This is a genomic window from Streptomyces sp. AK02-01A, assembly GCF_033795305.1.
GTDB lineage: Bacteria > Actinomycetota > Actinomycetes > Streptomycetales > Streptomycetaceae > Streptomyces.
Genome location: NZ_JARBAE010000012.1, coordinates 1 through 57,671 on the forward strand (window position 1 = coordinate 1; position 57,671 = coordinate 57,671).

Genomic DNA, 57,671 nt, shown 5'->3' on the forward strand with positions numbered 1-57,671 from the left:
GGGGTCTAATGTTTTTAAGAGACACGCTTTGCCCGTTCAGCGCGTCAATCCGCCCACCCTCGCGCCACCGATCCAGGATCTCTACGCCCATGTGGCGATCGGGACAGGCACCCGCTTCGTGGCGATCGCCGGCCAGGTCGCGACAGCCGCCGACGGCACCCTCGTCGGCCCCGGCGATCACGCGCTCCAGGCCGAACAGGCCTTCCGCAACCTCGCGTTGGCCCTGGAAGCCGCAGGCGCGGGCCCGGACGACCTGATCAAGAACACCATTTATGTCGTCCGCCATCGTCCGGAGCTCGTCGGCCCGGTCTTCGCCGCCGCCCAGCGCGTCTTCGAGGGCCGCTGGCCCCGGTCCGCCAGCACGTTCATCGGCGTGCAGTCGCTGGGCTCGGCCGACTGGCTGATCGAGGTCGACGGCTACGCCGTCCTGGCCTGAACCGACGCGTGTGAGCGGCCACAGCACCGAGCCACGGCGGCTCGCGGCCACAACACAGCGGACCCATAACACACCAAACGCACAACACACCAAACCCACAACGCACCAAACCAACCGACGCATCGCTCCAGGAGAAAGACAAAGCAGGAGAAAGACAATGACGACGAAGACATGGTTCATCACCGGCACATCCCGGGGCTTCGGACATGAGTGGGCGCTCGCCGCACTGGAACGTGGCGACCGCGTCGCCGCCACGGCGAGGGACATCACCCGCCTGCGGCCACTGGCCGAGAAGTGGGACGACGCGATCCTGCCGCTCGCCCTCGACGTCACCGACCGAGAGGCCGTCTTCTCCGCCGTGCACCGGGCTCACGAACACTTCGGCGCTCTGGACGTCGTGATCAACAACGCCGGCTACGGCCTGTTCGGCATGGTCGAGGAAGTCAGCGAGGAGCAGGCACGTACCCAGATCGACACCAACCTTCTGGGCCCGCTGTGGGTGACTCAGGCCGTGCTCCCGGTCCTGCGCGAACAAGGCAGCGGCCACATCGTCCAGGTCTCGTCGATCGCAGGCGTTTTCTCGCTGCCGAACACGGGCCTGTACAACGCGACAAAGTGGGGCCTGGAGGGCTTCACCGACAGCCTCGCCATGGAGGTGAGCCAGTTCGGTGTCAAGGTCACGCTGGTCGAGCCCGCCGGATACGACACCGACTGGGCAGGGCCGTCCGCCATCCACGCCGAGCACCTCGCCGCCTACGACGAGTTCCGCGCCAACCCGCCGCTGCGGCCCTCGTCCAAGCGTGCCGTCCCTTCAGCCACACGGGAGGCGATCCTCGCGGTGGTGGACGCGGAGGAGCCACCGCTCCGGATCTTCTTCGGAAAGGGCCCGCTGGACCTGATGCGCAAGGTGTATCCCCAGCGGATCGCGGAGTGGGAGAAATGGGACGATGTCTCCCGGGCCGCACACGGGTTCTGAACGGACCGGGATCCGGTGCCGGGTCCTCGCTCCTCCCCCTGCCCCGCCCCGAGGCGAGTGGCCGGGCGGCGCGCTCTCCCTCGGCGGCGGCCGGTGCTCCGTACGGCCGAGGCCGCGTGTCGCAGTAGCATCGACACGTGATGACCACGCACCGGGCGCCGGAGGAGAAGGAACGCCGGGCAGAGATCGTCAGGACAGCACTGGCCATCATGAACGAGTCGGGCTGGGACGCCGTGACGACGCGATCCGTGGCACAGCGCCTGGGCGTCCGGCAGAACACGGTGAACTGGCACATCAAATCCAAGGCCAGACTGCGTGAGTTGATGGCCGACGCCATCGTCGCCACCGTGGACACGGACGACCTGCCGGACGACTGGGAGGGACGCGTCCGCACCCTGGCGGCCCGCTACCGCGAGGCACTTCTCTCGTACCGGGACGGCGCGCTGGTCGTGGCAGGCACGTTCGCTCCGGAACCGGCGACGCTCGCCGTCGCCGAGTCACTGATGAAAGCCCTCCTCGACGGCGGCCTGTCCCCTCGGGTCGCGAGCTGGACCTGCTGGACGATCGTCTACTTCACCCTCGGGCTCGTCCAGGAGGAACAAGGCGCGCCAGGACCGGTGGCGCGGACGCTGTCGTCGGCTTTGTCGAGCAGCGCCCATCCGTCCCTCCTCAGCGCTCTTCCGTACCTCGTGGACGGAGAGTTCACCGACAGGTTCGAGTTCGGCGTCGGACTCATCATGGACGCCGCAACGCGGCTGGCCGAGGACGGAAAAGCGCCCTGACGCGATACGCGACGGCACTCCGGCCCCTGCGGCAAGCGTGCGCCACGCACGTACCATAGGGCCGTGAAAGGGATCGGACACGAGCTGGAACAAGCGCTGGGCGCCGTACTGCTGCGCCGCAACCGGACGCGCCTGTACAAGGACTTGCTCGACCGGGCACCTGAGGGAGTGGACGAGCACACCTATCCCGTGCTGTCGGGCCTGACCCGGCTGGGTGTCCCGAGCACGGCGGCGGCGCTGGGAGCCGAGATCGGGACGGACCGTTCGCGCGTCAGCCGCCATGCCGACCGGCTCCAGAGGGCCGGTCTGCTGGACCGCGCCGCCGATCCCCGTGACGCACGGGCCACCCTGCTGTCGCTCACTCCGAAAGGCGCCGAGGTGATGGCCGCCCTCCGCCGCGATCTGGCGGAGCACCTGGAGACGATGGTGGCGGACTGGCCAGAAGGGCTCGCGGAAGCCCTGGCGGAGGGCCTGCGACGGCTCGTCGACGCTTCCGGCGAGCGGACCCGACAGCGAGACTCAGCAAATGGCCTACGGGACAGCCCTTAAGCTGTGGGTCACTTGACTGCGGATCGGGGGCTCGCGTGACTGTGCGAATCAGCATGGAAGGTCAAGGCGCCGAGGAGGAATTGCGTTCCTTGCGAACGTGGTTTCTGGAGACGCCCGACATACGCCGGCATGCCAAGATCTCATGGGAGACGCCGGCACCGGAACCAGGCGGGATGAGCGGCGGCGCGGTCGAGATTCTGCAGCTCATCACCGACAACGTATGGCAGGCGACCACCTTCGCCCTGGCCTACACCTCGTGGCGTGCCACCCGCCGGAACACTCCCAGGGTGACCATCGAACACAATGGGAACACCCTGGTCATAGAGGGGCATGACGAGGAGTCGGCGCAGCGCATCGCCCGCGCACTGACACGGGAATAGTGAAGCCGTGATTCTTCCCGATCCGCATCGGTCCCGAGCCGTACTCATCGGCGTGAGCGACTACGCGGCCATGCCCGGCCTTCCCTCGGTGCGAAACAATGTGGACGCCGTGAGGCATGTGCTGACCGGCGCGGCGTCCTGGAACCTGCCCGCGGAGCACTGCGCTGTCGTCCATAACCCACGGACCACCGAAGAACTCGTGGATCCCGTTCTTGAAGCCGCCGAAGAAGCTACCGATACGCTGCTCGTCTACTATGCCGGGCATGGCGTCAAGGGGCCGAACAGAGGCGAATTGCGTCTCACGCGCTCCGCATCCCGGCCCGGTGCGCCGCACACCGCCACCCATTACGACGACATCCGCGACATCCTTCTTGGTTCGTCGGCATCCCGCCGCATCATCATCCTTGATTGCTGTTATGCGGGCAGCGCCCTCGGCACCATGGCGGATCCAGGCGCGGAAATCGCCGAGGACGCACTCATCGAAGGCACTTATCTCATCGCGGCGGCCGGTGAGACTCAGAAAGCGATGTCGGAGGACGGTGCGGGATTCACGGCTTTCACCGGCGAACTGGTGCGCCTGCTCCGCCACGGCATCCCGGATACCGGAAAGATGGTTCTGGACCTGGATACGGTCTTCACGCACCTGGATCGCGCACTGCGCGCGAAATCTCTTCCTCGCCCCCACCGGCGCGTGCGCAACTCGCCGGGCGGGCTGACGCTGGCATGGAACAGACGCTGGCTCGAAGAACAGCACGCGACGGTTTTTGACGGTGCGCCGGACACGGCGGCCGAGGACAGCGAGCGAGCGATCGTCGCGGCAGCCGCCCAGCGGTCGCGAGTATCGACCCGGGGCTCGGTCAACTCCGCCGTCGCCACGTGGCCCACCAGCGGAAACGGGTCCGGCAACAGGTCCGCTGGAGAGGCCGAACCGGCCCGGCCGGCCATCTGGCCGGCTGTCGCGCAGCCGTCGGCGCCGGTATCTCCAACGCCCGCGCCGGTGCTTCCCAAGCCCGCGCCGGCCGCCGCTCCGCCACGACGTCCCGGTGCCTGGCCGGCCGGAATCAAACGGCCGGGCGGCGATTCATCTCCGGACAGCACAGCACGCGTGCGGCGTATGTGGCCCGAGATTCTTGAGGCCGTGAAGAACCGTCGGCGCTTCGCGTGGATTCTGCTCAGCCAGAACGCGCGGATGGTCGACCGCGACGACACCACGCTGCGCATCGCTTTCTCAAGCCTCGCTTCCCACAACACCTTTGTCTCCTCCGGATGCGAAGACGTGCTGCGACAGGCGCTCGTCGATCTGTTCCACACCGAGTACAAGATCGAGGCATCCTTCGACGCGGCCGGCACCGACCGCGCCGAATCCGGCGGCTCGGCCGAAAGGCCTTCTCCACCTCCACCTCCACCTCCACCTCTGGCCGTCGCCGAAGCGAAAACAGCTCTCGACTCCGGGAAGAAAGCACAGCGATCAACCGACACCGCCCTCGCGGTCGGCGATCGAATCTCGCACGAGTCTTTCGGGCAAGGCATCGTGGTCTCGGTCACCGGCAGTGGCCAGGACACTCAGGCCACCATCAGCTTCGGTGAAAACAAGCCGAAGCGTTTTCTGTTGCGATACGCGCCCATAGTGAAGATCTGAGGGCTGTCCGCGCCCAACAGTCCACGGTCGGGCCGAGAAAAGCGGCTGACGTCACACCGGTCGGTCCGCGCCGTCGGCTTGACCTTGCCCCTGGGACAGAGCGCACCGTCCGGTCATCGGGCCGGAAGTGGTCCGACGACGGAGGACGGGACCTCGTGGAACTGCTCACGATCGGCCAGTTCGCCGCGCGCTCGCGGCTCTCGCCCAAGGCGTTGCGGCTGTACGACCGGCTCGGTCTGCTGGCTCCCGCGCGGGTCGACGCGGTCACCGGCTACCGCTGGTATCACCAGAGACAGGTGGAACGGGCCAGGCTGGTCGCGCTGCTGCGGCAGCTCGACATGCCGCTGGCCCGGATCGCCGAGGTGGTCGCACTGCCCGGGCCGGAGGCCGCCGACGAGGTGGCGGCGTACTGGGCCGGGGTCGAGGAGCGCCACGCGGTGCGCGGCGCGGTGGCCGCCCATCTCCGTGACCGGCTGTCGGGCAGGAGAACCCATATGTACGAGATCAGGACCGTCGACGTACCCGAGCAGGCCGTTCTGGCCGAGCGCAGACATCTGCTCTCCGACGAGCTGCCGCGCTGGATCCCGGCCGCCATGGGCCGCCTGATGGCGGTCGCCGAGGAGTGCGGCGGTGTCGCGGGGATTCCGTTCGTCGCGTACTACGCCGAGGTGACGCCGGACAGCGACGGCCCTGCGGAGGTCTGTGTCCCGGTCGCGGACGCGCGGGCGGCGGAGGCGTATCCGGCGGCGGCCGGCCGTACCGCCACGCTGCGCGTCGAGCCCGCGCAGCGCCTGGCGTACACCCGCATCACCAAGGCCCAGGTGGCGTATCCGCAGATCATCTCGGCCTTCGACGCGGTGGAGGAATGGATCGGCCGGCAGGGCCTGACGGTCAGCGGCCCGTGCCGCGAGATCTACTTCGCCGACTGGGACGCGGCATCGGCGTCGGACGAGGTGTGCGATGTCGCGTTCCCGGTGAGCTGAGCTTCCGGTGCCGACCCCGGGCCCGTCCGTACGGGCGGGCCCGGGCCGCGTCGTCAGCGCAGTTCCTCCGGGCAGCCTGTGCCGCGCGGAATCCGGTACGGAGCGGCCAGCCGGTACACACCTGCCTGAGGCGCGAGCAGTTCGGTCCACTCGTCGCCTTCCGCGTCCTTCTCGGCCTTGATCAGACAGCCGTTGGGATTGGTGTAGACCTTGGGGCCCTCGCCGTCCGCCTTGGACTCCTCCGTCTGCTGCGGCGGTACGACGCTCTTGCCCTCCTCGTCGACCAGCCCGAGCCACGGTGAGTACGGTATGCGGATCAGCACCCGGCCCGCCGACTTGACATGGATCGTCAGCTCGCCCGCGCCCGCCAGATCCACCGTCGCCGGAGGATCGGCCAGCGGCTTCGGGTCCTCGACGGCGAAGAGCTGCCAGTTGTCGTCGCCCCAGAGGTGCTCCAGATAAGGCAGGCCCTTCTGGACGAGTTCCGCTTCCTGCCCGGCGCCGGAGTCGGGCCTGCCTCTCGGCAGGACGACATAGTGCACGGCCCAGCGGTCCAGCCAGGCGCGATAGCTGTCGGAGGTCAGGGTGTCGTCGTAGAAGAGGGGATTGCGCTCCATGTCCGCCTGCCGGTTCCAGCCTCGGGCGAGGTTGACGTACGGAGCGAGCGCGGAGGCCTCGCGGTGGCTGCTGGCCGGTACCACCTCGACCCGGCCCTTCGCCGCGCCGGCCCGCTGCAACTGGTTGACCAGCGGTGCCAGCTCACGGGTCCAGGAGGCCGTCGGCGCCGTCCGCACGATGTCGTCGACGCCTTTGAAGCCGATCCAGAAGTTCAGCCCGGCGAACACGATCACCAAGGCGTACCAGCGACGCGAACGCGGCGCGGTGTACGGCAGCGCCGCGAGCAGCACCACACCCGCGATGATCATCGCGAACCTGGACACGTTCGACCCGATCTGCGAATCGACCACCCAGGTCAGCAGCACACCGACGCCATAGACGGCCGCCGCCGTACGGACCGTACGCCACCGTACGGGCACGAGGACGAACACGAACACCGCGTAGAGGAAGGGCAGTGAGGCCGTCCCCACCGATATCGGCTGAGTGCCGGAGAACGGGAACAGCCAGGCGGAGAGCGCCACGACGACGGCCGGCGCGAGCCCGAGCGCGTACGCCCCTGGGCGCCGCTTGTTGAGGAACAGCGCCGCCGCGACCACTCCGAGGAACAGCCCGGCCACCGGGCTCGCCGCGGTCGCGAGACCGGCGAGCGGCGCCGCCGCGGCCGCCTTGGCCCAGCGCTTCGTACGCCAGCGGTGCGGCCAGCAGAACACCGCGGCCACCGCGCCCAGCGCGAACATGACACCGAGACCGAACGTCACACGCCCCGACAGAGCGTTGCAGAGGAACGCGAAGACTCCGGCGAGCGCACAGGCGACGGGATTGCGGACCGCCGGGACCCGGACCAGGATCAGCGCGGTCAGAGCGGCGGACACGGTCCCGACGATCATCATCGTCGTACGGACACCGAGGACGGACATCAGATACGGCGAGACCACGCTGTACGAGACGGGATGCATGCCGCCGTACCAGGCGAGGTTGTACGCGGAGTCGGGATGCCGGCCGACGAACTCCGCCCAGGCGTCCTGGGCGGCGATGTCACCGCCGCTGTTGGCGAAGAAGAAGAACCAGAGCAGATGCGCCGCCGCCGCGACCGCGGTGGTGAACAGGACCGGATGGCGCGCCACCCGGTCCCGGAGACGGCGGCCGGGCCGAGGCGCGGGCGGAGCGCCGGGGCCGGGATCAGGCGTGGACCGGTGCTCGGGCTCGGGCTCCGCGCGGCGTGGCGAGGGAGGCCGGGCTATTCGCGGCCCGGTGAGGGACGCGCCTGCCGGGTTTCCCGCGTCGGTCATTGCCGTACGGGGCGGGCCTGGAGGTGTGGTGTCGCCGTCGGCGCGCCTCGGCTCAGCGGTAGTCACAGCGGCTCCCCACGTCTTCCCGTCCCGACCACCGTCCGTCCGGCGTGCCGACCCCTCCGACATGTCCAGGGACGCCGTCCGCGCGTCCGGTGGTTGTGCGTCGGGACAGCCGGCCGGGCGGGTGCCCGCCGGATGCCCGTCTCGGGACGCTAACACGTGGCCGCCGCCGGAGAGGGCGCCGATCGGCGCCCTCTCCAGGGCCCGGAGGTCAGCCGACGCGGGTCAGCTTCGCGCCGAAGCCGGGCTCGGCCAGGTCCTTCTGGAGCGCGACCGGAGCGGAGACCTCGCCGGTGCCGGTGCCGATGGTCAGCTCGCCGACCACGGTCCCCGCCTGCGCGGAGTGCGGGACCCCCTGGTCAGCGTCCTCGCCCAGGCGGAGCTTCACCTGGAGACCGGCCCAGCCGACCGCCTTGAGGTCCTTGGTCGTGACCACCGGGGTCCGGCCGCCCAGTCCGTCGTCGACATAGCCGACGACCTCGCCCTTCTTGACGATCGTGGCGGAGGTGACGCCCTTCTGGGCGGACTGGATCAGCTTGAGGCTGTTGTCGATCGCCAGGTTGAGCTTGTCGTCCAGGATGGCGGCCTTCTGAGCGCCCATCACCATGCCGATGATCCGGCGCGACTTGCCGTCGACGATCGTGTCGGCGGTCCAGAGGAGATTGCCGCCGGCCGGAGTCGAGGAGCCGGTCTTGATCCCGCTCACGCCGGGCTCCAGCAGGATCCGGTTGTTGTTGTAGATCATCAGATCGAGGCCCGGGACCTTGATCTGCGGTGTGTTCACGATCTCGCGGAAGATGTCGTTCTGCATGACGGCCTTGCCCAGCTTGAGCTGGTCGGTGGCAGTGGACACGGTGGAGGCCTCAAGGCCGCTCGGGTCCGTGTACGTCGTGTTCGTCATGCCGAGATCCTTCGCGGCGGCGTTCATCTTCTCGACGAACTCCTCCTGCGACGGAGCGTCCCAGCGAGCCAGCAGACGCGCCACGTTGTTGCCCGACGGGATCATGAGCAACTGGAGCATCTGACGCTCGGTGAACTGCTGTCCCTCCTCGATCGGCACACGCGACTCGTCGACGAGCTTGGCCTCCTCGCCCGCCTTCTTGTCGACCGTGATCTTCGGGCCCGCCTGCTCGCCGGTGATCGGATGGTTCTTGAGGATCACATACGCGGTCATGGTCTTCGCGACGCTCGCGATCGGCGCGGGCTTCTGCTCTCCGTACGTGCCGATGGTGCCGACGCCTTCCACCTCGACGGCGCCCTGGCCCTCGGTGGGCCACGGCAGTTCGAGCCGGCCGCCCTCGAAGGTGTACGCGGGCGTCGCGGAGAGCGCCAGCGTCGGCGACGGGAGCGGACGCACGGCCTGTACGACGGCGATGACGACCAGCAGAAGCAGGACGAGCGGCGTCCAGATCTTGACCCGTCGGACGGTCGTACGGACCGGAGTCTCCGGCGGAGGCGGCGTGTTCGTCAGTTCGGCGAGCAGATCGAGCGGCGGCTTCGGCGGCATCGGCTGCTGCCGGGTCCGCTCGGCCTCGGTGAGGGACGAGGACGCGGGTGCGGCGGCGGGAGCCGCCACGGACGAGGACGCCTCGGGCTGTGTGCCGGTGACCCGGTCGTCCCGGCGCAGCGGCACGAACGTGCTGTCCCGCCCGGCCGACGGCTCGGCTTTCTTCTCCGGAGGCAGCCGGGGCACCTTGAGCGCGGTGGTGGGCTGGTCGACGGGCGGCTGCTTGAGCGCCTTCAGGACGGTGGTGGGCTGATCGACCTGCGGCTCACCGCGACCGTCGTTCTCCGCGCCTTCAGGCGCCGCCGAGGCGCCCTTGGACGCGCCCTTCGACGCGCCCTTCGACGCCGCCGCAGCGCCGTCCGGGCCGGTGGGCTCGGCGGTGGAGCCGTCGGCGGGCTTGGCGGTGGAGGCACCGGCGCGCTTGGCCCAGGACGGCGCCTTGCCGCCGGTACGGTCCTCCGGGCCGTCCGGTCGCGCTCCGGAAGCCCGGCCCGACGCGGTCGGCTCGGACGACTCCGACTCTGGCTCGGACTTCGAGTCCGGGTCCGACTCCAACTCCGACTCAGCCGAGTCCGATGCCGAGTCAGCCGACTCGGTCTCGGCCGGCTTGGACGACGACGGTGACGGTGACTCCGTCTTGGGCTTCGTCTCCGGCTTCGCCTTCGCCTTCGCCTTCGGTGACGAGGTCCGGACGGTGCCGTCGTCGGACGTACCGGCCGCGGAAACGTCCTCGCCGTCCTTCTCGGCCGCCGGAGCGTCCTGCCGCGCCGCGCCGGTTCGGCCGGAGTCTCCCGACCCGGAAGTCGAGTCCGGCCCTGACGTCGGGTCCGGCCCTGACGTCGGGTCCGGCTTCGAGTCCGGCTCGGTTGTGGACTTCGGCTTCGGCTCCGGCTTCGGCTCCGGCTTCCGCTTCGATGACGCGCCCTCACCGGTCGGCGTCCCGGTCCGGTCGGTGCTCGTTGTGCCGAGGCTCGTTGTGCCGAGGCTCGTTGTGTCCGTGTCCTTCGTCTCCGCGCGCTTCGTGTCGGCGCCTTTCGTGTCCGCGCCCTTCGTGTCGCCGCTCCTGGTGCCCGTCTTCGAAAGCTCCGTCTTCGAAGGCTCTGTCTTCGAAAGCTCCGTCTTCGAGGGCTCCGGACGGGCCGTTATACGCCCGGCCTCTTGACCGCCGGACCCCTCGGTCTCTCCGGAGTCGTCCGCGCCATTTGCAGTCGCGACCCTCGCCGGCCCCTGCGCCACGGCCGCCGGTTCGCGGAATACCGCGAGCCGCGGGTCCCGTTCGCCCGGTGTCGCCTCCCCCGACGACTTCCGCTGCTCCGACCTGCCGGGGGACTCGCCCGCCACCGCGTCTCCTTCGTGTCTCATGCGACGTACCGCACTGTCCGAACCATCTATCAGTGTCCTGCTCTGGGACCGTGACCTTCGTGTTAGACGAGAACGACATACATAACGGTTCCCGCACAAAGCACCCAGGCGCTCTCGACAGACCAATGTGAGAGGGGTCACCCTGTCATTCATCCACGCGGGGAGGCATGGATGGGCAGGAGCCGCAGAACAATTCCCGAGGAGCTTCTGTTGCTCGCTCTGGACCCGGCCACGGGTACCACAGCGCAGCCGCAGTCGCTCGACCTCGGCCTGGCCGGAGCACAGCTAGTGGAGCTGGCTCTGGCAGGACGGATAGCCCCTGACGGGGATCGTATCGCCGTGGTGATGCCACGGCCGACCGGAGATCCGACTCTGGACTCCGCACTGGAACTGCTGCGCAGACGCGGCAGCCCGGTTCGGGCGGTCCACTGGATTGGCGGGCCCCGACTGGGGTTGCGCCAGACCTATCTCTCGCATCTGGAGCGATGCGGCATGGTGCATGCCGTGGCGGGCCAGATGTGCGGGGTGCTGCCGACGACTCGCTACCAGGCGACGGAGACGGCGATCAGCCGGGAAATCAGGTCCCGGCTGGACAGTGCGATCCGCACCGGCGTACCACCGGACCCGCGGACCGCGGCGCTCGCCGCACTGGCCCACGCGGTCGGACTCGGCAAGCACCTCTACCCCGGCAACGAGGGGCGCTCATCGCGCTCCCGTCTCCGGGACCTGATCAGACACGACCCCATGGGCGGTCTCGTGGCGCACGCCGTGATGGACGTCCAGAACGGCGTGGGCGCGCAGCCGCGCCGCAATCCCGCGCAGAGCGCTCCCAGCGCTCCGGCGGGTGGCAGGCCGGCCGGCGTGCCGACACAGCCGAACCGCGGAAGCATGGCCCGCGTGGCGGCACACTGACCGACCGGACAACCGCTTCACAGCACGCACCGCAGCACAACAAATCAATCCGCCGCACCGTCGTCCCCAGACCCGGTTCGGGAGCCGCACACAGACGCGCGGGGCAGCCGACTTCATTCGGCTGCCCCGCGCGCCGCGTTCCGGCCCCTGAGAGCCCTCCACGGGCCCCGTGCCGGCCCTCGCGAGCCCTCCGCGCGCTCTCCGCCGGCCCGTGGACGACAGCGACGCACGGCCCGTGGACGACAGCGACGCACGGCCCGGTCGCCTGGCCGGTCGCAGACTCGTTGCCTGCCCGGTCGCAGACCCGTTGCCTGGCCGGTCGCAGACCCGTCGCCGGGTCCCGGCGCCCGGCGCACACACCGGCGCGCATATCAGCGCATTCGCCTCTGTGGCCATTTCCCAGCGCAGTTGGGACCATTGGTGGCAGTCTGCTGAGCAGTAGATACGTACAGCTACGCAGCCGGAGGTGCAGTTTCCGTGGCGTCCAACGTCAACCCCACCGTCAGGCGACGCCGATTGGGTCAGGAGTTGCGCCGGCTCCGTGAGCTCAAGGGCATGACGGCCGAAGAGGTGGCGGAGCGCCTGCTGGTCTCCCAGTCGAAGATCAGCCGCCTGGAGAACGGCCGCCGTTCCATCAGCCAGCGCGATGTCCGCGACCTGTGCGGGGTGTACGAGGTCGAGGACCAGCGCGTCGTCGACTCGCTGATGCAAATGGCCAAAGACTCCCGCCAGCAGGGCTGGTGGCATGCCTTCGGCGACATTCCGTACAGCGTCTACATCGGCCTGGAGACGGACGCGGCCTCGCTGCGGGTGTTCGAACCCCAGGTCGTACCGGGCCTGCTCCAGACCCGCCCGTACGCGGAAGCACTGATCAACGGCGCGCTGCCGGAATCCACCACGCCCGATGTCGACAAGCGCGTCGGAGTGCGGCTCCGCCGCCAGGACCGGGTCACGGCGCCCGAGAATCCGCTCCGGCTCTGGGCCGTGGTCGACGAGGCCGCGCTGCGCCGGGTCGTCGGCGACCGGCAACTGATGCGGGAACAGCTTGAGCATCTCGTCGAGCAGTCGCAACTCCCCCATGTGACCGTGCAGGTGCTGCCTTTCGACATGGGTGCGCATCCCGGAATCAGCGGGCACTACGCGATTCTTGAATTCCCGGACGCCGCGGACTCCAGTGTGGTCTATATCGAGGGCGTGACGAGTGACCTTTATCTGGAGAAGGCCAATGATGTGCAGCGATACAGCGTCATGTACGAACATTTGCGCGCACAGGCCCTGAATGTCGATCAGACCCGGCAGCTCATCGCGGAAATCGCCAAGGATTACGCCCGCTGAAGCGTTCGGGATCCGCCTGTCCGGCTGAATCCACCGCGTCGGCCAGGTCCGGCCTGGACACTCCGAGTCGCTCACCACATTGACCCGAAATGCCAAGTACATCCATTTTCTCGTTAACGGCGAGGGCACCATACACCTCAACTGCCCCAACTTATCTGCCACTTACTGAATAGATCATCCAGATGAGTGAACGCCTATGCCACGCATCCACCGAGGCGAGTAGCGTCGATCATGCCAGCAAGCCGTTGGCGCGAATTCACACCACTCGCTGAACCGGAGCGAACATGGCAATTCTTCAAGGCGCTACGGACGCGTGGACGAAGTCCTCGTACTCCGGCGGTAACGGCGCATGCGTAGAGGTCAAGTCCCCCGTCGTCCAGTCCATTGCCGTCCGGGACTCGAAGGACCCTGAAGGGCCTTCGATCTCCTTCGTCGGCGCATCATGGAATTCTTTCGTCCAGGAAATGAACAAGGGCGCCTTCGACCTCGGCTGAGGTCGTCCGACACCCTGTATTCGCATCACGGACAGAGCCCTCTCGACCGGTCCGCCGTCCTGGCCGAGGGGGCTCGGCCATGCCCGGCTCCGGTCGGGGCCGCACCGGCCGGCGATGGTCGCCGCCCTCGCCGCGACATCGCTTCAGCAGCTCACAACTCCCCTTCCAGGCCGCACGGGACCCGCATCCCGTGCGGTCGTCTCTGTATGGCCGGGGCCATGTCCGGAGCCTGACGAAGTGCCCGCTCATCGTGTGGCGGCCGTCGCGTGCACGACAACGCCCCGTCAGGTCAAGAACAAGTAAAATCGTTCGGCTTTCTGATCTGCGTTCACACTTATGACCTCGGAAACCCTTGACCCGCCGCCGCGCCAGGCGGTTCAATCCCCGAAGTCCCCGCTCCCGCACGGGGATGCCGCTGATCGGACGTACTGACGAAGAGCTTCGACGTTCACAAGGCGGACCCCTGGAGGGGGCATATGAACAGCCTCGACTGGATCGTGCTCATCGCATACTTCGGTGTGATGGTGGCGATCGGCGTCTGGTCGCACAAGCGCGTGGACAACGTCAGCGACTTCTTCACCGCCGGCGGCAAGATGCCCTGGTGGCTGTCGGGCATCTCGCACCACATGTCCGGCTACAGCGCGGTGATGTTCACCGGATACGCGGGCATCGCGTACATCTACGGCGTCACCTCGTTCGTGACCTGGTCACTGCCGATCGCCATCGGCATCGGGATCGGCTCGAAGCTCTTCGCACCCCGGCTCAACCGGCTGCGCTCCCGGCTGCATGTCGCGTCGCCGCTCGAATACCTCAAGAACCGCTACGACGTGAAGACGCAGCAGGCCCTCGCCTGGTCCGGCCTGCTGCTGAAGATCGTGGACGTGGGCGCCAAGTGGGCCGCCATCGCGACCCTGCTCTCCGTCTTCACCGGGATCTCCCTCAACCAGGGCATCCTGATCACCGGCGTCATCACCGGTATCTACTGCACGGTTGGCGGTCTCTGGGCCGACGCCCTCACCGAGCTGGGCCAGTTCGTCATCCAGCTCTTCGCCGGTATCGCCATGCTCGTCGCCGTCATGGGCAAGCTCGGCGGCTTCAGCGCGCTGTGGACGGTCTGGGACAAGCTCCCGGACGGTCACACGGACGCGACCGCGGGACCGTACACCGTCACCTTCCTGCTCGCCTTCCTCTTCATCAAGACCTTCGAGTACAACGGCGGCATGTGGAACCAGGCGCAGCGCTACATGGCCACGGCCAGCGCCCGCGAGGCCACCCGCTCGGCACGGCTCTCCGCCATCCTCTGGCTGGTCTGGCCGCTGGTGCTGTTCTTCCCGATGTGGTGCGCGCCGCTGCTCGTCGAGGCGCAGAAGTCGGACGCCTCCGACTCGTACGCCCTGATGACCGAACAGCTCCTGCCGCACGGCCTGCTGGGCCTGGTCATCGTCGGCTTCTTCTCGCACACCATGGCGATGTGTTCGTCCGACGCCAACGCGATCGCGGCGGTCTTCACCCGGGACATCGCGCCCACTCTGTCGAAGGCGGCGCGCGGTTGGTCGGACCGGGCGGGGCTGCTCGCGGCGCGGCTCTCGACGATCTCGTTCCTGGCGCTGTCGATGGCGATCGCCACCCAGGTCAACTCGCCGACGTTCAAGGACATCATCACCGTCGTCATCAAGTGGGTGGCCGGTCTGATGGGCCCGATCGCGATCCCGTTCATGCTCGGCCTGCTCAAGACCTTCCGTAAGTCGGGACCGACGGCGGCGCTGGTGAGCTGGGCGATGGGTCTGCTGGCCTTCTGGCTGCTCAACTACCCGATCGACTGGAACGTCGAGGGCGGTGTGCCGCTGGAGTACCAGGTCTCGCTGCCGCTCGCCATCTCGCTGGTGCTGTACATCGTGATCGGCTTCCTGAAGCCGGAGGACACTCCGGGCCGCGATGTGCTGCTGGCGCGTATCAACGGTGAGGGCGACGGCGACGGTTCCGGTCTGACCGCGGCCTCGTTGGCCGTACCGGCGCCCGCGCAGCCGGGCGACGCCACGGTGCGGGACCGGGAGGGCTCGGACGGCTGACCTCCGCGCGGTTACGGCGCGACGACAGGTGCGGGGCCCGGCTCGGGCGGCGAGCCGGGCCCCGCGCTGTCCGTACGGGCAGGCGGGCGTACGCGCGAAGCGTCAGCCGCGCGGATAGCGGGCCAGCCAGCCGGACGCGGTGATCGCCGGGCTGTGCAGAGCCGGCCCCTGGGTCATCTCCATCGCGAAGTCGTCGGCGAGTTCGAGCAGGGTCGGCCGGCCCTCCAGCTCGGCCAGCCAGGCGGGCGGCAGTGCCGTCTCGCCGTGGAAGGCGCCGAGGAGGGCGCCGCAGAGTGCGCCGGAGGCGCCGGAGGAGCCGTCGTGGTTCACGGCGAGCCGCAGGCCGTGACGGATGTCCTCGGCGACGAGCGCGCAGTAGACGGCGACGGCGAGGATCTCCTCGGCGGTTCGGCCGGCACCGAGAGCGGCGATCCGCGCGGGACCGGGAATTCCCTGGCGTACGGCGCCGAGCGCGCCCTGAAGAGCGTCGGTGACAGGCTCGTGGCCCGGGTACGGCGTGAGCACGGCGAGGGCCCGCTGGACGGCCGCGTCCAGGGTCTCGCCGCGGGCCAGCGCGTGCACCAGTACGGCGAAGGCACCCGCCGAGAGATACGCGGCCGGATGACCATGGGTCTGGGTGGCGCACTCCACGGCGAGCCGGCAGACGAGCTGCGGCTCCCAGCCGACGAGCAGCCCGAACGGCGCGGACCGCACCAGCGCGCCCGCGTCGCGCGCGGCCGGGTTCTTGGGCCTTTCGAGCGTGCCCATGATCTCGTCACCGAGTCCGCTGAGACAGGAGCGGGCCGGGTCGCGCCGTACGTACAGCCACTCCTCCTGGGCGAGCCAGCCGTTGTCCTTACGGCGCAGATCCGGCCCCCAGTCGTACTGGGTGGCCGCCCAGCGCAGATGGGCGCGGTGCACATCGGTGGGCGGATGCCAGGCGCCGGTGTCCCTGCGGACCTGGGCGCGTATCAGTCCGTCGACGGTGAACATGGTGAGCTGGGTGGCGGCGGTGACGGCGCCTCTGCGGCCGAAGGCGGGCACGAAGTCGGCGACCGCGCCGGCGCCGTGGGCGGCCCGGATCTCGTCGAGTGTGAGCGAGGCTGTCCCGGCGCCGAGCGCGTCACCCATGGCTCCGCCGAGCAGACAGCCCCGCACCCGGCTGCGGAAGTCCTGCTGTTCGGCACGGCCCCAGACGGCCCCGGACGGTGTGCTCACGCGTCACTCCCTCTCCTGGGCTCCCAGCGGCTTCGCAGCACTGTAATTGAACGGGAACGCCGAGTTCGGAGTCTGCGCGGATCAAGCCCCAGGACGGCGAAAGCCGTTCACCCGGCGCGCACGCGCGGATGAACGGCCGTCCGTCTCAGAGCCGTGTTTCACACGTCCCGTCCCGTCCGGCGGGACGGGACTCGAATGAGACACAACCCAGTTCTCAGCTCATCCGCAGAGGCAGGGCTCGATGCCGCTACCGAGCTGTCTGATGCTGGTGGTGTCGAGCACTCCGGCGAAGGCGTGCACCTCGTCCACGGAGCCGTGCAGATACTCGCCCCATCCGCTGCCGGTGTGGGCCCGTCCGATCTGAAGGCCGCCGGTGCTCTGCCAGGAGTCCCGGAACGTCGCGGTCGCGTCGGGCTGGTTGTGACCGTTCACCCAGAGCTTGATCTGGTCGGTTTCGTCGTCGTAGACGACGGCGAGTCGCTGCGCCTCGTCCGGAAGGGTGTTCTCCCCGACGATCGTCTCCGTGGCTTCCTCCCGATCGCCGTCCGACACCACGAGCTGCCAGGTGTACGTCGAGGGGAAGTAACGCAGCTTGAACGCGTCGCCGTGCGCGCCGCCCTGGGAGAGTACGGTCATCGGACCCTCGGGCTCGCTGTCCGCCAGCCTGACGACCACACCGACGGTGAAGCTGTCCCCGGTGTCGACCACCGGCTCGTCGGTGGCGGCGTATCCGGTCTGCCCGTCCAGCTCCAGATCGCCGTCGCCGACGAGCGCGTACGGCACCTGGGGGCAGTCCGGATCGATGTCCGGGATGCAGACGGAGTAGTCGGGCCCGCGGTGGATCTTGGCTCCCCCGCCGAGCTTGAGCGGGGCACCGTCGTACAGCTCGGGGCTGACGCCGTCTTCGGCGGCCTCCAGCGACCAGTGGCCGCGCAGCCCGGGCTCGCGGTGCGCCAGCTCCGCTGCTTCCTTGGCCACCACGACCCGGTCGTAGATCCGTACGTCCCCGATCTCGCCCTGCCAGCGGTCGCGGTACCCGGCCTTGCCGCGCGCCCGGCCGATCTGGAAGTCCCCGGCGCTCTCGACGGCGGCCGCCTGCTGCTCGGTCCCGGTCTCCTGGCCGTTGACGTAGAGCCGCGTCCTCCCCGTCTCCGCGTCGTACAGACCCAGGACGTGAGCCCACTCCCCCGCTGTCGGGTTACCGCCGGACACCTGGGCGCCGCCAAAGGCGAAGGACCAGACGGGCTCGCCGTCCCGCGTCCGCGAGCCGAGAGTGAACCCGGGAGCTGTTCCCGCGTCCTGGCTGACGATCGTCATGTCCCGGTCCGGCCCGGCGGGCCGCACCCAGCCGCCGACGGCGAACGTCTTCTCGGTGTCGACGACGGACGTGCCGGGCGTCAGGAAACCATGGCCCGTGCCGTCCAGCCGGGCCACGGACGTCAGATCCGTGCCGGCCGGACCGGACGCGCCGAAGGTGACCCCACTGCCGGCCCGCGCGGCCGGACCGGCCTCGGGCGCGGCCGTCTTCGAGCCCGGTGCGTCCGACAGCTTCCACCATGCGCCCGGGCCGTGCCCCGCCTTCACATAGAAGTAGTAGGTACTCTCCGCACTGCGCCCCGCACGGTCGAACGCGCGGACGACGACCTGATCGGGCCCGGTCTTCTGCGGAAGGTAGCTGACGGTCGCCGGGCCGCCGATCCGGTCGGGCCTGACGGTGCCCGCGCCGCCGCCGAGGAAGCTGTAGCGGTACTCCACCACATCGTCGGAGGGCGAGGCGAAGGTGAAGTGGCCGTAGACGCCGACCCCGTCGGTCCACAGGACCTCGCCCGGTCCGGGATCCGGGTATTCGGGCGAGGAGATCACCGGCTTCTCGGGCGTCTGGTCGTCGATCACGAACTCGCAGACGGAGCCGGTGCCTTCGTCACTCCAGGGTGATGTCGCACGGCCGTCGTTCGCCCGGACCCGCCAGGAGACCACGGTGTTCGGCGGGATCTCGGAAGGTAGCTGCCAGTAGACCGGAGTACCGGGCGGCAACGCGCTGGCCTGGTTGTACGTCAGCCGTCGCTCCGCACCGTCGCTGTCCTGCCACCACGCCTCGAACTCCGGCTTCACCAGGTCGGGCTGAGGCCTGTCGTCCTCTTCCGTGTCGTGCAGCACCGCACTCAGCCTCGGTGCCTGCGCCACATGGGCTCGGTCGTCGCCGGTCGCGCACGCCTTGCTGTCGGTGTGCAGATCGCCCGCCACCGGCTGATCAGGCGGCAGGTTGTCGACAGCGAACGCCGTCCCCTGGACACCGAGCAGCACGGCCACGACGAGTGACCCCGTCGTGAGAAGTCTTCGGCGCGTGCGGGTGGTACGGATGGCCATGTCTTCCCTCCCCATTGGCGCCCGACGATCTTGCCGGGCGCCGACGGAGACTAACAACGGCCACTGACACCGACCCACTTGTTTTCCGGCGCCGGCCACCGGCACCGGCCCGGCCGCTCTCAGGCGCCCGTGCCCGCGGCCGGCAGCAGTGGCAGCAGCTCGGGGAGGTGGCCGTCGGACGCCTCGGCCGCCCGCACGCGCTCCTCCGGGACCTCCCCGTACAGCGTCGTGCGCGGCTTCGCCGGGCGGCCCGCCAGGTCCGCGATCGCGATCAGGTCCTTGACCGAGCGGTACGAGCCGTAACTGGAGCCGGCCATCCGGGAGATGGTCTCCTCCATCAGCGTGCCGCCCAGGTCGTTCGCGCCGGAACGGAGCATCTCCGCGGCGCCCTCCGTGCCCAGCTTCACCCAGCTCGTCTGGATATTGGTGATGTGAGGATGGAGCAGCAGCCTCGCCATCGCCATCACCGCGCGGTTCTCCCGGTCGGTCGGGCCCGGCCGTGCGATGCCGGCCAGATAGACCGGTGCGTTGGTGTGGATGAACGGCAGTGTCACGAACTCGGTGAAGCCGCCGGTCTCCTGCTGGATCCGCGCGAGCGTGCGGAAGTGGCCGAGCCAGTGACGCGGCTGGTCGACATGGCCGTACATCATCGTGGAGCTCGACCGGATGCCCAGCTCATGGGCGGTCTTCACGACCTCGATCCAGGTCGCCGTCGGCAGCTTGCCCTTGGTGAGGACCCAGCGGACCTCGTCGTCGAGGATCTCCGCCGCCGTGCCGGGAATCGAGTCGAGCCCGGCTTCCTTGGCGGCCGTCAGCCACTCACGGATGGAGAGACCGGTGCGCGACGCGCCGTTGACGACCTCCATCGGCGAGAAGGCGTGGACATGCATGTCCGGGACGCGTTCCTTCACGGCGCGCGCGATGTCGAAGTACGCGGTGCCCGGCAGGTCCGGATGGATTCCGCCCTGCATGCACACCTCGACGGCGCCGACCTCCCACGCCTGCCGCGCCCGGTCCGCGACCTGGTCGAGCGAGAGGGTGTAGGCGTCGGCGTCCGTGCGCCGCTGGGCGAAGGCGCAGAAACGGCAGCCGGTGTAGCAGACATTGGTGAAGTTGATGTTGCGCGTGACGATGTAGGTGACATCGTCACCGACCACGTCCCGGCGCAGCTCGTCGGCGATCCGGGTCAGCGCGTCGAGCGCCGGGCCGTCCGCGTGGAGCAGTGCGAGGGCTTCGGCGTCGGTGAGCTTCGTCGGATCGTCGGCGGCCTGCTTCAGCGCTGTCCGTACGTCCGTGTCGATGCGTTCCGGGACCATGCCGGGCGCCGCGGCCTCGCGCAGCGCCTCCCAGTCGCCGTACACCTCGTCGAAGTCGTCACGGCGGTCGGCCGTGCGGCCCTCGGTGTCGATGGTGCGGTGCAGATCCGTACGGCCGGTGGCGGTGAAGCCCTCGTCCGGCTCCTGCCAGGGCAGACCGGCCGGCTTCACATCGGTGCGGGCCAGCCCTGTCTCCGGGTCCGCCAGCGCCCTGACGTGCGGCATCAGCCGCGGGTCGAGCCAGGGCTCGCCGCGCTGGATGAACTCCGGATAGATCGTGAGCCGTTCGCGCAGCTCGAAACCGGACTCGGCGGTCCTCGCGGCCAGTTCGTCGATGTGCGGCCAGGGCCGCTCGGGGTTGACATGGTCGGGTGTCAGCGGCGAGACACCGCCCCAGTCGTCGATGCCCGCGCCGATGAGCAGGGCGTATTCGGCGTCGACCAGATTGGGCGGGGCCTGGATACGGGCGGAAGGACCCAGGATGTGCCGGGCCACGGCGATGGCCGCCGCCAGCTCCTCCAGCTCGGCGTCCGGCATGCCGCGCATCGCGGTGTCCGGCTTGGCGCGGAAGTTCTGGACGATGACTTCCTGGATGCCGTGGTAGGCCCGCGCCGTCCTGCGCAGCTCGAAGAGGGAGTCCGCGCGCTCCTCGTAGGACTCCCCGATACCGATCAGCACGCCGGTCGTGAACGGGACGTTGGAGCGGCCGGCGTCCTCCAGCACCCGCAGCCGCACGGCGGGCTCCTTGTCCGGAGAGCCGTAGTGCGGACCGCCGGGCTCGGACCAGAGCCTGGTCGCGGTGGTCTCCAGCATCATGCCCATGCTCGGCGCGACCGGCTTGAGCCGCTGGAGGTCGGTCCACGACAGCACGCCGGGATTGAGATGAGGCAGCAGCCCGGTCTCCTCCAGCACCCGGATCGCCATGGCCCTGACGTACGCGAGCGTGTCGTCGTATCCTTCCGCCTCCAGCCACTCCCGGGCCTCGGGCCACCGGTCCTCCGGCCGGTCGCCCAGCGTGAACAGCGCCTCCTTGCAGCCCAGTTCGGCGCCCTGGCGAGCGATGTCCAGGACCTCGTCCGGCGACAGGAACATGCCGTGTCCGGCCTTGCGCAGCTTGCCGGGCACGGTGACAAAGGTGCAGTAGTGGCACTTGTCCCGGCACAGCCGCGTCAGCGGGATGAAGACCTTGCGGGAGTACGTGATGACTCCCGGCCGTCCGGCCGCCGCCAGCCCCGCGTCCCGCACATGCGCGGCGGAGGCGGCCAGGTCCGTGAGATCGTCCCCGCGCGCCTGGAGCAGCACCGCCGCCTCGGCGACATCCAGCGCGACACCGTCCCGCGCGCGCTTGAGCGCGCGTCGCATGGCATTCGCGGTCGGTCGGGCCGGTCGTCCGGTCCCGGGATCCTCAGGCACGCGCGTCGTCATCCTTCGAGGATACGTTCCAGCGATCGCCGGGGCCGGGACAGGCCTGCTCTCGTACCGGCCGCAGACGCAGGTCACAGGTGGTCCGGCGGCGTTCACAGATAGCGAGCGAACTCGTCCAGCGTCCGCAGCACCTCGCTCTCGCCGGCCGGTGGCAGTTGCAGCACGACCTCCTCGATGCCCAGCTCCGCGTAGTGGTCCAGCTTGCCCGCGCTCGGCCGCACCGCGTACGGCACGATCTGGAGGGATCCCGGGTCGCGGCCCGCCTGCTCCCAGGCCGCGCGGAGCGCCGGCGCCGACTCCGCGAGCCCCCGGCCGCCGATCGGCAGCCAGCCGTCCGCGTACTCGGTGATGTGCGCGAAGAGGTTCGGTCCGGCCGCGCCGCCGACCAGGACGCGCGGCGTGCCGCGTACCGGCTTGGGATACGCGTGGCTGGCCCGGACCGACCCGAACTCACCCTTGTGCGCGGTCGGCTCGGCCGCCCACAGCGCCCGCATCAGCGCCATCCGGTCCCGGGTCAGCTCGCGCCGGGTGCTCCACTCCACTCCGTGGTCGGCGGCCTCCTCCTTGTTCCAGCCGAAGCCGACTCCGAGTGTGAGGCGTCCGCCGGAGAGATGGTCCAGGGTCGCGGTCTGCTTGGCGAGACCGATCGGGTCGTGCTGGGCGACGAGAGTGATGCCGGTCCCGAGCGCCAGCCGTTCGGTCACCGCCGCGGCCTGGCCGAGAGCCACGAAGGGATCGAGCGTACGGCTGTACTCGCGCGGCAGTTCGCCGCCCGCCGGATACGGCGTCGCGCGCTCCGCCGGTATATGGGTGTGCTCGGGCAGATACAGACCGGCGAAGCCGCGCTGCTCCAGTGCGCGCGCGAGGCGTACGGGCGTGATCGTCTCGTCGGTGAGAAAGATCGTGGTCGCGATCCGCATGGGTGGGTCCTCCGTCGGCACAGGGGATGGACGGCCCGGCGCGGGCGCGGGCCGCGTCTTGTTCCATGTCCCGGACACCGCACCGCCACACACCGGTCCTCCGCGGCGGAGGCGGAGAGCGCGCACCGGCGGCGCCGCGCACTTGTGGGACCGCGCGGCTCAGGCCGCGGCCGCCGCCGCGATCTGCTTCTCGTCCGGCGTGAGGCGTGGCGAGGCGAGCGTCACCACGACATTGACCACGGTGAAGAGCGCGGCGATGAGCAGGCCACGGTGGAAGCCGTCGGCCGCGGCGGACGCGCTCGCCTCCTGCGCGAGCGACGACGTGTACGACGCGCGCGGCACAGCCATGATCGTCGCCGGTGTCCGGTCCGGCCCGCCGGAGCCCGGCGCGGCGGTCCTGGACCACGCCTCGGCCGGTGGCTGACCCGTCCGGGCCCGGACCTTGTTGACAGCCCTTCAGGCGAATCGTCCCGCGATCCTGTTGAGGGCTTGTGCAGACCGTCACTCACTGCTGACGCGCCCGCCTCCGACAAGGCAGACTGTCGACGGCGATACCGGCAGTAGCGGGGGCAGGGGGAGCTATGGACCGTGACGGCGGGCCGCGCGTACCGGAGCAGCGGGCTCCGGCCGTGCCGAGTGACACCGGCGAACTGCGCTTCAGCGTGCTCGGACCCGTACGCGCCTGGCGCGGCGGGCAGGCGCTGGCATCCGGGTCACCGCAGCAACGCGCGCTGCTGGCCGCACTGCTGCTGCGCGACGGCCGCACGGCCACCGCGGGTCAGCTCATCGACGCGCTCTGGGGCGACGAGCCGCCGTCGCAGGCGCTGGCCGCCGTACGGACGTACGCCTCCCGCCTGCGCAAGGTGCTCGGCTCCGGCGCACTGGTCAGCGAGTCCGGCGGCTACGCCCTGCGGACCCCGCCGGACGCCCTCGATCTGAGCGTGGCGCAGGAACTGACCGGCGACGCGGAGAAGGCACGCGCCGCGGGCCACCGCGCCCAGGCCCGCGCTCTGATCAACAAGTCGCTGAACCTGTGGGACGGCGAACCGCTGGCGTCCGTGCCCGGGCCGTACGCCGAGACGCAGCGCGCCCGGCTGGAGGAGTGGCGCCTCCAGCTCACCGAGACCCGGCTCGATCTGGACCTGGAGCTCGGCTGCCACGCCGAGGCCGTCTCCGAACTGACCGCTCTGACCGCCGCGCAGCCGCTGCGCGAGCGGCTGCGCGAACTGCTGATGCTGGCGCTCTACCGCAGCGGCCGGCAGGCGGAGGCACTCGCCGTGTACGCGGACACGCGCCGGCTGCTCGCCGACGAGCTCGGCGTCGACCCGCGTCCCGAGCTGGCGCGGCTCCAGCAGCGCATCCTGCGTGCGGACGCGGAGCTGGCCCGGCCGGTGGAGGAACCGGCCCCGGTCCACGCCGTCACCCGGCCCGCGCAACTTCCCGCGACCGTGCCCGACTTCACCGGACGCGTCCCGTTCGTACGGGAGCTGGGCGACCGGCTCGCCGCCGCCGAGGGATCCGTGATGGCGGTCTCCGCGCTCGCCGGCATCGGCGGCGTCGGCAAGACGACGCTGGCGGTGCATGTCGCGCACGCCGCGCGACCGCACTTCCCCGACGGCCAGTTGTACGTGGACCTCCAGGGCGCGGGCGCGCGGGCGGCGGAACCGGAGACCGTGCTCGGCACCTTCCTGCGGGCGCTGGGCACACCCGACACCTCGATCCCCGACTCCCTGGACGAACGCTCCGCGCTCTACCGCTCGACGCTCGACGGCCGGCGCGTCCTCGTCCTGCTGGACAACGCGCGCGACGCCGCGCAGATCCGTCCGCTGCTGCCCGGCACGGCCGGCTGCGCGGCGCTCGTCACCAGCCGGTCCCGGATGATCGATCTCGCCGGCGCCCATCTCGTCGACCTCGATGTGATGTCGCCGGAGGAGGCCCTCCAGCTCTTCACCCGTATCGTCGGCGAGGAGCGCGTCACCTCGGAGCGCGAGGCGGCCCTGGATGTCGTCGCGGCCTGCGGTTTCCTGCCGCTGGCCATCCGTATCGCCGCGTCCCGGCTCGCCTCCCGCCGCACCTGGACGGTCTCGGTGCTGGCGGCCAAGCTCGCGGACGAGCGGCGCCGGCTGGACGAACTCCAGGCGGGCGACCTCGCGGTCAAGGCGACATTCGAGCTGGGTTACGGCGCGCTGGAACCGCCGCAGGCCCGCGCGTTCCGCCTGCTGGGCCTGGCCGACGGCCCCGACATCTCGCTGGCCGCGGCGGCCGCCGTGCTGGACCTGCCGCGGCAGGACACGGAAGACCTGCTGGAGTCGCTGGTCGACACGTCCCTCGTGGAATCCGCCGCGCCGGGCCGCTACCGCTACCACGACCTGGTCCGCCTCTACGCGCGCGCCTGCGCGGAACGCGACGAACAGCCGCCGGGAGAGCGCGCGTCGGCGCTGTCGCGGCTGCTGGACTTCTATCTGGCGACGGCGGCGCGGGCGTACGCGCTGGAGCGGCCGGGAGACCGCCTGGTGGAACACCTGGAGCCGACGGCGTACGAGGGCCTGCCGTTCACCGACCGGCACGACGCACAGGACTGGCTCTACGCCGAGGCCAACTGCCTGCTGGCGTGCGTCCGCCAGTCCTCCGGCGCGGACACGCTGCGCCGGGCGGTGGATCTGCTGTGGGCGGCGCTGGACCTCGGCGAATCGGGAGCCAACTCCAAGGAGTACGAGGCGACGGCGGCGGCCGTCCTGGACTCCGCACGCGACCGCGGCGACCGCCGGGCGGAAGGACGAGCCCTGATGACACTGGCCAATGTCCACAGTGTCGCGGGCCGCTTCGACCAGGCCGACCTGGAAGCCGAGCGGGCCATGCGGCTCGCCGAGGCGACCCACGATCTGCCGCCGAGCTGCTGGGCGCCGAACGTCCGCGGCATCATCGCGCTCTATCAGAACCGGCACGCGGACGGCGAACGCCATCTCACCACGGCCATCGAGAACTTCCGCCGCGACGGCGACCGGCCGGGAGAGGCGAGCGCGCTGTGCAATCTCTCCCGCATCCGGCTGGCCACGGGACGCACGGAGAGCGCGGTCGCCCTCTCACAGCAGGGAATCGACATCTACGACAGCATGGGCCACACGCTGCGCGGTGCGAACGGCCGCTACGCCCTGGGCCTGGCCCTCGCCCAGGGCGGTCAGCTCTCCGAGGCGACGGACCGGCTGCACGAGGCCCTGGAGGTGTTCCGGGACAGCCGGCAGAGGCTGTGGGAGGGAATGACGCTCTTCCGCCTCGCCGAGGTCGATGTCTCGGCCCGCAAGATGGCGCAGGCGGCCTCCCGCGCGGAGATGGCGCTGACCATGCTGCGTGACATCGGCGGCGAATGGCGCCGCGGCAACGTACTGACCGTCCTCGGGCGCGCGCTCAACGGCATCGGACAGACCGGACGCGCCCAGGTCTGCTGGCGCGACGCTCTCGCCATATACGACGCTCTCGGATCGCCGGAGGCGAACGAGGTGCGTGCGCTGCTGACGCCCATGGCCGCCGCGTAAGGCCCCGGTCAGGCCGTTCATCGTTCGTTTATCACCACAAGGCATGGTCACACATGTCGATCCGTCGCGTCGGGGGGCAAACGGACCGATGATATGGCCGCGACGCTAAGGTAAGCGGCCCTGGTACGCCCGCCCGGCAGTCAACGGGGGAACAGCCGGGCGGGCTCGCCGAGTCAGCACAAGAGCCATCAACGGGAGTAGACGATCATGGGCGACGCCAAGAAGAAGGACCCGGTGCTCAAGCCGCAGGACCAGCACGCCACCGGTACGGAGGACGCCGCGGTCACGACGCAGGACCAGCACGCGACGGGTGGCGAGATCGGCACGCTGGACCAGCACGCCACCTCCGAGCCTTTCAAGCCCGGCAATTAGCCACAGGGCCTCATCACTCAGAGACCTTTCCCTCACGGGGAGCGGCCGCGGCGGCGCGGAGGGGGAGCCGTCGCGGCCGCGGTATGTGACGGCCGTGGCGGGTCGGAGAAGTCCCGCCTGGCACACAGGGGGCCGGGCGGAATCGCCCGGCCCCCTGTACTCGTTCCCACGCCTCGCGGCGCGTGGTTGGCCGCGCGCCCGGAGCGGTCAGCCCGCGAGTGACGCCGTCGCGTCGCACGCGCGCACCCGTGCCACCTTCGCCGGGCTGTCCATCGCGACCCTGACCGTCCTGGTCTCTCCGCTCTCCAGAGTCACCTCCGTGTCACCGGAGTCGGCGATCACGCCCGCCGCGTCCATGAAGGTCACCTCGACCTCATAGGCCCCCGCCGCGCCGGATCCCGCCTCCAGCCGTACGGCCGCGTAGGTGACGGCCTTCCGCTTGCCCCGCGCCGGACGCACACAGGTGATCACCTCCGCGCGGACACCGGAGGTCGCCGTCGGTGTCGGATCGTCGCGGTACGAACCGCCCGACGAGCCTCCCGACGAGCCGTAGTCGTCGTTCGCGTCGTAACCGGAGCCGTTGTGGCCCGAGTTCGCGTACGAGCCGTTGTTCTTCTCCGCGTTCGAGCAGCCACCGCCGTCGCCGCTCGACCCACCGCTTCCGCTGCCCTTGCCTCCTCTCGACGACGAGAATCCCGTCAAGGCCAGCACCACCGCGACCAGTACGGCCGCGAACTTCAGACGTCGACGCAGCAAGGCCGAGCCCCTCCCCGTTGTCACGATGGCCGCATGGGCCGGGCCGCCCATGCACCTGTCAATCGCCGCGATCCTAAGGGCTGCCCCGTAGTCCCCGCCGGGCCCGCGAGCGCGGCACGATCCACACGAGAGGCCCGACAGCGGCCGGAAAGGCCCCTGCCGTCGCGTGGCGGGCCTCCGTCACCCGGCGTAGCGTCGGCAGCCAAGCGGGATTCACACAGCCTTTTCACGTGCTCAAGGAGGCCGGAGGTGATCCGCAACATCATCGGTTCGGTCCTCGCGCTCGTCGGAGCGGCAGCCGCCGTGCTGAGCTCCTTCTACGCCTGGTTCGGCGGCCGGCAGGGACGCGACTACCGCGTCGGCGATCTCTTCACCGGCATCTCCGGCGACGGCGCGGCGCTCTTCGGCTCGCTCCTGCTGCCGTTCGCCGTCGCGGCCCTGGTCACGCTGGCCGGGCTCGTACTGCGCTCCCGGCCGCTGGTCACACTGGCCGGCCTGATCGTCCTCGGCTTCAGCGTCCTGTGGACGGTGCGCCAGGGACAGGCGGCGGGCGGGCTCACCGTCGACGGCAGCGGCAATGGGCTCGGCGTCGGCGTCGCGGGCGCCTTCGGCGGCGGGATCCTGCTCCTGCTGGCCGCGCTGGTGATGAGCGGCCGGCACCACCGGCGGCGCACCCGGGACACCATGCCCATGGCTCCCGCACCGGCCGAGCCGAGCGGGCAGGACCAGGAGGACCGGGGTCCTTACGAGCCCTCTCCGTACGGCAGCGACCCGCACGGCTCCGGTGACTACGACAGCAGCCGGCACGGCTCCGGCCACTACGAGGAACCACGGCACGAGGAGCCACGGTACGAGTCACGCCGACCCGGCTCCCAGCGGTACGGCTCTCCGGACGACAGGTCGGCCGAGTCCGCCGGGTATCCCGAGGAGGACGACACCCGGTCCTGGGGCGCCGGCGGTCCGTGGGACAACGGCTCCCCGCCACCCGACGAGCCCCCGCGCCACTGAAGGGCCCGCCGCGACCGGTGTCCGGCGCGAACCGGCCGGAGCGGCGCGGACTATCTCGACGCCCGGCCCGTCGCCGTGCCCTTGACCGCGTCCAGCGCGTAGACACAGCGGTCCTTGCTGCACGCGTACACCACACCTCGCCGCGCCACCGGCGAGCCCGTGATCTCACCGCCCGTCGCCAGCTTCCAGCGCAACTGGCCACCGCTCGCGTCCAGCGTGTACAGCACATGGTCGGCCGAGCCGAAGTGCAGCCGGCCGTCGGCGACGACCGGAGCGCCGATGACCTCGCCGCCCGCCGCGAAGCGCCACTTGGGCGTGCCTGTCACCGCGTCCAGCGTGTAGAGCGCGCTGCCGCTGCCGACATGGACATTGCCGTCGGCGACAAGGACCGGTTCGATCGACTGACGGGACTCCGTCGCGATGCGCCAGCGGTCCTTGCCGGTGGCGGCGTCCAGGGCGTACACCGTGCCGAGGTAGTCGGCGAGATAGACGCCGCCGCCCGTCACGGCCGGTCCCGGAGCGAAGGCCGGCGGTGAGAGAAAGACCGCCGGTGCCTCGAAGTGCCAGCGCACCCGGCCGGACGCGATGTCGACGGACAGCACACGCGTACCGGCCGAGACATACAGATTGCCGTCGGACGCGGGCCGCACCCGTACGGGCACGCCGCCGCAGGAGGCGGCGTCACCGATGGGATAGGACCAGCGCTCGCCGCCCGAGCGCGCGTCCAGCGCCAGCAGCCGCGCGTCCTTCCACACGTACACCATGCCGTCGAAGATCTCGGGCCCGGCCTCCGGCGTCTCGAAGTCCGTCTGAGCTCCGGCCGTCTCCCACAGCTTCTCGCCGCTCGCCGCGTGCCACGCCTGTACGCCGCCGCCGCGCGTACCGGTGACGACCGTGCCCGTGCCGACCTTGAGGGAGTAGACCCAGGCGTCGGTCTGGAGCCGCCAGTGCTCGCTGCCGTCCGCGCCGTCGAGGGCGTACAGCGTCGGCCCGTCGGAGGCGTGGATACGGCCGTCGGCGACGGCCATCGACCAAGCCACGTCCCGTGTCTTGAACTGGCGGCGTCCGCTCGCCACGTCCAGCGCGTGCACCTCGAAGGAGGTGACGTACAGCAGATCGCCGTCGACGACCGGCGTGCCCCAGACGTCGTTGGACATCCGAAACCGCCAGGGCCGCCAGCGGGCCGGTTCGGCCGGCCCGTCGGGAGGCGCGGCCGGTGACGGTACGGCCGGTGCGGCGGCGGTGGCCGGCTCGCCACCGAGCAGTCCGGCCGGCGGCCGGATCCAGCCGGTGGCGGGCCCGGCCTCGACGGTGACCGTGGCCCGTCCGTCTCCGGCGCGCGGGCCGGGACCGATCGGGACCGGCGAGCCGGGCAGCCGGACCGGGCCGCCGGGCGGCGCGACCGGAGTCTGTGGTGCCGGAGTCTGCGGTGCCGGAGTCTGTGGTGCCGGAAGCGGCGCGACCGGTGTCCCGGACCGGCCGGCGCGCGGGCCGCCGTCGGGCCGCCAGGCGGCGTCCCAGCCGGGAGCGTGCGCGGGCGGCGGCGGTACGGCGGCCACGGGCTCCGGCGGACGTACGGGAGCGGCCGGAGCGACCCGCCCGCCGGCCCGGCGCCGCTCGATCATCGCCGTGGCGCTGTCCGGCAGCCAGGCCGACGCCGTACCGCTGTCGTCGCTGCCGGACGCGAAGAGATGCGGAGCCAACTGGGCCTGCAGATCGGCCGGCGTGGGCCGGCGAGCGGCGTCGAGCTGCATACAGGACTCGATGAGCGGCCTCAGTTCCTCCGGCAGGCCCTCCAGATCCGGGCCCTCACGCAGCAGCATGAAGACCGTCTCGACCGGGTTCGCGCCGTGGTACGGAGCGTGGCCGGTCGCGGCGAACACGAGTGTCGAACCGAGCGAGAAGACATCGCTGGCGCCTGTCACACTGCGCGAGTCCCGCGCCTGCTCCGGCGACATGTACGCGGGCGTGCCCACCGCGACATTGGTCATCGTCAGCCGGGTGTTGGAGACACCGGAGGCGATACCGAAGTCGATGACACGCGGCCCGTCCTCCACCACCAGGACATTGGACGGCTTCATGTCACGGTGGACCAGACTGGCGCCGTGGATGGACTGGAGTGCTTCCGCGATCCCGGCCGCCAGCCAGCGCACCGCCTGGGCCGGCATCGGTCCGCACTCACTCACTATTTCCTCCAGTGAGGGTGCGGGCACATACGCCGTGGCCAGCCATGGCACCGCGGCCCGCGGATCCGCGTCCACCACGGCCGCCGTGTAGAAACCGCTGACCGCGCGGGCGGCCTCCACCTCACGCGTGAAGCGGACCCGGAACAACTGGTCCTCGGCAAGCTCCGTTCGTACGGTCTTGATCGCCACCCGGCGGCCCGACGTCGAGCGCGCGAGATAGACCAGCCCCATGCCGCCTGCTCCGAGTCGTCCCAGCACCTCGAAGGGACCGATACGCCTCGGATCGTGCTGCGTAAGCTGCTCCACTTGCCTGCCACCTCCCCGTGAGGGCCCCAAAGGTACGGCCCCGTGCCCCCTGATTCTTCCTGTCTGAGGCAGCGGTTGCGAACCCGGGGGCGGATCGGGGTGTCTCGTCCCGATCCGGACACCTCACGCGCCCCGTCCTCACCGCTTCTCCTGTTTACGGCTCAGATGCGGGCCCCGGCTCCGGAAGCCCGCGCCACCCGGACTCCGACAGGGACTCAGCAGCCGCGCGCGGCGCGCTCCTCGGCTCGGCCAGTACGGCGAAGGACGCGCCCTGGTTGTCCACGACCACCGCCATCCGGCCGTATTCGATGTCGAAGGGCGGAGCCGTGATCCGGCCGCCCAGCCGGACCACCGTCGCCGTCGTCCCGTCGCAGTCGGCGACGGAGAAATAGCTGAGGAAGTGGCCCGGCATCTCCGCCGGAAAGGCGTCCGTGATCACACTGCGCCCGCCGACCGCGCTGTCCGGGCCCGGTTCCGTACCGGCCGGAGACCACATACGGAAGTCGACGGAGTCATCGGGAACGTCGGTCCCGTGGAAGCCGAAGACGGTCTCGTAGAAGGGGTCGACGCGCTCCTTGTCCCTCGTATAGACCTCTGTCCAGCAGAAAGATCCCGGCAGGCCCTTCTTCTCGAAGCCGGTGTCCTCGTCGCCCTGCCAGATACCGAAGACCGCACCGGCCGGATCCGCCGCCAGCGCCGTCACACCGGACCGTCCGACCGCGATCGGCTCCCGTACGAGCCGGCCGCCCGCGTCCGTGATCCTCCTGCTGAGAGCGACGGCGTCGGCGGTGGCGAAGTAGACGCCCCAGACGGTCGGCATTCGGCCGTCCCGCTTGGCGACCAGGCCGGCCACCCGCTTGCCGTCGCTGAACGCCTTGGTGCAGCGCCCGTACGCCTCGTCGCTGTCGCCGCCGAAGGTCCAGCCGAACAGTTCTCCGTAGAATCGTCTGCCCGCCGCGAGATCGGGCAGCGACACATCCACCCAGCAGGGTGTGCCTTCCGCGAATGCGGCCATGGCCCGGACCCTTCCGTATGTGACGCCCGTCCGTATGTGACGCCCGTCACAGCCAAGCTAACCGGCCCCGGCCTGGGACGCAGTGGAAGAAATAGAACAATTGCTCAATTATTTACGCCGCGAGGGCCGCGCCGGCTCGACTTGTCCACCGAAGTTGTCCACAGGCTGTTGATAACACTAGTCATGACCTCTGGAGCGGCGCTCGTCCGCGCGCTCACCGCCGCACCCGGCGCGCGGCGGCCGGTTCCCCATTTGCACTCGGTCAAATCGCGCTCAGATCACCCCTCGGTAAGCTGACGGCATGACAGGACAAGTGCGCACCGTCGACGGCCGCGTGGCTGGTCGGCGCGGACAGGCGACGCGGCAGAAGCTGCTCGACTGTCTCGGCGAGATGCTCAGCTCCTCGCCGTACCGGGACGTCAAAGTCATCGACGTGGCCCGGAAGGCGGGCACTTCACCCGCGACCTTCTACCAGTACTTTCCGGATGTCGAGGGCGCCGTCCTCGAACTCGCCGAGGAAATGGCCCGGGAAGGCACCGAGTTGACCGGGCTCGTCTCCGGACGTTCCTGGGTCGGCAAGGCCGCCTGGGTCACCTCGGAAGAGCTCGTCGAGGGTTTCCTCGACTTCTGGCGCAAGCACGACGCGATCCTCCGAGTGGTCGATCTGGGCGCCGCGGAGGGCGACAAACGGTTCAACAAGATCCGTATGAAGATCCTTAACTCGGTCACCAACTCCCTTACGGACGCTGTGAAGGAACTCCAGTCCAAGGGCCGCGTCGACAAGGATGTCAGCCCGGCGGCGCTGGCCGGTTCGCTGGTCGTGATGCTCTCCTCGGTGGCCTCGCACCAGAAGAGCTTCCAGGGCTGGGGTGTGAAGCAGGCCGAACTGAAACCGACTCTGGCGCTGTTGGTCCATCTCGGTGTCACCGGAAAGAAGCCCGCCAAGTAGCACCGAGCGAGCCGGCGAGGCAGCCGGCGGGCACGGTCGGGCGTGCCTCTTCGTCCTGTCACGCCGACGGCGGATCATACGGCTGATCCCCGCCGGCGCTCCCGTCTCCCGGGCGCCTCCGCCCGGACTCGCCGCCTCGTTCGGCCGCGGCAGCCGCCCGGCCGGCGCATCCCTCTCCTCGCATTCCGCGCACCGCTCCCAACCGACCGGACCGCGTGCGGCCAGGCGCACCGAAGCTGCCCGCGGGGCCGGTGGCCGGTTGAATGGCCGTATGACAGACGAGCACGACGGCCGGGACGACCACCACGAACACGACGGCCGGGACCACCGGCGGGACAGCGGGCAGGACGCCTTCCGCGCCCTTCTGCACGCCCAGCGCGTCTGGGACACCGAGCTGCCGGTCTTCGACGCGGCCGCCGCTCCGGACGAGCCGCTGCCGCTCTTCCACCGGTGGTTCACCGAGGCCGTGGCGGCCGGCCAGTCCGAGCCGCACACGATGACTCTCGCCACCGCCGACGAGCGGGGCCGGCCGGACGTACGGATCCTGATGCTGCATGACGCCGACGCACGCGGCTGGCACTTCGCCTCGCACGCGACCAGCCGCAAGGGCCGGCAGCTCGCCGGCCGTCCGGAGGCCGCGCTCGGCTTCTACTGGGCGGTGCAAGGACGTGCGGTGCGGCTCCGGGGCCGCGTCCTGACGGCCGGTGCCGAGGAGAGCGGCGCGGATCTGCGTGCCCGCTCGACAGGTGCGCTGGCCTCGGCGCTGGTCGGACGGCAGAGTGAGGTGCTGGGCTCGCGGGACGAGCTGGCGCGGGCGAGCCGGGCCGCGTGGCGGCGGGCCGAGCGCGAGCCCACCGCCGAGGCGGAGTCATGGACGGCGTATGTCCTCGAACCGGACGAGGTGGAGTTCTTCCAGGGCGACGCCGACAGGCGGCATGTACGGCTGCGCTACCGGCGCGAACAGGGCATCTGGGTAAGGGAGTTGCTCTGGCCGTAGCGAAAGAGAGACACGTCGGCCGCGAGACGGCGACCGGCTCTCCCGTACGACGTATTAAGAGTGCTCCGCGCGGTCCGCGACGGCCGGCGGATCCTGGACGGGCCACGGATCGGCCGCGAGCCGCGCGTGGAGATGGGCGTCCCGGAAGGCGTCCCGGCTCACGGCCTCGAACATCGCGCCGCGCAGCGTCCCTTCGTAACGGTAGCCACAGCGTTCGGCGATCCGGCAGGAGGCGCTGTGGGTCAGCGCGTGTCCCAACTCGATCCGGTGCAGGCCCGCTTCCTCGAACGCCCAGCGGCTGCACAGCTCCAGCGCGCGACCGGCGACACCACGGCCGCGCGCCTCCGGCAGCACCCAGTACCCCACGCGGCCGGTGCGCAGCCGCAGGTCGAGCAGGCCCAGGCCCACGCTGCCGAGGACCGGTCCCTCCGTGCCGTCACCGGTGTCCTCGGTGATGCAGAAGTGCGCCATGGTGCCCTTCCGCCAGCCTTCCGCGCGCTGCTTGATCTGCAGCGCGGCTTCGGCTTCGGTGCTGACGTCGACCAGTGGCGCGTTCCAGCGCTTGAACTCGGCGTCGGACAGGCCGCGCAGCAGCGCGGATTCGTCGCCCTCGCGCCAGGCACGCAGACGGAGTCCGAAGCCGAGCACATCGGCGGGATCGGGAAGGCGGGTGCCGGAGAAATCGCTCACTCCTCTATTTCAACATCCTCCTGCCGAGCACGTGATCGATTCGCAACCGATTCCGGCCTTGACCGAGACCCAACAATTCATGAGCCGGTTAGGCTCAGCTTTCATGCCTGACGACTTCAATCTCACCAACGACCGCCCCGTGTATGTCATCGGCGGTGGCCCGGGTGGGCTCGCCGTCGCCGCCGCGCTGCGCGGACGGGGCGTACGGGCCGTCGTGCTGGAGAAGTCCGATGCCGTCGCCGCGTCCTGGCGCCGCCACTACGACCGGCTGCGTCTCCACACCACCCGCCGCAGGTCGGCCCTGCCCGGTCTCAGGATCCCACGGTCCTACGGGCGTTGGGTGGCCCGCGACCAGGTGGTCGGCTATCTGGAGAAGTACGCGGCCCACCACGCGCTGGAGATCGTGACCGGCGTCGAGGTCACCAGGATCGAACGCGCTCCCGATGATTCCGGCTGGCTGCTGCGCGCGACCGGCGGCCGGGAGCTGACCGGGCGCGCGGTCGTCGTGGCCACCGGCTACAACCACACGCCGCGAGTGCCGGACTGGCCGGGCCGGGAGTCGTACGGCGGCGAGCTGCTGCACGCGGCCGATTACCGCAACGCCGGGCCGTACGCCGGGAGGGACGTCCTGGTCGTCGGTGTCGGCAACACGGGCGCGGAGATCGCCGTCGATCTCGTCGAGGGCGGCGCGGCGCGGGTACGCCTCGCGATCCGCACCGCACCGCACATCGTGCGCCGCTCCACGGCGGGCTGGCCGGCGCAGTCGACCGCCATCCTGGTCCGCCGGCTGCCGGCCTGGCTCGTCGACAGAGCGGCCGCGCTGCTGAGCCGGATCGCCGTCCCGGACCTGTCGGCCAAGGGACTGCCGCGTCCCGACACCGGTCTGTACTCACGGGTGCGCGAGGGCGCGATCCCGGTGCAGGACATGGGGCTGATCAAGGCGGTACGCAAGGGCCGGATCGAGCCGGTGGCGGCGGTCGAGTCCTTCGAGGAGGACAAGGTCGTGCTGGCCGACGGTACGCGGATCACTCCGGAGGTGGTCATCGCGGCGACCGGCTACGACCGCGCGCTGGAGGGCCTGTTGGGCGACCTCGGCGTACTGGACGCCCGCGGCCGCCCGCTGGTCCACGGCCGCCGCACTCCGAAGCAGGCGCCCGGCCTCTACTTCACCGGCTTCACCAACCCGATCAGCGGCATGCTCCGCGAGATGTCGATCGACGCGCGCAGAATCGCGAAGGCACTGGCCCGCTGAGAAGCCGCGCCCGCCGCGGTGACCGGTCGCCATGACGACCGGTCACCGCGCCGCGCTCCTCATCCGGCCACGGCCGGCGCCGGTACCGCCGGCTTGCGTCTGATCACCAGCGACATCAGGGCCGCCGCCGCGCACAGCGCGCCCGCGGCGTACCAGACCACGTCGTACGAGCCGAAGACATCCCGCGCCAGTCCTCCGGCGAACGCGATGATCGCCGCGCCGACCTGGTGGGAGGCGAGGACCCAGCCGAAGACGATCGCGCTGTCCTCGCCGTAGTGCTCACGGCACAGGGCGATCGTCGGCGGGACGGTGGCGACCCAGTCGAGACCGTAGAAGATGATGAAGAAGAGCATCGGCGGATGCACGGACGGTGCCAGCAGCATCGGCAGGAAGAGCAACGAGACGCCGCGCAGCGCGTAGTAGACCGCCAGCAGGCGGCGCGCCTCGAAGCGGTCGGTGAACCAGCCGGAGGCGATCGTGCCGACCACATCGAAGACACCGATCACCGCGAGGAGTGAAGCGGCCGCGGTGATCGGCATGCCGTGATCATGCGCGGCCGGTACGAAGTGCGTCTTGACCAGGCCGTTCGTGGAGGCGCCGCATATCGCGAAGGCACCGGCCAGCAGCCAGAACGGCCCTGTCCTGGCCGCCGACACAAGCACCGTGACCGCGCGCCGCGCGGCTCCCGTCACCGGCGCCGGCTTGGCCGTGAACTCCTCGGCGCCGTACGCCGGCAGGCCCACGTCCGCCGGATGGTCGCGCAGCAGCAGCCAGACGAACGGGACCACCGCGAGCGCGGCCAGCGAGACGGTGACCGCGGCCGGACGCCAGCCGTGGTTCTCGACCAGCCAGGACAGCAGCGGCAGGAACACGAGCTGACCGGAGGCGCCCGCCGCGGTGAGGACGCCGGTGACCAGACCGCGGCGCGCCACGAACCAGCGGTTGGTCACCGTCGCGGCGAAGGCCAGCGCCATCGAGCCGCTGCCGAGGCCGACCAGAACGCCCCAGTACAGCACCAGTTGCCAGGATGCGGTCATCCATACCGTCAGCACGGACCCGGCCGCGATGACGGTGAGCGCGACCGCGACCACACGGCGGATGCCGAAGCGGTCCATCAGCGCCGCGGCGAACGGCGCGGTCAGGCCGTACAGCGCCAGATTCACCGAGACCGCGAAGCCGATCGTGCCGCGCGACCAGTCGAACTCCGTGTGCAGCGGCTCGATGAGAAGGCCGGGCAGCGAGGCGAAGGCCGCCGCGCCGATGATCGTCACAAAGGTGACAGCGGCGACGAACCACGCGCGGTGGAGGCGTGGACGCCGAGGAGGAACGGAAGCCGAGGTGCCCTCTGCGGAGAGTTCGGTTGTCTGGGTCACGTCAGACAGCATCAGCGGACGGGACGGCTCCCACGAGTGGCCCGAGGGTCAGCGTTCGCTAGGATCGGGCCACGCCCGCGCGGTGGCGGCGCACGGCGCCCACCACCGCCACAGGCGTCAGTCCCGGCGCGTCAGTCCCCGGATCGCCGGCACCGCGAACAGCACTCCGCACACTCCGACATTGATCACCGCTCCCGCCACCAGCACCTCGCGGAGCCCCACCGCCTCCGCGACCGGACCCGCCAGCGCCCGGCCCACCGCCAGCATGATCAGCGAGCCGGCCACGTCATAGGCGTGCAGCCGGTTGAGCGCCTCGTTCGGAATGTGCGTCTGGACCGTCGTCGACCACATCACCAGCCAGAAGGCCAGCGACACACCTCCGACGAAGAAACCCGCGGCCAGCACCGGCACGGTCACGTCATACGCCAGGACCAGCACATTGGCGATCACGCCGAACAGCGCGAACGTCCCGGCGAACAGCGGTCTGCGCGGTCGCAGCCGCATCGCCAGCAGCCCGCCCACCGCGTTGCCCGCGCCGCCGACCGTCATCATCAGGCCGAACATCGCCGAGCTGTGCCGCTCGGTGACGACGACCGCCTCCAGCGGCGTGATCGGGCCGAGCACCGTGATGCCGTACACCGACCAGACCGCGATGACGCTCCACAGCCAGGACCTGGCGCGGAACTCCCGCCAGCCGCCGATCAGTTCGGCGAGCATGCCCTCGCCGACGACCGGCGCGACGGACTCCATCCGGATCAGGAAGAGACAGAGGCCGCTGATCCCGAAGGTCGCCGCGTTGACCCCGAAGATCATGCCGGGGCCGCCGAATCCCGCCAGAGCGCCCGCGACCGCCGGGCCCGCCATCGTCGTCAGCGACTCGGCGACCCGCAGGACGGCGTTGCCGCGCTGTACGTCGGGCGCCATCAGCGGGAGCATGCTGGCGACGCCCGGCTGGAAGATCGCGGCGCCCAGACCGCTGAGCCCGCTGAGCCCGTACACCAGCCACAGAGACGGCGATCCGGTGACGAAAGCGGCGGCCAGCACGGCGGTGCCGACCAGCCGTACGCCGTCCGCCAGGACCATCATCCGGCGCGGAGTGAACCGGTCGGCCAGCACGCCGCCGACGATCACGAACCCGGCGAAGCACACCATCCACGCGCCGAGCGCGAAGGAGACGGACGAGGCGCCGTATCCGGCGTCGAGCAGGCCCGCGGCGAGCGCGACCGGCACCATGCCGTCGCCGAAGCGAGCGACGGTACGGGCGAGGAAGAAGAGCCGGAATTCACGGTTCCAGAGAGTGGGACCCGCCGGTTCCGCTCCGGACGGAGAGGTACGGGCGATCGATTCGGGAATGGCGTGGGCCGCCACGCGCTTTTGTGTCACAGAGGCGACAGATATCAAGTAGTGGTCTGGACCACCAGTGGGCATCCGGAGAACGGACAGCCGGAGAGCCGGACAGGAGAGAACACCATGCCCGACCGGCGTCCGCACCGTGTCGTCGTACTCGCTCTCGAAGGGCTGCTTCCCTTCGAACTGGGCATCCCGCAGCGGATATTCGGCCGCGCCAAAGGCCCGGCGGGTGAGCCGCTGTACGAGATCGTCACCTGCTCCGTCCGGCCGCCGGGCCCGGTCCGCACCGACGCCGACTTCTCGGTCCTCGTGGAGAACGGCCCGGAGGCGCTCGCCACCGCCGACACCGTGGTCGTACCGGCGTCGTACGAGCTCGGACCGGTCTTCGAGGAGGGCCGGCTCACCGAGGAGCTCGCCGCCGCCCTCGCCCTGGTACGGCCGGGCACCCGGATGGTCTCCATCTGCACCGGCAGCTATGTCCTCGCCGCCGCCGGCCTGCTGGACGGCCGTCCCGCCACCACCCACTGGTCCTCGGCCGAGCACTTCCGGCTGCTGTTTCCGAGGATCGACGTCGACGCCGACGTGCTGTTCATCGACGACGGTGACGTACTGACCTCGGCCGGAGTCGCCGCCGGAATCGATCTGTGTCTGCATATCGTGCGGCGCGACCACGGCACGGCGGTCGCCAATGATGTCGCGCGGCTCACGGTCGTACCGCCGCACCGGGACGGCGGCCAGGCCCAGTACATCCAGCGTCCCGTCCCCGAGCCACAGCTCGCGACCACCACCGCCGCCAGGACCTGGGCGCTCGCACGCCTCCATGAGCCGATCCAGCTCCGCGACATGGCACGGCGGGAGTCGATGTCGGTACGGACGTTCACGCGCCGCTTCCGTGAGGAGGCCGGGATCAGCCCCGGGCAGTGGCTGGTGCGGCAGCGCGTCGAGCGGGCCCGGCATCTGCTGGAGTCGACGGATCTCTCGGTCGACCAGGTGGCGCGGGACTCGGGCTTCGGCACGGCCCAGTCGATGCGCCAGCATCTCCAGTCGGCGCTGGGCGTGCCGCCGACGGTCTACCGGCGTACGTTCCGGGCCGGAGCCGGTTCGCCGGGATAGCGCGGGCGGCGGGCCTCCGGCGGTGCGTTGTCCCGGCGCGGGTTGTTGTTCGGGGTGCGGGTGCCGGGGGCGCCTCCGGCACCCGCACCCCGAACAACAACCCCCGCCGGAACAACGCACCGCCGAAGGCCCACCGCCCGCCGCCACCGCTACCGCCACCGGTACTGCAACTCCGGCCGTCCCACCTGCCCGTACTGCGGACTCCGCTCCGCACAGCCGTTGCCGACGAGGTGCTCCAGATAGCGCCGCGCCGTGATCCGCGAGATTCCGACCTCCGCTCCGGCCTCCGCCGCCGTGAGCCCGGTCGTGGACGCGCGCAGCGTACGGGTCACCGCCTCCAGCGTCGGCGCGCTCAGACCTTTCGGCAGCGAGGCCGGCTGCGGTGACCGGAGCGCGCCGAGCGCACGGTCCACCTCGTCCTGACCGCTCGCCTCTCCGGCCGCCGCCCGGAAATCGGCGTACCGCGTGAGCCGGTCACGCAGGGTGGCGAAGGTGAAGGGTTTGAGGACGTACTGGACGACGCCCAGCGACACACCTTCCCGTACCACCGCGAGATCGCGCGCTGAGGTGACGGCGATGACATCCGCCTGGTGGCCGCCCGCGCGCAGGCTGCGCAGAAGCTGAAGGCCGTGGCCGTCCGGGAGATACAGGTCGAGCAGGATCAGATCGATGTCCGTGCGCTCCAGCAGCCGGCTCGCCTCGGCCCGGGAGCGTGCGACGGCCGCGACGGTGAAGCCGGGCACGCGGCCCACATAGTGCTGATGGGCGTCGGCCGCGACCGGATCGTCCTCGACCACCAGGACCCGGATCGCCGGACTCGCGTCGGTCATGGTCTCGCCTCCGCGCCGGCCAGCGGCAGCCGTACGGTGAACTCCGCGCCGCCTTCCGGCCCGCGCGTCAGCTCCACCGTCCCGTGCGCGCGGTGCACGGCCTGCCGCACGAGCGCGAGACCGAGCCCGCGCCCGGGGCCTCTGGTCGACCAGCCGCGCCGGAACACCGCGTCCATGTCGCCAGGATCGACCCCGGCTCCGGTGTCCCGCACGCCCAGCAGCAGCTCTCCGCCGCCGGGCCTGGTCCCGACGAGCGCGGTCACGGTGACCCGCGCTCCTTCGCCGCCCTGCGCCGCGTCCATGGCGTTGTCGATCAGATTGCCCAGGATGGTCACCAGATCGCGGGCCGGCAGTGTGGCGGGCAGGACACCGTCGTCGATACGGCTGTCCTCGGCGAGCACCAGCTCGACGCCTCGTTCGTTCGCCTGGGCCGCCTTGCCCAGCAGCAGCGCCGCGAGTACTGGTTCGCCGACCGATCCCACCACCCGGTCGGTGAGTGTCTGGGCCAGCTCCAGCTCCGCCGTGGCGAACTCCACCGCCTGCTCGGTCCGGCCCAGCTCGATCAGCGAGACCACCGTGTGCAGCCGGTTGGCGGCCTCGTGGGCCTGCGAGCGCAGGGCCTGTGTGAAGCCGCGCTCGGAGTCCAGCTCACCGGACAGCGCCTGGAGTTCGGTGTGATCGCGCAGCGTGATGACCGTCCCGCGCTGCTCGCCGCCGACCACCGGACGCGTGTTGACGACCACGACCCGCTCGTCGGTCATATGGACCTCGTCGATCCGTGGCTCGGAGGCGAGCAGCGCGCCGGTCAGCGGAGCGGGCAGGCCCAGTTCGGCGACGGAGCGGCCCACCGCCGAGTCGTCCAGGCCGAGCAGCTCCCGGCCGCCGTCGTTCATCAGCGCGATCCTGCGCCGTCCGTCGAGCATCAGTAGCCCTTCGTGCACGGCGTGCAGCGTGGCCTCGTGATAGTCGTGGATCCGGCTCAGCTCCACCGCGTTCATGCCATGGGTGTGCCGCCGGAGTCTGGCGTTGATCACATACGTCCCGAGACCGCCGAGCACCAGCGCCGCGCCCGCCGCCGTCGCCAGCGCCTTGACCTGCTGTGTCACCTGGGTGGAGATCCGGTCGACGGTGATGCCGACACTGATCAGCCCGGTGATCCGGCCGTCGTCGCGCACCGGGGTGACGACGCGCACGGAGGGGCCGAGCGTGCCGGTGTAGGTCTCGATGAACGTATGGCCGTGCACCGCCGGTGCCGTCCGGCCCAGGAACGGCATCCCTATCTGGTGCGGATCGGGATGCGTCCAGCGGATTCCCTGTGGTGTCATGATCGTGACAAAGTCCACGCCGGTGTCGTGCCGCACGCGCTCCGCGTACGGCTGGAGAGCGGCTGTCGGGTCCGGCTCGCGGATCGCTTCCCGTACAGAGGGCGAATCGGCCATGGCCCGCGCGATGGCCGAAACCTGTTTGCGTGCGGTCTCGTCCGGGTGGGCACGACCTGTGACGTACGCGAAAATCGCGCAGCCCGCCACGACGGCCGCGATGAGCACGACCTGCATGGCGAAGAGCTGACCGGCGAGACTGCGCGGACGGGGCAGGTGCATGGCCCAAGTCTGCCTGGCCGAATTCTTGTGAACGAAATGAACGCAAGGGTGACCGGCGTCACATCGTGGTGGATAGTCGCCGGGACCCCTCGGGACGGGGGGCATTGCAGGGACGAGTCAAGGAGGACCCGTGGCCGCAGCAAGGCGGGACCGTACCCACTATCTGTACATAGCGGTGATCGTGGCCGTAGCGCTCGGCATCCTGGTGGGCTTCGTCGCCCCCGGTGTGGCCGTCGAGCTGAAGCCCATCGGCACCGGCTTCGTGAACCTGATCAAGATGATGATCTCGCCGGTCATCTTCTGCACGATCGTGCTGGGTGTCGGGTCGGTCCGGAAGGCGGCCAAGGTCGGTGCGGTCGGCGGGCTCGCTCTCGGCTACTTCCTGGTGATGTCGACGGTCGCGCTGGCGATCGGCCTGGTCGTCGGCAACATCCTGCACCCGGGCTCCGGTCTGCACCTCACCGAAGCCGGCCGCGAGGCCGGAGCGGCCCAGGCCGAGGGCGCGAGCGAGTCCACCGCGGACTTCCTGCTCGGCATCATTCCCAAGACCATGGTGTCGGCCTTCACCGAGGGCCAGGTCCTCCAGACGCTGCTGGTCGCGCTGCTCGCGGGCTTCGCGCTCCAGGCGATGGGCAAGGCCGGTGAGCCGATCCTGCGCGGTGTCGGGCACATCCAGCGCCTGGTCTTCCGCATCCTCGCCATGATCATGTGGGCCGCGCCGGTCGGCGCCTTCGGCGCCATGGCCGCCGTGGTCGGCGAGACGGGTCTCGACGCGCTGAAGTCGCTCGCGATCATCATGATCGGCTTCTACATCACCTGTGCGCTGTTCGTCTTCGTCGTGCTCGGTACGCTGCTGAGGGTCATCGCGGGTGTCAGCCTGTTCCCGCTGCTGAAGTACCTGGGCCGTGAGTTCCTGCTGATTCTTTCCACCTCGTCGTCCGAGTCGGCGCTGCCGCGTCTGATCGCGAAGATGGAGCACCTCGGTGTCAGCAAGCCCGTCGTCGGTATCACCGTGCCGACCGGTTACTCCTTCAACCTCGACGGCACCGCCATCTATCTGACGATGGCCTCGCTCTTCATCGCCGAGGGCATGGGCGACCCGCTGTCGATCGGCGAGCAGATCTCGCTTCTCGTCTTCATGATCATCGCGTCCAAGGGCGCGGCGGGTGTCACCGGCGCCGGTCTCGCGACGCTGGCCGGCGGCCTTCAGTCGCACCGTCCCGAGCTGGTCGACGGCGTCGGCCTGATCGTCGGCATCGACCGCTTCATGAGCGAGGCGCGCGCACTGACGAACTTCGCGGGCAACGCGGTCGCCACGGTCCTCGTCGGCACCTGGACGAAGGAGATCGACAAGGCGCGGGTGGACGAGGTGCTGGCCGGCCGGATCCCGTTCGACGAGAAGACGCTGCTGGACGACGGCCACGGCGGCGAGCCGCACGGCGATGTCCCGCAGCAGCGGCAGTCGCCGGAGGCGCACGACGCCGACAAGACCCAGGCCGGGGTCTGACCCCTCCTGCTCCCGGCCTCACGAAGGACCGGCCCGTACGGACGCACCCGTACGGGCCGGTCCGTTTTCCCGCGCGTACGCGACGGCCGGACGGCGCCGCGCGCGTACCGGCGCGGCGCCGACCGGACCGATGGCTACCAGGCCACCGGCAGCTCGCAGGGAAAGCGCCGGATGGTCTCCGTGTCCCAGCGCAGCTCTTCGGCGGGCACCGCGAGCCGCAGGCCGGGAAAGCGGGCGAGCAGACCGCCGATGGCGGCCTCCAGCTCCGCCATGGCCAGCGGAGCGGCGATACAGCGGTGTCCGCCCCAGCCGAAGGTCATATGCGGTGTGGGCGGACGGTTCAGGTCGATGGTGTCCGGATCGGCGAACCGCTCAGGATCGCGGTTGGCCGTCAGATACGAGACATGCACGAAGTCGCCCGCGCGGATCTTCACTCCGCAGATCTCCACGTTCTCGGTGGCGACGCGCGGGATGCCGACTCCCTTGCGGAACGGGATGTAACGGAGCAGCTCGTCCAGCACCTGCGTGAGCGTCTCCGGGCGGCTTCTGAGGTGGGCCATCAGCTCGGGCCTGGTGAGCAGCAAATAGGCGATGTCGCTGATCTGGCAGGTCGCCGTGTCATGGCCGCTCAGCATGAGCGTCAGCGCCATGACGGCCAGATCCTGGTCGTCGAGGGTGTCGTCCTCGTGCTCGGCGGCGGCGAGGAGCGAGATCAGGTCGCCGCCGGGATCGCGCCGCCGCTCCACGACCAGCTCGCCGAAGTACTCACGCAGCTCCGCCTTGGCCACGGCGGCGGCCTCTCGGGTGTCCGGGGCCATGGACAGCATCTGGTGCGCGTACCGCTGCATTCTGTGCTGGTCGGCCGGCGGGATGCCCAGCAGCTCGCAGATGGTCTGCTCGGGAAGAGGCAGGGACAGATGGGCGGCGAGGTCGGCCGGCGGACCGTGCTCCTCCATGGCGTCGAGCAGTGTGCCGACGATGCCTTCCACGGCGGGCCGCATCCGGTCCACATGCCGCTTGGTGAACGCCTGCGAGGCGAGCTGCCGCAGACGGCTGCTGCGCGGCGGGTCCAGCACATTGATCGACTCCGGAGAGACGATCGGTTCCGGAGTCAGGCGTGGATAGTCCCGGTCGATGATGGCCGCGCGGCTGAGCCGGTGATCGGTGGTCACCTGCCGCACTCCCTCGAATCCGGTCACCAGCCAGGCGTCCGCGTCGCCGTAAGGCAGCCGGATACGGCTGACGGGTCCTCGGGACATGAGGTCCGCGAGGGAGGGATCGAATTCCAGGCCCTCGCTGAAGTCGAACGGACAGGTGGTCGTTTCGCTGATATCGGTCATCGCGTACTCCAGGACGGGCGCGTACGGTCATCCGGCCCGGGACAGGGCTGCGTGAGGGGCGGACGGTGTTGGCGAGGGATAGGTACCTCCGCCATTTCGGGTATATGCCTCCAGCGAGGCAAATGGGTCCGTTCCGCGATGACAGCGACGGTGCGATGGCGTGACGGTGCGATGGCGTGACGGTGCGACGGCGTGACGGTGCGATGGTGCTGTGGCCGTACGGGACGGCCGGGCCGGTACGGACCTGTCCCGTACCGGCCCGGCCGCGCGTCACGCCGCTGGATCAGCCGAACGGCACGCGGACGACGGACTGATTGCCGATGCCGAGAGTGCTGGTGCCATTGCCGATGGCGTTCCAGACCTCGATCCGCACCTTGCCGTTCACCAGGTTTCCGTGTGATCCGGTGGCCGATGCGAGACCTCTGGCCTGCGTGTAGTGCTCATAGCCGGGCACGGGATCGGTCGCGAAGTACAGATATGTCTCCGTCCGGTCCCAGGAGCCGTCGCCGGTACGGTCGTAACTCACTCTGATCTGCTGGCCGTTGCCGACGGTCGTGCCCGAGTCCACGAACAGGTCGAATTCCGTGGCGCCGCCGTTGTACGTCCGGGTGATCCCGCTCGACGTGAAGACCTGCGGGCTGTTCGGCGTGCCGTCGTGGTTGGCGCCGCCCGCCGAGGTGAGCGTGGCTGTCGCCGCCGAGCCGGTGGAGTCGCCGAGTCCGGCGCCGGTCCGCGCGTACAACTGCGAGGAGCCGGTCGGCGGGTTGGTCGGCGGGTCCGTCGGTGGATCGGTCGGCGGGTCGGTCGGCGGGGTCGAGCCGCCGCCACGGGTCCAGACCGCGACGTAATCCACCAGCATGGGCCGTCCGGGTACGGTCTCGGCGGTCGGCGTCCGGCCGGCCAGAGCGTCCGGGAAGGCGCCGCCGATCGCCACATTGAGCAGCAGGAAGTATCCGGCGTGATCGGTCATGTTCGACCAGGTCGTGGCGTCGAACCGGTCCTGCCGCAGGCTGTGGAAGAGCTGGTCGTCCACATACCAGCGCAGCTCGTTGGGAGTGACGGAGCGATCCCACTCGAAGCGGTAGGTGTGGAAGGCCGACTGGCAACTCGCGCCGGGACAGGCGCGGTTGGCGCCGAGGCCGGTGGTCTCGTTGCAGGGTCCGCCCGGGTTCACACCGCAGTGCAGCACGCCCCACACCGAGTTGATCCCGTTGACGTTCTCCATGATGTCGAACTCGCCGGTACCGGGCCAGTTCCAGTAGTTGCCACGGTACGGCGAGCCGAGCGCCCAGAAGGCGGGCCAGTAGCCGAGCGCGGCGTTGCCGGTGACGTTCGGCATCTGGATACGGCCCTCGATGCGCAGCGTGCCGCCGGTCGGAGCCTTGAAGTCGGCGCGACGGGTCTCGATCCGCGCCGAGGTCCAGTTGCCCGCGCCGTCTCTGAGCGGAGTGATACGGAGATTGCCGTTGCCGTCGAGGCTCAGATTGTCGGGACTCGCGGTGTAGTTCTGGATCTCGCCGGTGCCCCAGTTGCCGGGCCCGCCGGGATAGCCGTGTCCGGTGTCCGTCTGCCAGTTCGCCGCCGACGGCGGAGTGCGGTCGGCGCCGGTGAAGTCGTCGCTCCACTGCAGGTTCCAGCCGGGCGCGGGCGGTACGGCTCCGCGTGCGGTACCGGCGCCGGTGACGCCGACGAAGCCGGCCAGCGCGACGGTCATGGCCAGGATCGCGGTGAGGAGTGGCGTACGTCTGATGCGGCTCGTTCTCAAGGAAACACCTCCGGTGCGGATGGTGCCGAGGGGGGTTGTGAGAGCGCTCTCAGTACGTCTTCTAGTGGGCGTCGGAGACCTCGTCAATGCTTTACGGCCCGTTGACTTTCCGAAGGCGGCGGCAGGGAGGCGGTGGCAGGAAGGCGCGGCGGCGAAACGGCGGCCGGGCGGCCGAGGCGCGGCTGCGCGCTCGGCCGCCCGGCCGGTACGGGAACGGGTCCCGGGTCGTACGGTTCGACGGCTTCGCCGTCAGCTCCTGATGAACCTCGGCTCCTGATGAACCTCGGCTCGTGCGGAACGTCAGCTCCTGATGAAGGCGAGCAGGTCGGCGTTGAACTTGTCCTTGAACGCGATGGTCTGCGCCATGCCGTGCGGCGCGCCGGGATAGACCTTGAGCGTGGCGTCCTTGACGAGCTCCGCCGACTTGGGACCGGCGGCGACGATGGGCACGATCTGGTCGTCGTCGCCATGGATGATCAGCGTCGGAATGTCGAAGCGCTTGAGGTCCTCGGTGAAGTCCGTCTCGGAGAACGCCTTGACGCAGTCGTACGCTCCTTTGAATCCGACCTGCATGCTCCACATCCAGAAGGAGTCGCGGAGGCCCTGCGAGATGTTCGAACCCTTCCGGTTGGCGCCGTAGAAGGGCGCGCTGAGGTCCTGGTAGTACTGCGAGCGGTCGCTTCGCAGACCGGCCCTGATGTCGTCGAACGCCTTGATCGGCAGCCCTTCCGGATTGGCGTCGGTCTTGAGCATCAGCGGAGGTACCGCGCTCAGCAGCACGGCCTTGGAGACCCGGCCGGTGCCATGACGGCCGATGTAGCGGGCCACCTCGCCGCCGCCGGTCGAGTGACCGACGAGCACCGCGTCGCGCAGATCCAGCGCTTCGAACAACTGCGCGAGGTCGTCGGCGTAGGTGTTCATCTCGTTGCCGTCCCACGTCTGGCCGGAGCGGCCGTGTCCACGGCGGTCGTGGGCCACCGCCCGATAGCCGTTGTCGGCGACGAGATTGAGCTGCTCGTCCCAGACGTCCGCGTTCAGTGGCCAGCCGTGGCAGAACACGACCGGCTGCCCGCTGCCCCAGTCCTTGTAGAAGATGCTGGTGGAGTCGGTGGTGGTGATCGTAGGCATGACTCGGCCCTCCCAGGCACGACAATGGGCTATAAGCGACGATAAGCCAGATTTGCCCCGTTCGAGAGGTTGGAACGCCTGCCGCGCACCGGCGGACACCACCCGCGCACCGGGCCGTGCCGCCTCGCCGTGTTGACGCGTTGCCAGGACTGGTACGGCGGGATCGCGAGCATGTGAACACGTCCCTCGGGCACCAGCGATGAGGCCCGCAGCACGTCATCCACCACTGCCTCTTGGTCTTGCTCGGGGCCGGGCCGTTGTCCTGCTGAGTGCTGTCCGGTCGACAGGGCCTAGTACTGCAACGGTGTTTGTGGTGACAGGTGGTCAGTCAGTGGTGGGGTGTGTCCTCGTTGTTTGTAGTGGCTGGTGCGGGCTTGGTGTTGTCGTCTTCGGCGCCATGTCGACCAGTGCAGGATGTGCTCGACGGGTGTGGGCCGTCGGTTGGTGAGGCGGTGGATCAGGCGTCTGATCTCGGCGAGGCTGAGGTGGATGAGCGGGGAGGATCCGTTTCTGCTTTCCAGGTGTCCAGTTCGCGGGCCCGCAAGACGGTGAGGCAGGCGTGGACGGCCATGGCCAGGGTGATGTGGCGGTGCCAGCCGGGGTAACGGCGAACCTGGTAGTCGTCCAGGCCGCACTCCTGCTTCGCGGTCTGGAAGCATTCCTCGATCGCCCAGCGGCTGCCGGCGATGCGGATCAGCTCGTCCAGAGTGGTGTCGGCGGGGCAGTAGGCGATGTAGTAGGAGAGCTCTTCGGGGCGGGCGACGCTGCGGCGGGCGATCACCCAGTGTCGGCGGTCGGGCCGGTGCCAGGGGCGGACTTCGACGCGTGCCCAGTCGTAGACGCGGGGCCCGTGGGCGCCCGCACCACACGAGCGGCGTTTCCACTTCTGCCGGGGCAGGCCGGGGAAGAGATCGCTCACCGGGTGGTCGATCGCCCAGCGGGTCACGACCGTGTCGTGGCGGGTGGTGGCCATGACGTGGAAGACGTCCGCTTGTTCGGCGCCGGCAGCCCGGCCGCGGCCCTCGCGATGGTCTTCAAACTCGCTGAGTCCGCCCAGGCCCGCTGGCGAGCGGTCACCGCACCGCACCTCGTCGCCCTCGTCCGAGCCGGCGCCCGCTTCGAGAACGGCCTCCTCGTCGAACGAGGCGAGACCCTCACAGCGTGATCCGCCTCAACTGATCCACAGGTCTTGACATTACTCGGGGGGCGCGCGGTTAAAGCCAAACTCATTCCGCCTGATGAGTTGTCTTGTTCATGCTCAGCTTGGGCTGCGATCATGTCGCAGACCCCCACCCCTGAGAGTCGCCGGACCTTCCGGCGGCCGAGCGGTGCTGTGTGAAAGGTATTCCGTGATAAGACGCATTCTCCTGCCTGCCCTGGTCACATCCGCGCTCATCGCAGGGGTGGCAGTTCAGTCGACGGCCTCCGCTGCGGACACCCGTGAACGAGCCTCGGTGCCCTCCATCAGTGACGTCTCCTCTCCATTAGACAAGAAACGCTTGGACAGTAGCGGCAGCCGGTCCGGCCTCAACGAGGCAGACTGCAAGAAGGCCAGGAAACAAGCCATGCGCGCCGCCGACGCGGCTCACGCGTACGGCTGCCTGACCTGGCTCTCGCCTGCGGAGGGCAAGGCTGCCCTCGGTAAGGGCGCAGCTACCGAATCAGACGGTGCATCGGCGTCCGCGGTGCTGGATGTTCCGCTGCCAGTCAATGAGTGCACAGGTGACGAGGACGGATCCTGGTACGCCACCCGCACCATGCAGTGCCAGATCGACCCGAACGTGAAGTACTCCTATTACAGCAGTGACAACAAGCTGCTCGGCACTGCCCTGTTCGCCACCGCGCAGCAACTGGACTTAGCCACAACCAGTCTGCAGTGGACCGAGACCGACCAGATCACCATGCTGTCGTCCACAGGAACACTGCCTGCCGGCCTGGGCGTGTCGTGGACCACCAACTGTTCCTCCTCCTGCACCCCTAAAACGACGAAACCCTGGACCACGACCCCCATCAGCGTCGGCCAGAATCTCAAGAGCACCTACACCCTCACTGACCAGCCCTCAACGGTCTACGACTACATCGACCTCGACTACCAGCTCCGCATCGGCTCGCCCAACGCCATCGACCTGCTGCCACCCATCACGTGGGGCGGCGCAGAAGTCCGCTGCGACAACAAGATCTCCCTTCCCAACAATGGCGGTTGCGTGGTGCCCTGGTACACCCCGACGCTGCGCCTCCCACGATCCCAGTACGGCGCGTCCGCCGACATGATCGAATGGGCCCAGAAAAACCTCTCCGGCCACTGGGGACTGCGCGGCACCGGCCAGCCCCTCCACCGCCTGAAGGGTGATACTCAGCAGGCGGGGAACCGGAACATCATCTGCGGAACCTCCAAGTTCACCAAGGACCCCAACGTGCAGGACGATTCCTGCGACGAGTTCCCCTTCGCCGGCAACTACGAAAGCGGCGCCCTCAACGGCATCACCCATGGCAAGGACTGCGCACAGGTAACGGCAGTTCGCGCAGATACTACGGGTGACTTGGCCACGGACTGGCCCACCGTGACCACTGTCGGAACTGTCACCGGCAGCGAAAAATGCGTGCGCGGACACATCCCCAGGAGTCTCAACACAGACCTGGGAGGTGTCTACGGCGGTTTCGTCGTGAGCCAGCGGCTGGCAGACAATGACCCGTTCTGGCTGAGCATCACCTTCTGACGGCTCGCTGCATCAGCAGACAGGCCGATCGGCGGTCAGCCTTGCACGTGCTGGAGGCTGACCGTCGGCAGGGGGCCGTGAGCGATCTCAGGTGGCAGCACTAGGCCGAACTCCCGCTCCAACGCCAGGAGCGCGCTATCGGGCACGGACCATTCGTCGGATTCCCAGTTCTCCTCGAGAAAGAACCCGACGTCGCTCAGAGCATGGTTGAGGCGCGAGGTGTCAATGCCCTCTGCCGGCTCAAACGTCCAGGCGTTGAAGTGAGCCAGGAGTTCCCCGTCACGTGCATGTGAGATCTGGGTAGTACTGTCCAGCAGTTTCCAGACCGAAACCGCCTCGGTCCCCACCGACAGGCGTGTGAGTACTGGGGTCTGCAGCAGCCGCCCGTGGGCTTCGACATCCAGAAGGATGGTCCATTCCCCGCTGCCACACACTCGCACTGCGGATGTCTCGAAGCCGTGCCCGAAATGCTGGATGGCCTCCTCGTCCGTAAATTGCGGGTACGGAGCTTGACCGGCGACATCCAGCCGGGAGACCACCTCATCAGGCGAGAGCCCCCGGACGCACGTGATGCCGAACAGGTCCAAGGACACACAATCGGCGAGTCTTGATGTCGCCACTTCTCTTCCTCCTTCGGCTACGCGGGTCATCACGCGCCGTAGTCGTACCTCGGGGCCGGCCATGTCCGGGTGCTGGCATGCCTGTTGGCGACGGCCAAGACCACTGTAACGCTCACGCCCTCACCGGAGCCGGGGCCGCCGCCAGCTGACAAGCCCCAGGAGCCCGTGCCCGGCGGCGAAGTGCGCCCGGACCTGCGTGGCGACGGACGGGGCACGCCGAGCGATCCCCGGTATCGCGCCCCACCTCGCATCCCTGGTTCGGGCCAGTGCCCGCTTCAGCCAACTCGTCGAGCGTCCCGAGCTCAGTGCAGCCTGAGCCACCTCACCTGATCCACAACTCTTGACAATGACTCGGAGGGCGGGGCCTGCGACGTCTGGTGCGTGCGATCGCAAGGCGGAGGATCATCCGTGTACTGGACGTACTCGGATGACTCCGACAACGCGGTGAGCGTGCGTGCCAGGCGTCGCAGGCCAGGCGGGATGTGTCAGACAGGGCCTAGCAGCCGATCTTGTCCAACTCGGCGAGTTCCTCGTCGGAGAGCGAGAGTCCCGCGCCGGTGACGTTCTCGCGCAGGTGCGCCACCGACGAGGTGCCGGGAATGAGCAGGATGTTCGGCGACCGCCGCAGCAGCCAGGCCAGGGCGACCGACATCGGCGTCGTGTCCAGCCGGGTGGCCACGGCGGAAAGCGCCGTGGACTGTAGCGGGGTGAAGCCGCCGAGCGGGAAGAAAGGCACGTAGGCGATGCCCTTGGCGGCGAGATCGTCGATCAGCTCGTCGTCCTGGCGGTAGGCGAGGTTGTACATGTTCTGCACGCACACGATCGGCGCGATCGCCTGCGCCTCGGCGATCTGTTCCGCCGTCGCGTTACTCACTCCGAGGTGCCGGATCAGGCCCTGCCGCTGGAGTTCGACGAGGGTCTCGAAGGGCTCGGCGAGCGAGCCGGGCTGCGGGCCCTGAGCGTCGCCGAGCCGGAGATTGACCACGTCGAGCGAATCGAGGCCGAGGTCCTCAAGGTTCTCGTGGACGGCGCGGCGCAGGTCCTCGGGCCGCCGCGCGGTGGGCCAGCCGCCCTGAGGATCGCGGTCCGCGCCGACCTTGGTCACGATGTGCGGCGATTCGGCGTAAGGGTGCAGCGCTTCACGGATCAGTCGGTTGGTGACACGTGGTCCGTAGGCACCGGCGGTGTCGATATGAGTGATCCCGAGGTCGGCGGCCTCGCGCAGGACGGCGAGCGCGCCATCATGGTTGGCCGGCGGGCCCATGACTCCGGGGCCGGCGAGCTGCATGGCGCCGTAGCCGAAGCGGGTGACGGTCAGATCGCCGAGGGTCCAGGTGCCGCCGGGCAGTGACGCGGAGGGTGTGTTCATGGTGTGTCTTTCCTGCTGAGCCGGAGTGTTGGAGAGGGCCACTTGTCAGGTGGTTCGCCGTTCGTTGGCGGGACCACTTGTTCGCGCCGCTCGTCGGAGCGATCTTTGTTTCGCTCATGCCGTCGATGTTCGCTCGCGGACAAGTGGTGCATCCAATACCGATACAGTGCCCTGTGATACCTGGCAGGTATCACAGGCTGGGTATGCTGTGGACATGGACACCTTGGAGATACGCGAGCTGAGGTACTTCATGGCCGTCGCGGAGGAGCTGCACTTCGGCCGCGCCGCCGAGCGCCTCGGCATGGCCCAGCCACCACTGTCCCGGGCGATCCAGCAGCTTGAGCGGCGCCTCGGCGTCTCTCTGCTGAAACGCAACCGGCGCGGCGTCTCTCTGACCGGCGCCGGAGAGATGCTGCTGCACGAGGGCCGCGCAGCGCTCGACGCGACCACCGCTGCCGCTCGCCGCACCCGCCGCGCCGGTGGCGCCGACAGCCAGGGTGCGCCGCGCAACCGCCTGGTGCTGGCGGTGAAGGCCGGCGCGTCCCACGAGCTGCTGCACAAGCTCCTCGACGCCTACGCGGCCGAGCCCGGCGCCGCCGAGATCGAGGTGCTACCGAGCGGCCTGTGTGAGCAGGAAGGAATGCTGCGCGACGGCCGCGCTGATGTGGCGCTCATGCACGCGCCGTTCAACTCCCTCGCCGGGTTCGACAGCGAGGAACTGATGACCGAGGGACAGATCGCGATCCTGCCCGCCGCGCATCCTCTCGCCGCGCGCAGGACCTTGTCCCTGGCCGATGTCGGCGACATCCCTGATCTTCCGCTCGCCCGCTGGTCACGCAACGGCACGTATCCACCCGGACCGGGCCCGGAGATCCACGACCAGACGCAGTTGGCCCAACTGATCGCCCTCGGACGCACCGTGGCCGTCTTCCCTGACTCGGCCCGCGCCTGGCTGTGGGCCGAGCACACCGCCGTCCCTCTGGCCGACGCACCTCCCGTCGTCACTCATATCGCCTGGCCCGCGCACAGCCGCTCGCTCGCTCTCGCCGGGCTGATCCGCACGGCCACACGGCTATGACTCGCACTTGCCACACTCCACCGCCGCCGCGCACGGGCACCGGCGCGACTCCGTGTACCGCCGACGAACTCCTTCTGGGCCGCTGACCAGCAGGTACGCCGTGGTCAACGGCCCCGACGGCGGACAAGACCGTTGGCCGGCCGGACGCGTAGCTCGTCCGGCGAGCGGTACGCCGTCGATGTCGGCCCGGTCACCAGCCGCGCCATACCGCCAGCACGATCGAGCCGCCCACCACACTCACCGCCGTCACATAGATGGCCTGCGCCACGAGCGGGCTCACTGACCGGCCTCCTTGGGACGCGGCTCCGACTCGCGCACCGCTTGGCGCAGTCGGTAGAGGCCGACGGCCGAGCGTGTGACCGATGCCAGGGCCCGCAGGTGCTCGTAGGCGTAGCCGGGCGGAGTGTGCGCGGTGGGCCTGGTGTGGTGATCGAGAAGCCGGTCGGCGTCCTCTCGCATCTCTCGGTACAGCGCTGTGCCGGTGTCACCGAGGTCCTGGCGCAGCAGCAGTTCGAGATGGCCACGGAGCTTCTTCGTGGTGATGTCGACCCAGGGCCGCTCCGGAAGCGCGAGGCGACGAGCGAGAGCACCTGCGATCGTGTGAGTGATCGTCAGGAGGTCTATGGCGTAGGCGGTTTGCTCAGGAGATTCTTCGATGCCTGCACTTCCGGCCTGACGGCCGGTGGCTCCGGGCTCTTCTCCTGCCGCGCTCACCTGGTTCAACCGGCTGTTGCCTTTCTCGTTGATGCTCGCCGGAGGAGTGGCGAGCCGCTCCGCGCGGTACCGGCGGTGCAGGCGGCACAAGGCCGCCAGAAGCCGACGGACTGTCTCCGTGTCCGTGGCGAAGAGGGAGTGTTTTCGGGTCTCGACGGCCGACGGCGGCTGCCAGTCGCAGTGCGTACCGGGAATGCGGCGCTCCGGGCGGCCGGTCTGTTGTGTCATGGCGCGCTCGCCGCCGCTGTCGTACTGACGGTGCACCAGGTGCATGTGCCGCGTCGGCCCCAGTCGTGTGCGAGCGTGGCGACGAGGAACATGCCGCGTCCGTTCTCCTCCTCAGGACCGGGCCTCCGGACCTCCACACGGCCGCGCGAGAAGTCGTCCACCTCGATCAGTACGTCGCCGGACCGGTCGCAGGAGAGTGAGAACCGGACACATGGTCCGTGACCGTGCAGCACGGCGTTGGTGACGATCTCGCTGACCAGAAGCTGTACGGTCGCCACCGCCTCCTCGTGCACACCGCACTGCTGGAGAAGCGTGCCGGTGATACGGCGCATGTGCTCGACGCGGCGGGTGCGAGGCTGGAAGGACAGGCTCAGCCGCAGCGTGTCTCGTATCTCAACGCGAGCTGTCGAGGCTGGAGTTGCGCTCTGCGTGAGTGGAGGCATCGCGAGTCCTTTCCGTCGATGTCGGTGGATGCCGAGAGGCTGATGCTTCGAGCCAACGCCCGGCTGCACGCGGTCACTTAAAGTGCTGATTCGGCAGCGCTAAGTGAGTTGCAGGTATAGCCTCGCATCAGAGCGGCGGCCTCGGAACCAATCTCGTGAGATCTCGCGAACAAGTTCTGTCGCGAAGTGCCGTCCCTGCGAAGGCCGTTCGCAGAGAGACAGCCGCTCCCGCTATGACGCAGAACGTTCCTTGCGGAGGCAGAAGGAACGCCTACACACTGGGCAGTGCGCAGAGAGGACAACACATGATCACGGACATCGAGTCGGCAACACCCGCTCTGTGCCGCTTGCAGTTGGGAAGTGAGCTGCGCGACCTCCGACTGAAAGCGGGACTGACATCACGTCAGGTAGTCAGGAAGCTTCTCTGGAGTCCGTCGAAGCTGACGCGGCTGGAGACGGGAGAGAACGCGGCTGTCGAGACCTCGGACATCATGGCCCTCTGCCAGATCTTCGAGGCGGATCCGGAGACGACGGAGCTGCTGAAGGGATACGCAGCCGTCACCAAGACCAAGCGGGACTGGTGGCAGTCCAAGGAGTATCGACCGGTCATCAGCCCCAGCTTCAAGGCGTTCTTGGGTCTCGAAGCCACGGCCTCGGGTTTGCAGGACTACGAGTCGGAGTTTGTCCCGGGCCTGCTCCAGACCGAGGCTTATGTGCGGGTGATCCACCAGCGAGCCCACCAGGGCCTCAGCGATGAAGAGATTGATCGTCTGGTGGCCGTGCGGATGACCCGGCAGGAGGTCCTGCATCGCGAGTCGCCGCTGAAACTAACGGCAATCATCAACGAAGCCGTGCTGTACCGGCAGGTGGGAGGGTCGGCCATCATGCGGGCGCAGCTCGCGCACATTGCCGAGGTCTCCGCAGCGCCGAACGTTCGGGTTCAGGTGGTTCCTTTCGAACTGGGGGCCCACGCGGGGATGAACGGTGCTTTCATGATCTTGCAGTTCCGCGACCGGGTCGCTCTCAAGCCGATCGTCTACTTTGAGAACCTGGCCGATGGCTGGGTGACGAGGCGTGAGGCAGACGTGGAGCGTTACGAGGAATCGTTCACCGATCTACAAGCCCTTGCTCCGGGTCCTCAGGAGTCCGTGAGCATGATCAAGAAAGCAATGAAGGAGCATTGATTCCGATGACGACCACGGCTGACGCGCTGACCGGCGCCGACTGGTTCAAGTCCAGCTACAGCAACGACCAGGGCGGAGCGTGCGTCGAGGGTGCCCGTCTCTCCGGCGGTGTGATGGCCGTACGTGACTCCAAGGACCCGCAAGGTCCTGCCTTCGTCCTTGCCGGTGGCGCGTGGACGACCTTTGTCGCCGCGCTCAACGGCGGTGAGTTCGAGGTATGACCGGCATCGACTGGTTCAAGTCCAGCTACAGCAACGCCCAAGGCGGCGAGTGCGTCGAAGGCGCTCGTCTCTCCGGCGGTGTGATGGCCGTACGTGACTCCAAAGTCCCGGACGGTCCTGCCTTCGTCCTCGCAGGCGGAGTCTGGACGGCCTTCCTCGACGCTCTCACCGGCGGCAAGCTCGACGGGCCTCGCTCGTAGACCGAGGCCGTCTCCGTACACACCTATACGCCTGTGGGCTGTTCCCTTCCGGGAGCAGCCCACAGGTGTGAGATCTCAGAGGTGCGGCTGCCGGTCTCCTGTGACGGACAGGAGCTGGAGCTTCTCGTGGCTCTCGGTGCCAGGAGTGGCGGTGTAGACCAGGAGTGCCTGAGCCTGGTCGGCGTCGTAGAGCACCTGGCAGTGCAGTTCGAGGAGGCCCAGGTCCGGATGCTGGATACGCTTCGGTCCTTGGCGTTCGAGGTCGATCTCATGTGCGCTCCAGAGCTGCCGGAACTCTTCGCTCTCTTCCAGGAGCGCGTCGACGACCTGTCCCGCGCGGGAGTCGGCGCCTTGGCGCGAGTAGGTGGCACGCAGTCCGGAGGTGAAGACCCGGCCGTGGCTCGGATGGTCGGCCTCGGGATAGATGCGGCGGGCGTGCGGATCGGTGAACCAGCGGTACACCATGCTGCGGGACAGGCCGGTGAAGTCGGTCTCGTTGCCGACGAGTGCGACCGCGAGCCTCGTCTGGACCAGCGTTTCCGCGAGAATGGTGATGACCTGCGCGGGAGTGTCGTCGAGGCGGTCCAGGATCCGCATGATGCCCGGGTTGACATGGTCGGAGCGCTGAGTCCGGCCCGGTGTGTTGTGTCCGGCCATCCGGAAGAGATGGTCGCGTTCCTCCAGCGACAGATGCAGACCACGCGCGATGGCGGCGAGCATCGGCTCGGAAGGCTGCGGTCCGCGTTGCTGTTCGAGGCGGCTGTAGTAGTCGGTGGACATGCCGGACAGAGTGGCGACCTCTTCGCGGCGCAGGCCGCGCGTGCGTCGGCGCGGTCCTCGCGGCAGGCCCACGTCCTCCGGCTGGAGGGCTTCGCGGCGGGTCCGGAGGAAGTCCGCCAGTTGTGCTCGGTCCATGTGCTGAGTCTCTCTCGTCGCGAGGCCGAATCACGAGATCGCTCGCTGCTCCGAGCGGCTGCGCGGGCCTGTGCGCGGTACGGCGGTGACCAGGGTCAGACGCTCGGATACGCGACCTTGGCGAGGTCCTCGGAGACCTGCCAGACGCGGCGCGCGTCCTCCTCGTTCCTGATGGATCTGTAGAGCGCCTGCTCGGTCGGAGGACCGGTCAGATGTCCGGGCCCGGCCGGTCCGTAGAAGGCGCCGCCTTTCGCGTGCGGGCTGGTGGCCG

At 69.5% G+C, this 57,671-nt stretch carries 47 protein-coding genes and 2 pseudogenes; 25 read left to right on the forward strand and 24 right to left on the reverse strand.

What is annotated here, in order from left to right; translation table 11 throughout:
* Positions 1 to 28: 28 nt before the first annotated feature.
* From PV679_RS14135 to PV679_RS14165, 7 genes are all read left to right on the forward strand, one after another.
* Positions 29 to 436 carry a RidA family protein gene (locus PV679_RS14135; protein ID WP_319680550.1) on the forward strand — a complete coding sequence of 136 codons (408 nt, stop codon included), beginning with the start codon at positions 29 to 31 and terminating at the stop codon, positions 434 to 436.
* 157 nt (positions 437 to 593) lie between these two features.
* Positions 594 to 1,412, forward strand: a complete 819-nt coding sequence (locus PV679_RS14140; RefSeq protein WP_319680551.1) for an SDR family oxidoreductase — start codon at positions 594 to 596, stop codon at positions 1,410 to 1,412.
* Positions 1,413 to 1,552: 140 nt separating this feature from the next.
* Positions 1,553 to 2,194 (forward strand): TetR/AcrR family transcriptional regulator C-terminal domain-containing protein, encoded by a 642-nt coding sequence (locus tag PV679_RS14145; RefSeq protein WP_319680552.1) that lies wholly within the window; start codon positions 1,553 to 1,555, stop codon positions 2,192 to 2,194.
* A 63-nt stretch (positions 2,195 to 2,257) separates the two neighbouring features.
* Complete coding sequence (locus tag PV679_RS14150) at positions 2,258 to 2,743, forward strand: MarR family winged helix-turn-helix transcriptional regulator (RefSeq protein ID WP_319680553.1); 486 nt, start codon at positions 2,258 to 2,260, stop codon at positions 2,741 to 2,743.
* Between the two features lie 53 nt (positions 2,744 to 2,796).
* Positions 2,797 to 3,123, forward strand: a complete 327-nt coding sequence (locus PV679_RS14155) for an effector-associated constant component EACC1 (protein WP_319680554.1) — start codon at positions 2,797 to 2,799, stop codon at positions 3,121 to 3,123.
* Between the two features lie 7 nt (positions 3,124 to 3,130).
* The gene (locus PV679_RS14160) at positions 3,131 to 4,762 is read left to right on the forward strand and encodes a caspase, EACC1-associated type (RefSeq protein ID WP_319680555.1); all 1,632 of its coding nucleotides are present in this window, start codon (positions 3,131 to 3,133) and stop codon (positions 4,760 to 4,762) included.
* A gap of 155 nt (positions 4,763 to 4,917) precedes the next feature.
* Positions 4,918 to 5,745, forward strand: a complete 828-nt coding sequence (locus tag PV679_RS14165; protein WP_319680556.1) for a MerR family transcriptional regulator — start codon at positions 4,918 to 4,920, stop codon at positions 5,743 to 5,745.
* A 53-nt stretch (positions 5,746 to 5,798) separates the two neighbouring features.
* Here PV679_RS14165 and PV679_RS14170 read toward each other — a convergent pair whose 3' ends face one another.
* Complete coding sequence (locus PV679_RS14170; RefSeq protein WP_319680557.1) at positions 5,799 to 7,718, reverse strand: MFS transporter; 1,920 nt, start codon at positions 7,716 to 7,718, stop codon at positions 5,799 to 5,801.
* 208 nt (positions 7,719 to 7,926) lie between these two features.
* Positions 7,927 to 10,584, reverse strand: a complete 2,658-nt coding sequence (locus tag PV679_RS14175; protein ID WP_416069718.1) for a D-alanyl-D-alanine carboxypeptidase — start codon at positions 10,582 to 10,584, stop codon at positions 7,927 to 7,929.
* Between the two features lie 171 nt (positions 10,585 to 10,755).
* Between PV679_RS14175 and PV679_RS14185 the strand changes: the two genes are divergently transcribed.
* The 4 genes from PV679_RS14185 to PV679_RS14200 all read left to right on the forward strand — a co-directional run bounded on the left by PV679_RS14185 (position 10,756) and on the right by PV679_RS14200 (position 15,394).
* Positions 10,756 to 11,496 carry a GOLPH3/VPS74 family protein gene (locus tag PV679_RS14185; RefSeq protein WP_319680560.1) on the forward strand — a complete coding sequence of 247 codons (741 nt, stop codon included), beginning with the start codon at positions 10,756 to 10,758 and terminating at the stop codon, positions 11,494 to 11,496.
* 477 nt (positions 11,497 to 11,973) lie between these two features.
* Positions 11,974 to 12,831, forward strand: coding sequence for a helix-turn-helix transcriptional regulator (locus PV679_RS14190; protein WP_319680561.1), 858 nt, complete (start codon positions 11,974 to 11,976; stop codon positions 12,829 to 12,831).
* 284 nt (positions 12,832 to 13,115) lie between these two features.
* On the forward strand, positions 13,116 to 13,325 hold the full coding sequence (locus PV679_RS14195; RefSeq protein ID WP_319680562.1) for a DUF397 domain-containing protein: 210 nt from the start codon (positions 13,116 to 13,118) through the stop codon (positions 13,323 to 13,325).
* A gap of 476 nt (positions 13,326 to 13,801) precedes the next feature.
* Positions 13,802 to 15,394, forward strand: coding sequence for a sodium:solute symporter family protein (locus tag PV679_RS14200; protein ID WP_319680563.1), 1,593 nt, complete (start codon positions 13,802 to 13,804; stop codon positions 15,392 to 15,394).
* Positions 15,395 to 15,496: 102 nt separating this feature from the next.
* On the opposite strand, the gene PV679_RS14205 is transcribed toward PV679_RS14200, so the two are convergent.
* From PV679_RS14205 to PV679_RS14225, 5 genes are all read right to left on the reverse strand, one after another.
* Positions 15,497 to 16,612 (reverse strand): ADP-ribosylglycohydrolase family protein, encoded by a 1,116-nt coding sequence (locus PV679_RS14205; RefSeq protein WP_319680564.1) that lies wholly within the window; start codon positions 16,610 to 16,612, stop codon positions 15,497 to 15,499.
* 219 nt (positions 16,613 to 16,831) lie between these two features.
* Positions 16,832 to 18,979, reverse strand: a complete 2,148-nt coding sequence (locus tag PV679_RS14210) for a LamG domain-containing protein (protein ID WP_319680565.1) — start codon at positions 18,977 to 18,979, stop codon at positions 16,832 to 16,834.
* Positions 18,980 to 19,098: 119 nt separating this feature from the next.
* Entirely contained in the window at positions 19,099 to 21,720 is a 2,622-nt protein-coding gene (locus PV679_RS14215; protein ID WP_319680566.1) for a bifunctional FO biosynthesis protein CofGH, read from the reverse strand.
* A 92-nt stretch (positions 21,721 to 21,812) separates the two neighbouring features.
* On the reverse strand, positions 21,813 to 22,640 hold the full coding sequence (locus PV679_RS14220) for an LLM class F420-dependent oxidoreductase (protein ID WP_319680567.1): 828 nt from the start codon (positions 22,638 to 22,640) through the stop codon (positions 21,813 to 21,815).
* Positions 22,641 to 22,799: 159 nt separating this feature from the next.
* Positions 22,800 to 22,988: a hypothetical protein gene (locus PV679_RS14225; RefSeq protein ID WP_319680568.1), complete on the reverse strand. Its 189-nt coding sequence runs from the start codon at positions 22,986 to 22,988 to the stop codon at positions 22,800 to 22,802.
* Positions 22,989 to 23,221: 233 nt separating this feature from the next.
* On the opposite strand from PV679_RS14225, the gene PV679_RS14230 reads away from it, so the two are divergent.
* Together PV679_RS14230 and PV679_RS14235 are read left to right on the forward strand one after the other, a co-directional pair.
* The gene (locus PV679_RS14230) at positions 23,222 to 26,173 is read left to right on the forward strand and encodes an AfsR/SARP family transcriptional regulator (RefSeq protein ID WP_319680569.1); all 2,952 of its coding nucleotides are present in this window, start codon (positions 23,222 to 23,224) and stop codon (positions 26,171 to 26,173) included.
* Between the two features lie 207 nt (positions 26,174 to 26,380).
* Entirely contained in the window at positions 26,381 to 26,545 is a 165-nt protein-coding gene (locus PV679_RS14235; protein WP_319680570.1) for a sigma-like protein, read from the forward strand.
* A 207-nt stretch (positions 26,546 to 26,752) separates the two neighbouring features.
* Here the strand turns inward: PV679_RS14235 and PV679_RS14240 are convergent, their stop codons facing one another.
* On the reverse strand, positions 26,753 to 27,301 hold the full coding sequence (locus tag PV679_RS14240) for a hypothetical protein (protein ID WP_319680571.1): 549 nt from the start codon (positions 27,299 to 27,301) through the stop codon (positions 26,753 to 26,755).
* A 249-nt stretch (positions 27,302 to 27,550) separates the two neighbouring features.
* On the opposite strand from PV679_RS14240, the gene PV679_RS14245 reads away from it, so the two are divergent.
* Positions 27,551 to 28,309, forward strand: coding sequence for a hypothetical protein (locus PV679_RS14245; RefSeq protein WP_319680572.1), 759 nt, complete (start codon positions 27,551 to 27,553; stop codon positions 28,307 to 28,309).
* 50 nt (positions 28,310 to 28,359) lie between these two features.
* Here the strand turns inward: PV679_RS14245 and PV679_RS14250 are convergent, their stop codons facing one another.
* Both PV679_RS14250 and PV679_RS14255 read right to left on the reverse strand, forming a co-directional pair.
* Positions 28,360 to 30,801, reverse strand: coding sequence for a PQQ-binding-like beta-propeller repeat protein (locus tag PV679_RS14250; RefSeq protein ID WP_319680573.1), 2,442 nt, complete (start codon positions 30,799 to 30,801; stop codon positions 28,360 to 28,362).
* Between the two features lie 154 nt (positions 30,802 to 30,955).
* On the reverse strand, positions 30,956 to 31,816 hold the full coding sequence (locus tag PV679_RS14255) for a VOC family protein (RefSeq protein ID WP_319680574.1): 861 nt from the start codon (positions 31,814 to 31,816) through the stop codon (positions 30,956 to 30,958).
* Positions 31,817 to 32,117: 301 nt separating this feature from the next.
* Here PV679_RS14255 and PV679_RS14260 point away from each other — a divergent pair, with 301 nt between their 5' ends.
* Both PV679_RS14260 and PV679_RS14265 read left to right on the forward strand, forming a co-directional pair.
* Entirely contained in the window at positions 32,118 to 32,765 is a 648-nt protein-coding gene (locus tag PV679_RS14260; protein ID WP_319680575.1) for a TetR family transcriptional regulator, read from the forward strand.
* Positions 32,766 to 33,036: 271 nt separating this feature from the next.
* On the forward strand, positions 33,037 to 33,762 hold the full coding sequence (locus tag PV679_RS14265; RefSeq protein WP_319680576.1) for a pyridoxal 5'-phosphate synthase: 726 nt from the start codon (positions 33,037 to 33,039) through the stop codon (positions 33,760 to 33,762).
* A 54-nt stretch (positions 33,763 to 33,816) separates the two neighbouring features.
* Here the strand turns inward: PV679_RS14265 and PV679_RS14270 are convergent, their stop codons facing one another.
* Positions 33,817 to 34,452, reverse strand: coding sequence for a GNAT family protein (locus tag PV679_RS14270; RefSeq protein ID WP_319680577.1), 636 nt, complete (start codon positions 34,450 to 34,452; stop codon positions 33,817 to 33,819).
* A 103-nt stretch (positions 34,453 to 34,555) separates the two neighbouring features.
* Here PV679_RS14270 and PV679_RS14275 point away from each other — a divergent pair, with 103 nt between their 5' ends.
* Entirely contained in the window at positions 34,556 to 35,704 is a 1,149-nt protein-coding gene (locus tag PV679_RS14275) for an NAD(P)/FAD-dependent oxidoreductase (RefSeq protein WP_319680578.1), read from the forward strand.
* Positions 35,705 to 35,763: 59 nt separating this feature from the next.
* On the opposite strand, the gene PV679_RS14280 is transcribed toward PV679_RS14275, so the two are convergent.
* Positions 35,764 to 37,089, reverse strand: coding sequence for an MFS transporter (locus PV679_RS14280; RefSeq protein WP_319680579.1), 1,326 nt, complete (start codon positions 37,087 to 37,089; stop codon positions 35,764 to 35,766).
* 105 nt (positions 37,090 to 37,194) lie between these two features.
* Positions 37,195 to 38,445, reverse strand: coding sequence for an MFS transporter (locus tag PV679_RS14285; protein WP_416069719.1), 1,251 nt, complete (start codon positions 38,443 to 38,445; stop codon positions 37,195 to 37,197).
* A 102-nt stretch (positions 38,446 to 38,547) separates the two neighbouring features.
* Here PV679_RS14285 and PV679_RS14290 point away from each other — a divergent pair, with 102 nt between their 5' ends.
* Positions 38,548 to 39,540 carry a GlxA family transcriptional regulator gene (locus PV679_RS14290; RefSeq protein ID WP_319680580.1) on the forward strand — a complete coding sequence of 331 codons (993 nt, stop codon included), beginning with the start codon at positions 38,548 to 38,550 and terminating at the stop codon, positions 39,538 to 39,540.
* A 149-nt stretch (positions 39,541 to 39,689) separates the two neighbouring features.
* Here the strand turns inward: PV679_RS14290 and PV679_RS14295 are convergent, their stop codons facing one another.
* Both PV679_RS14295 and PV679_RS14300 read right to left on the reverse strand, forming a co-directional pair.
* Positions 39,690 to 40,370, reverse strand: a complete 681-nt coding sequence (locus PV679_RS14295; protein ID WP_319680581.1) for a response regulator — start codon at positions 40,368 to 40,370, stop codon at positions 39,690 to 39,692.
* On the reverse strand, positions 40,367 to 41,971 hold the full coding sequence (locus PV679_RS14300) for a sensor histidine kinase (RefSeq protein ID WP_319680582.1): 1,605 nt from the start codon (positions 41,969 to 41,971) through the stop codon (positions 40,367 to 40,369). Before PV679_RS14300 ends, PV679_RS14295 begins: the two co-directional genes overlap by 4 nt.
* A 130-nt stretch (positions 41,972 to 42,101) precedes the next feature.
* On the opposite strand from PV679_RS14300, the gene PV679_RS14305 reads away from it, so the two are divergent.
* Positions 42,102 to 43,478 carry a cation:dicarboxylate symporter family transporter gene (locus PV679_RS14305; protein ID WP_319680583.1) on the forward strand — a complete coding sequence of 459 codons (1,377 nt, stop codon included), beginning with the start codon at positions 42,102 to 42,104 and terminating at the stop codon, positions 43,476 to 43,478.
* A gap of 134 nt (positions 43,479 to 43,612) precedes the next feature.
* On the opposite strand, the gene PV679_RS14310 is transcribed toward PV679_RS14305, so the two are convergent.
* From PV679_RS14310 to PV679_RS14325, 4 genes and pseudogenes are all read right to left on the reverse strand, one after another.
* Positions 43,613 to 44,818 carry a cytochrome P450 gene (locus tag PV679_RS14310; RefSeq protein WP_319680584.1) on the reverse strand — a complete coding sequence of 402 codons (1,206 nt, stop codon included), beginning with the start codon at positions 44,816 to 44,818 and terminating at the stop codon, positions 43,613 to 43,615.
* A 283-nt stretch (positions 44,819 to 45,101) separates the two neighbouring features.
* Positions 45,102 to 46,532: a glycoside hydrolase family 16 protein gene (locus PV679_RS14315; protein WP_319680674.1), complete on the reverse strand. Its 1,431-nt coding sequence runs from the start codon at positions 46,530 to 46,532 to the stop codon at positions 45,102 to 45,104.
* Between the two features lie 351 nt (positions 46,533 to 46,883).
* Entirely contained in the window at positions 46,884 to 47,711 is an 828-nt protein-coding gene (locus tag PV679_RS14320; protein WP_319680585.1) for an alpha/beta hydrolase, read from the reverse strand.
* A 457-nt stretch (positions 47,712 to 48,168) separates the two neighbouring features.
* Positions 48,169 to 48,708, reverse strand: a pseudogene (locus PV679_RS14325) (IS701 family transposase); the annotation flags it as partial.
* Here PV679_RS14325 and PV679_RS14330 point away from each other — a divergent pair.
* Both PV679_RS14330 and PV679_RS14335 read left to right on the forward strand, forming a co-directional pair.
* Positions 48,709 to 48,876 (forward strand): annotated as a pseudogene (locus PV679_RS14330) (IS256 family transposase); the annotation flags it as partial. It abuts the pseudogene before it with no gap.
* 400 nt (positions 48,877 to 49,276) lie between these two features.
* Positions 49,277 to 50,428, forward strand: a complete 1,152-nt coding sequence (locus PV679_RS14335) for a hypothetical protein (RefSeq protein ID WP_319680586.1) — start codon at positions 49,277 to 49,279, stop codon at positions 50,426 to 50,428.
* A 35-nt stretch (positions 50,429 to 50,463) separates the two neighbouring features.
* Here PV679_RS14335 and PV679_RS14340 read toward each other — a convergent pair whose 3' ends face one another.
* A complete protein-coding gene (locus PV679_RS14340; protein WP_319680587.1) occupies positions 50,464 to 51,015 on the reverse strand; it encodes a DUF6461 domain-containing protein in 552 nt (183 codons plus the stop codon).
* Positions 51,016 to 51,544: 529 nt separating this feature from the next.
* The gene (locus PV679_RS14345) at positions 51,545 to 52,417 is read right to left on the reverse strand and encodes an aldo/keto reductase family oxidoreductase (RefSeq protein ID WP_319680588.1); all 873 of its coding nucleotides are present in this window, start codon (positions 52,415 to 52,417) and stop codon (positions 51,545 to 51,547) included.
* A gap of 214 nt (positions 52,418 to 52,631) precedes the next feature.
* Here PV679_RS14345 and PV679_RS14350 point away from each other — a divergent pair, with 214 nt between their 5' ends.
* Entirely contained in the window at positions 52,632 to 53,495 is an 864-nt protein-coding gene (locus PV679_RS14350; RefSeq protein WP_319680589.1) for a LysR family transcriptional regulator, read from the forward strand.
* Between the two features lie 276 nt (positions 53,496 to 53,771).
* Here PV679_RS14350 and PV679_RS14355 read toward each other — a convergent pair whose 3' ends face one another.
* Complete coding sequence (locus PV679_RS14355; RefSeq protein WP_319680590.1) at positions 53,772 to 54,437, reverse strand: hypothetical protein; 666 nt, start codon at positions 54,435 to 54,437, stop codon at positions 53,772 to 53,774.
* On the reverse strand, positions 54,434 to 54,880 hold the full coding sequence (locus tag PV679_RS14360) for an ATP-binding protein (protein WP_416069720.1): 447 nt from the start codon (positions 54,878 to 54,880) through the stop codon (positions 54,434 to 54,436). Before PV679_RS14360 ends, PV679_RS14355 begins: the two co-directional genes overlap by 4 nt.
* Before the next feature lie 305 nt (positions 54,881 to 55,185).
* Here PV679_RS14360 and PV679_RS14365 point away from each other — a divergent pair, with 305 nt between their 5' ends.
* Genes PV679_RS14365 through PV679_RS14375 form a run of 3 tightly spaced genes read left to right on the forward strand, consistent with a single transcriptional unit; the run spans position 55,186 to position 56,485 of the window.
* Positions 55,186 to 56,064 (forward strand): helix-turn-helix transcriptional regulator, encoded by an 879-nt coding sequence (locus PV679_RS14365; RefSeq protein WP_319680591.1) that lies wholly within the window; start codon positions 55,186 to 55,188, stop codon positions 56,062 to 56,064.
* Positions 56,065 to 56,069: 5 nt separating this feature from the next.
* On the forward strand, positions 56,070 to 56,285 hold the full coding sequence (locus tag PV679_RS14370) for a DUF397 domain-containing protein (protein WP_319680592.1): 216 nt from the start codon (positions 56,070 to 56,072) through the stop codon (positions 56,283 to 56,285).
* On the forward strand, positions 56,282 to 56,485 hold the full coding sequence (locus PV679_RS14375) for a DUF397 domain-containing protein (protein WP_319680593.1): 204 nt from the start codon (positions 56,282 to 56,284) through the stop codon (positions 56,483 to 56,485). Before PV679_RS14370 ends, PV679_RS14375 begins: the two co-directional genes overlap by 4 nt.
* 75 nt (positions 56,486 to 56,560) lie before the next feature.
* Here the strand turns inward: PV679_RS14375 and PV679_RS14380 are convergent, their stop codons facing one another.
* Positions 56,561 to 57,400: a helix-turn-helix transcriptional regulator gene (locus tag PV679_RS14380; RefSeq protein WP_319680594.1), complete on the reverse strand. Its 840-nt coding sequence runs from the start codon at positions 57,398 to 57,400 to the stop codon at positions 56,561 to 56,563.
* Positions 57,401 to 57,671 lie beyond the last annotated feature (271 nt).

Excerpts from the sequence above, each read along its gene's own strand:
- PV679_RS14360 (WP_416069720.1), bottom strand. The coding sequence starts at position 54,880 with ATGCCTCCACTCACGCAGAGCGCAACTCCAGCCTCGACAGCTCGCGTT.
- PV679_RS14370 (WP_319680592.1), top strand. The coding sequence starts at position 56,070 with ATGACGACCACGGCTGACGCGCTGACCGGCGCCGACTGGTTCAAGTCC.
- PV679_RS14290 (WP_319680580.1), top strand. The coding sequence starts at position 38,548 with ATGCCCGACCGGCGTCCGCACCGTGTCGTCGTACTCGCTCTCGAAGGG.
- PV679_RS14140 (WP_319680551.1), top strand. The coding sequence starts at position 594 with ATGACGACGAAGACATGGTTCATCACCGGCACATCCCGGGGCTTCGGA.
- PV679_RS14310 (WP_319680584.1), bottom strand. The coding sequence starts at position 44,818 with ATGACCGATATCAGCGAAACGACCACCTGTCCGTTCGACTTCAGCGAG.
- PV679_RS14355 (WP_319680590.1), bottom strand. The coding sequence starts at position 54,437 with ATGACACAACAGACCGGCCGCCCGGAGCGCCGCATTCCCGGTACGCAC.
- PV679_RS14365 (WP_319680591.1), top strand. The coding sequence starts at position 55,186 with ATGATCACGGACATCGAGTCGGCAACACCCGCTCTGTGCCGCTTGCAG.
- PV679_RS14350 (WP_319680589.1), top strand. The coding sequence starts at position 52,632 with ATGGACACCTTGGAGATACGCGAGCTGAGGTACTTCATGGCCGTCGCG.
- PV679_RS14200 (WP_319680563.1), top strand. The coding sequence starts at position 13,802 with ATGAACAGCCTCGACTGGATCGTGCTCATCGCATACTTCGGTGTGATG.
- PV679_RS14155 (WP_319680554.1), top strand. The coding sequence starts at position 2,797 with ATGGAAGGTCAAGGCGCCGAGGAGGAATTGCGTTCCTTGCGAACGTGG.
- PV679_RS14220 (WP_319680567.1), bottom strand. The coding sequence starts at position 22,640 with ATGCGGATCGCGACCACGATCTTTCTCACCGACGAGACGATCACGCCC.
- PV679_RS14260 (WP_319680575.1), top strand. The coding sequence starts at position 32,118 with ATGACAGGACAAGTGCGCACCGTCGACGGCCGCGTGGCTGGTCGGCGC.
- PV679_RS14195 (WP_319680562.1), top strand. The coding sequence starts at position 13,116 with ATGGCAATTCTTCAAGGCGCTACGGACGCGTGGACGAAGTCCTCGTAC.
- PV679_RS14235 (WP_319680570.1), top strand. The coding sequence starts at position 26,381 with ATGGGCGACGCCAAGAAGAAGGACCCGGTGCTCAAGCCGCAGGACCAG.
- PV679_RS14210 (WP_319680565.1), bottom strand. The coding sequence starts at position 18,979 with ATGGCCATCCGTACCACCCGCACGCGCCGAAGACTTCTCACGACGGGG.
- PV679_RS14185 (WP_319680560.1), top strand. The coding sequence starts at position 10,756 with ATGGGCAGGAGCCGCAGAACAATTCCCGAGGAGCTTCTGTTGCTCGCT.
- PV679_RS14335 (WP_319680586.1), top strand. The coding sequence starts at position 49,277 with ATGCGCGCCGCCGACGCGGCTCACGCGTACGGCTGCCTGACCTGGCTC.
- PV679_RS14380 (WP_319680594.1), bottom strand. The coding sequence starts at position 57,400 with ATGGACCGAGCACAACTGGCGGACTTCCTCCGGACCCGCCGCGAAGCC.
- PV679_RS14265 (WP_319680576.1), top strand. The coding sequence starts at position 33,037 with ATGACAGACGAGCACGACGGCCGGGACGACCACCACGAACACGACGGC.
- PV679_RS14145 (WP_319680552.1), top strand. The coding sequence starts at position 1,553 with ATGACCACGCACCGGGCGCCGGAGGAGAAGGAACGCCGGGCAGAGATC.
- PV679_RS14375 (WP_319680593.1), top strand. The coding sequence starts at position 56,282 with ATGACCGGCATCGACTGGTTCAAGTCCAGCTACAGCAACGCCCAAGGC.
- PV679_RS14315 (WP_319680674.1), bottom strand. The coding sequence starts at position 46,532 with ATGACCGTCGCGCTGGCCGGCTTCGTCGGCGTCACCGGCGCCGGTACC.
- PV679_RS14295 (WP_319680581.1), bottom strand. The coding sequence starts at position 40,370 with ATGACCGACGCGAGTCCGGCGATCCGGGTCCTGGTGGTCGAGGACGAT.
- PV679_RS14225 (WP_319680568.1), bottom strand. The coding sequence starts at position 22,988 with ATGGCTGTGCCGCGCGCGTCGTACACGTCGTCGCTCGCGCAGGAGGCG.
- PV679_RS14320 (WP_319680585.1), bottom strand. The coding sequence starts at position 47,711 with ATGCCTACGATCACCACCACCGACTCCACCAGCATCTTCTACAAGGAC.
- PV679_RS14230 (WP_319680569.1), top strand. The coding sequence starts at position 23,222 with ATGGACCGTGACGGCGGGCCGCGCGTACCGGAGCAGCGGGCTCCGGCC.
- PV679_RS14175 (WP_416069718.1), bottom strand. The coding sequence starts at position 10,584 with ATGAGACACGAAGGAGACGCGGTGGCGGGCGAGTCCCCCGGCAGGTCG.
- PV679_RS14275 (WP_319680578.1), top strand. The coding sequence starts at position 34,556 with ATGCCTGACGACTTCAATCTCACCAACGACCGCCCCGTGTATGTCATC.
- PV679_RS14280 (WP_319680579.1), bottom strand. The coding sequence starts at position 37,089 with ATGCTGTCTGACGTGACCCAGACAACCGAACTCTCCGCAGAGGGCACC.
- PV679_RS14345 (WP_319680588.1), bottom strand. The coding sequence starts at position 52,417 with ATGAACACACCCTCCGCGTCACTGCCCGGCGGCACCTGGACCCTCGGC.
- PV679_RS14255 (WP_319680574.1), bottom strand. The coding sequence starts at position 31,816 with ATGGCCGCATTCGCGGAAGGCACACCCTGCTGGGTGGATGTGTCGCTG.
- PV679_RS14300 (WP_319680582.1), bottom strand. The coding sequence starts at position 41,971 with ATGCACCTGCCCCGTCCGCGCAGTCTCGCCGGTCAGCTCTTCGCCATG.
- PV679_RS14215 (WP_319680566.1), bottom strand. The coding sequence starts at position 21,720 with ATGACGACGCGCGTGCCTGAGGATCCCGGGACCGGACGACCGGCCCGA.